46 protein-coding genes and 3 tRNA genes (1 of these 49 running past the window's edge) are annotated in these 57,671 nt (G+C 38.3%); 30 read left to right on the top strand and 19 right to left on the bottom strand.

The genetic code is table 11. The annotated features are described in order from the left end of the window. Positions 1-118: the beginning of a hypothetical protein gene (locus C8P65_RS08980; protein WP_107782508.1), read on the bottom strand. The gene continues 254 nt to the left of window position 1, outside the view; 118 of the gene's 372 nt are visible here — the first part of the coding sequence; it begins with the start codon at positions 116-118; its stop codon lies off the left edge, out of view. Positions 119-844: 726 nt separating this feature from the next. On the opposite strand from C8P65_RS08980, the gene surE reads away from it, so the two are divergent. The 3 genes from surE to C8P65_RS08965 are packed head-to-tail and all read left to right on the top strand — an operon-like array spanning position 845 to position 3,858. Next, complete coding sequence (gene surE, locus C8P65_RS08975; RefSeq protein WP_009389231.1) at positions 845-1,615, top strand: 5'/3'-nucleotidase SurE; 771 nt, start codon at positions 845-847, stop codon at positions 1,613-1,615. Continuing rightward, on the top strand, positions 1,603-1,905 hold the full coding sequence (locus C8P65_RS08970) for a hypothetical protein (RefSeq protein ID WP_009389232.1): 303 nt from the start codon (positions 1,603-1,605) through the stop codon (positions 1,903-1,905). Before surE ends, C8P65_RS08970 begins: the two co-directional genes overlap by 13 nt. Before the next feature lie 18 nt (positions 1,906-1,923). After that, positions 1,924-3,858 (top strand): LTA synthase family protein, encoded by a 1,935-nt coding sequence (locus C8P65_RS08965; RefSeq protein ID WP_107782507.1) that lies wholly within the window; start codon positions 1,924-1,926, stop codon positions 3,856-3,858. A gap of 80 nt (positions 3,859-3,938) precedes the next feature. On the opposite strand, the gene trxB is transcribed toward C8P65_RS08965, so the two are convergent. After that, entirely contained in the window at positions 3,939-4,880 is a 942-nt protein-coding gene (trxB, locus tag C8P65_RS08960) for a thioredoxin-disulfide reductase (protein ID WP_107782506.1), read from the bottom strand. Positions 4,881-5,173: 293 nt separating this feature from the next. On the opposite strand from trxB, the gene porG reads away from it, so the two are divergent. The 6 genes from porG to murI all read left to right on the top strand — a co-directional run bounded on the left by porG (position 5,174) and on the right by murI (position 11,621). Next, positions 5,174-5,869 carry a type IX secretion system protein PorG gene (gene porG, locus C8P65_RS08955; RefSeq protein ID WP_107782505.1) on the top strand — a complete coding sequence of 232 codons (696 nt, stop codon included), beginning with the start codon at positions 5,174-5,176 and terminating at the stop codon, positions 5,867-5,869. A 10-nt stretch (positions 5,870-5,879) separates the two neighbouring features. Further along, positions 5,880-6,602, top strand: a complete 723-nt coding sequence (locus tag C8P65_RS08950) for an undecaprenyl pyrophosphate synthase (RefSeq protein WP_095913068.1) — start codon at positions 5,880-5,882, stop codon at positions 6,600-6,602. Positions 6,603-6,606: 4 nt separating this feature from the next. After that, positions 6,607-9,141, top strand: coding sequence for a BamA/OMP85 family outer membrane protein (locus C8P65_RS08945; protein WP_107782504.1), 2,535 nt, complete (start codon positions 6,607-6,609; stop codon positions 9,139-9,141). A 20-nt stretch (positions 9,142-9,161) separates the two neighbouring features. Next, on the top strand, positions 9,162-10,145 hold the full coding sequence (locus C8P65_RS08940; RefSeq protein ID WP_107782503.1) for an OmpH family outer membrane protein: 984 nt from the start codon (positions 9,162-9,164) through the stop codon (positions 10,143-10,145). A 30-nt stretch (positions 10,146-10,175) separates the two neighbouring features. Further along, positions 10,176-10,709: an OmpH/Skp family outer membrane protein gene (locus C8P65_RS08935; RefSeq protein ID WP_009389240.1), complete on the top strand. Its 534-nt coding sequence runs from the start codon at positions 10,176-10,178 to the stop codon at positions 10,707-10,709. Positions 10,710-10,793: 84 nt separating this feature from the next. Next, on the top strand, positions 10,794-11,621 hold the full coding sequence (gene murI / locus C8P65_RS08930; RefSeq protein ID WP_107782502.1) for a glutamate racemase: 828 nt from the start codon (positions 10,794-10,796) through the stop codon (positions 11,619-11,621). Between the two features lie 21 nt (positions 11,622-11,642). Here the strand turns inward: murI and C8P65_RS08925 are convergent, their stop codons facing one another. Continuing rightward, a complete protein-coding gene (locus C8P65_RS08925) occupies positions 11,643-12,614 on the bottom strand; it encodes a lytic transglycosylase domain-containing protein (RefSeq protein ID WP_107782501.1) in 972 nt (323 codons plus the stop codon). A gap of 122 nt (positions 12,615-12,736) precedes the next feature. On the opposite strand from C8P65_RS08925, the gene C8P65_RS08920 reads away from it, so the two are divergent. Next, positions 12,737-15,208: a M1 family metallopeptidase gene (locus C8P65_RS08920; protein ID WP_107782500.1), complete on the top strand. Its 2,472-nt coding sequence runs from the start codon at positions 12,737-12,739 to the stop codon at positions 15,206-15,208. 9 nt (positions 15,209-15,217) lie between these two features. Further along, entirely contained in the window at positions 15,218-16,159 is a 942-nt protein-coding gene (locus C8P65_RS08915) for a DUF4300 family protein (protein WP_107782499.1), read from the top strand. An 18-nt stretch (positions 16,160-16,177) separates the two neighbouring features. On the opposite strand, the gene C8P65_RS08910 is transcribed toward C8P65_RS08915, so the two are convergent. Beyond that, positions 16,178-17,470: a TolC family protein gene (locus tag C8P65_RS08910; protein WP_107782498.1), complete on the bottom strand. Its 1,293-nt coding sequence runs from the start codon at positions 17,468-17,470 to the stop codon at positions 16,178-16,180. Beyond that, positions 17,467-17,904 carry a lipocalin-like domain-containing protein gene (locus tag C8P65_RS08905; RefSeq protein ID WP_107782497.1) on the bottom strand — a complete coding sequence of 146 codons (438 nt, stop codon included), beginning with the start codon at positions 17,902-17,904 and terminating at the stop codon, positions 17,467-17,469. Before C8P65_RS08905 ends, C8P65_RS08910 begins: the two co-directional genes overlap by 4 nt. A gap of 117 nt (positions 17,905-18,021) precedes the next feature. Here C8P65_RS08905 and prmA point away from each other — a divergent pair, with 117 nt between their 5' ends. From prmA to C8P65_RS08885, 4 genes are read left to right on the top strand one after another with little or no spacing between them, the layout of a single operon-like run. After that, the gene (gene prmA, locus C8P65_RS08900) at positions 18,022-18,858 is read left to right on the top strand and encodes a 50S ribosomal protein L11 methyltransferase (protein WP_107782496.1); all 837 of its coding nucleotides are present in this window, start codon (positions 18,022-18,024) and stop codon (positions 18,856-18,858) included. Next, positions 18,858-19,544, top strand: coding sequence for an SMUG2 DNA glycosylase family protein (locus C8P65_RS08895; protein ID WP_107782495.1), 687 nt, complete (start codon positions 18,858-18,860; stop codon positions 19,542-19,544). The genes prmA and C8P65_RS08895 overlap by 1 nt, the downstream gene beginning before the upstream one ends. A 17-nt stretch (positions 19,545-19,561) precedes the next feature. Further along, the gene (locus C8P65_RS08890) at positions 19,562-21,256 is read left to right on the top strand and encodes an alpha-1,3-galactosidase-related protein (protein WP_107782494.1); all 1,695 of its coding nucleotides are present in this window, start codon (positions 19,562-19,564) and stop codon (positions 21,254-21,256) included. Between the two features lie 3 nt (positions 21,257-21,259). Beyond that, positions 21,260-22,777 carry a phytoene desaturase family protein gene (locus C8P65_RS08885; RefSeq protein WP_107782493.1) on the top strand — a complete coding sequence of 506 codons (1,518 nt, stop codon included), beginning with the start codon at positions 21,260-21,262 and terminating at the stop codon, positions 22,775-22,777. Here the strand turns inward: C8P65_RS08885 and C8P65_RS08880 are convergent. The 5 genes from C8P65_RS08880 to asnA form a co-directional block, all read right to left on the bottom strand. After that, entirely contained in the window at positions 22,741-24,804 is a 2,064-nt protein-coding gene (locus C8P65_RS08880) for a M13 family metallopeptidase (protein ID WP_107782492.1), read from the bottom strand. The two genes, C8P65_RS08885 and C8P65_RS08880, sit on opposite strands and share 37 nt — an antisense overlap. Before the next feature lie 59 nt (positions 24,805-24,863). Further along, positions 24,864-27,602 carry a WD40/YVTN/BNR-like repeat-containing protein gene (locus C8P65_RS08875; protein ID WP_107782517.1) on the bottom strand — a complete coding sequence of 913 codons (2,739 nt, stop codon included), beginning with the start codon at positions 27,600-27,602 and terminating at the stop codon, positions 24,864-24,866. Between the two features lie 142 nt (positions 27,603-27,744). Further along, complete coding sequence (locus C8P65_RS08870; protein WP_107782491.1) at positions 27,745-28,167, bottom strand: putative toxin-antitoxin system toxin component, PIN family; 423 nt, start codon at positions 28,165-28,167, stop codon at positions 27,745-27,747. After that, on the bottom strand, positions 28,164-28,400 hold the full coding sequence (locus tag C8P65_RS08865) for a hypothetical protein (protein ID WP_107782490.1): 237 nt from the start codon (positions 28,398-28,400) through the stop codon (positions 28,164-28,166). Before C8P65_RS08865 ends, C8P65_RS08870 begins: the two co-directional genes overlap by 4 nt. A 40-nt stretch (positions 28,401-28,440) precedes the next feature. Then, a complete protein-coding gene (asnA, locus tag C8P65_RS08860) occupies positions 28,441-29,445 on the bottom strand; it encodes an aspartate--ammonia ligase (protein WP_107782489.1) in 1,005 nt (334 codons plus the stop codon). A 347-nt stretch (positions 29,446-29,792) separates the two neighbouring features. Here asnA and recG point away from each other — a divergent pair, with 347 nt between their 5' ends. The 12 genes from recG (at position 29,793) to C8P65_RS08800 (ending at position 43,137) form a co-directional block, all read left to right on the top strand. Continuing rightward, positions 29,793-31,910, top strand: a complete 2,118-nt coding sequence (gene recG, locus C8P65_RS08855; RefSeq protein ID WP_107782488.1) for an ATP-dependent DNA helicase RecG — start codon at positions 29,793-29,795, stop codon at positions 31,908-31,910. Between the two features lie 32 nt (positions 31,911-31,942). Further along, positions 31,943-33,088 carry a PDDEXK-like family protein gene (locus tag C8P65_RS08850; RefSeq protein ID WP_107782487.1) on the top strand — a complete coding sequence of 382 codons (1,146 nt, stop codon included), beginning with the start codon at positions 31,943-31,945 and terminating at the stop codon, positions 33,086-33,088. Positions 33,089-33,243: 155 nt separating this feature from the next. After that, positions 33,244-33,318, top strand: a tRNA-Val gene (locus C8P65_RS08845). A gap of 41 nt (positions 33,319-33,359) precedes the next feature. Next, positions 33,360-33,434: transfer RNA gene (locus C8P65_RS08840), tRNA-Val, on the top strand. 38 nt (positions 33,435-33,472) lie between these two features. Further along, positions 33,473-33,547, top strand: a tRNA-Val gene (locus C8P65_RS08835). 189 nt (positions 33,548-33,736) lie between these two features. Next, entirely contained in the window at positions 33,737-34,438 is a 702-nt protein-coding gene (locus tag C8P65_RS08830; protein ID WP_009391826.1) for a MotA/TolQ/ExbB proton channel family protein, read from the top strand. A gap of 30 nt (positions 34,439-34,468) precedes the next feature. Beyond that, entirely contained in the window at positions 34,469-34,855 is a 387-nt protein-coding gene (locus C8P65_RS08825) for an ExbD/TolR family protein (RefSeq protein ID WP_009391824.1), read from the top strand. A gap of 10 nt (positions 34,856-34,865) precedes the next feature. Further along, a complete protein-coding gene (locus C8P65_RS08820) occupies positions 34,866-35,681 on the top strand; it encodes an energy transducer TonB (protein ID WP_095913051.1) in 816 nt (271 codons plus the stop codon). A 2-nt stretch (positions 35,682-35,683) separates the two neighbouring features. Next, a complete protein-coding gene (locus C8P65_RS08815; protein ID WP_107782486.1) occupies positions 35,684-36,904 on the top strand; it encodes a bifunctional folylpolyglutamate synthase/dihydrofolate synthase in 1,221 nt (406 codons plus the stop codon). 43 nt (positions 36,905-36,947) lie between these two features. Next, positions 36,948-38,177 carry a sodium/glutamate symporter gene (gltS, locus tag C8P65_RS08810; protein WP_107782485.1) on the top strand — a complete coding sequence of 410 codons (1,230 nt, stop codon included), beginning with the start codon at positions 36,948-36,950 and terminating at the stop codon, positions 38,175-38,177. Positions 38,178-38,262: 85 nt separating this feature from the next. After that, entirely contained in the window at positions 38,263-41,025 is a 2,763-nt protein-coding gene (locus C8P65_RS08805) for a sodium-translocating pyrophosphatase (RefSeq protein WP_107782484.1), read from the top strand. Between the two features lie 69 nt (positions 41,026-41,094). Then, positions 41,095-43,137 carry a M3 family metallopeptidase gene (locus C8P65_RS08800; protein WP_107782483.1) on the top strand — a complete coding sequence of 681 codons (2,043 nt, stop codon included), beginning with the start codon at positions 41,095-41,097 and terminating at the stop codon, positions 43,135-43,137. Positions 43,138-43,206: 69 nt separating this feature from the next. Here the strand turns inward: C8P65_RS08800 and C8P65_RS08795 are convergent, their stop codons facing one another. From C8P65_RS08795 to htpG, 9 genes are all read right to left on the bottom strand, one after another. Next, positions 43,207-43,524 carry a DUF4298 domain-containing protein gene (locus C8P65_RS08795; protein WP_107782482.1) on the bottom strand — a complete coding sequence of 106 codons (318 nt, stop codon included), beginning with the start codon at positions 43,522-43,524 and terminating at the stop codon, positions 43,207-43,209. Between the two features lie 50 nt (positions 43,525-43,574). Then, on the bottom strand, positions 43,575-43,982 hold the full coding sequence (locus C8P65_RS08790) for a hypothetical protein (protein WP_107782481.1): 408 nt from the start codon (positions 43,980-43,982) through the stop codon (positions 43,575-43,577). Further along, positions 43,975-44,826, bottom strand: coding sequence for a riboflavin biosynthesis intermediates N-glycosidase (locus C8P65_RS08785; RefSeq protein WP_107782480.1), 852 nt, complete (start codon positions 44,824-44,826; stop codon positions 43,975-43,977). Before C8P65_RS08785 ends, C8P65_RS08790 begins: the two co-directional genes overlap by 8 nt. Before the next feature lie 11 nt (positions 44,827-44,837). Continuing rightward, entirely contained in the window at positions 44,838-45,605 is a 768-nt protein-coding gene (locus tag C8P65_RS08780; RefSeq protein WP_107782479.1) for a Mur ligase domain-containing protein, read from the bottom strand. Between the two features lie 15 nt (positions 45,606-45,620). Next, complete coding sequence (locus C8P65_RS08775; protein ID WP_107782478.1) at positions 45,621-47,342, bottom strand: alpha-amylase family protein; 1,722 nt, start codon at positions 47,340-47,342, stop codon at positions 45,621-45,623. Between the two features lie 150 nt (positions 47,343-47,492). After that, a complete protein-coding gene (locus C8P65_RS08770) occupies positions 47,493-51,263 on the bottom strand; it encodes a T9SS type B sorting domain-containing protein (protein ID WP_107782477.1) in 3,771 nt (1,256 codons plus the stop codon). A 361-nt stretch (positions 51,264-51,624) separates the two neighbouring features. Next, positions 51,625-53,178, bottom strand: coding sequence for a sialidase family protein (locus C8P65_RS08765; RefSeq protein WP_107782516.1), 1,554 nt, complete (start codon positions 53,176-53,178; stop codon positions 51,625-51,627). A gap of 56 nt (positions 53,179-53,234) precedes the next feature. Further along, complete coding sequence (locus C8P65_RS08760) at positions 53,235-53,810, bottom strand: PhnA domain-containing protein (RefSeq protein ID WP_107782476.1); 576 nt, start codon at positions 53,808-53,810, stop codon at positions 53,235-53,237. A gap of 133 nt (positions 53,811-53,943) precedes the next feature. Further along, positions 53,944-55,818 (bottom strand): molecular chaperone HtpG, encoded by a 1,875-nt coding sequence (htpG, locus tag C8P65_RS08755; RefSeq protein WP_107782515.1) that lies wholly within the window; start codon positions 55,816-55,818, stop codon positions 53,944-53,946. Between the two features lie 425 nt (positions 55,819-56,243). Between htpG and rhuM (C8P65_RS12440) the strand changes: the two genes are divergently transcribed. From rhuM (C8P65_RS12440) to C8P65_RS08745, 3 genes are read left to right on the top strand one after another with little or no spacing between them, the layout of a single operon-like run. Then, positions 56,244-56,594: a RhuM family protein gene (rhuM, locus tag C8P65_RS12440; RefSeq protein WP_245887376.1), complete on the top strand. Its 351-nt coding sequence runs from the start codon at positions 56,244-56,246 to the stop codon at positions 56,592-56,594. Further along, positions 56,591-56,989, top strand: a complete 399-nt coding sequence (rhuM, locus tag C8P65_RS12435) for a RhuM family protein (RefSeq protein WP_245887375.1) — start codon at positions 56,591-56,593, stop codon at positions 56,987-56,989. Before rhuM (C8P65_RS12440) ends, rhuM (C8P65_RS12435) begins: the two co-directional genes overlap by 4 nt. 42 nt (positions 56,990-57,031) lie before the next feature. Beyond that, positions 57,032-57,238 (top strand): hypothetical protein, encoded by a 207-nt coding sequence (locus C8P65_RS08745; protein WP_107782475.1) that lies wholly within the window; start codon positions 57,032-57,034, stop codon positions 57,236-57,238. Positions 57,239-57,671 lie beyond the last annotated feature (433 nt).

Raw genomic sequence — 57,671 nt, 5'->3', positions numbered from 1 at the left:
CCATATTGCTAATATTTCCCTCATATACTTTTAAACCTTGCACTACAGTTTGAGAGAAAACTGTTTTAGAGGAAGCTAATGCGATAGCTAAGAATACATACAATACTACTTTTTTCATTGTTCTAAAAAATTAAAAAATCATACCTACTCTGTTACAGGCTTTTCAGTTTCCGCCTTGTTGTTTATATAGGGACATAAAAAAACGCGGTGCATTCCTTTTTTACTTATTACAGAAGCCCGACCAAAGGCTGCACACCAAAGTAAAAAGGAATGCCCACGCTTATAACGTAGGCATTTCCACTTCACTTTCCCGGTGTTGAAAAATTGGTCGTATTTCTGTAATAGGAAAATGTAAAGCGAAACGCTAATATTTTTATGTCTTTATATCACTATATTAATTGCATTTAAATAGTGTTTAAATGTTCTTGGTTGCTTAATTTTGGTGCATAGTTACGATGAATATTTCTAATTGACAAATATTTTAACATTTATTTTTTTACAGGAGTGTGTAAGTTGTTTATTATCAGTGAGAAATAGATGGGAGGTTTGAGAGGGCTGGGAAGGCTGGGAGGTTTGAGACGAGTGGGAGTGCGAGCCGCACCGGCGATTGTGAGACAAGTGGGACAGGTGGAGGGCGAGCAGAAAGGGCGTTTGTAAGATGTTTATTTTTCGCTTATCCTTTGCTAATTTTTCGCTTATCCTTCGCTAATTGTTCGCTCATCCTTCGCTTAACGTTCGGTGAGAGGCTATGTGATCTGGAAGTATAAAATTTGGTATTTATCATTTGTTATTTATAATTATTTTGTACTTTTGTGCGCTGATACTTTTTTAAGTTTTTTTGAATATGCAAAAACCTTTGATTTTAGTAACTAATGATGACGGTATTACTGCTCCTGGTATCCGTTATTTGATAGAGATAATGAATGAATTAGGCGAGGTGGTGGTAGTGGCTCCTGACTCGCCCCAAAGTGGTAAAGGTCACGCGGTAACCTTAGATACGACTATGTATTGCGACCCAATGCCTTCTAAAAACGGTGCAACCCGTGAGTACGCTTGTAGCGGTACGCCTGCTGACTGCGTGAAGATTGCTAAACACGAGGTACTAAACGGACGTATGCCTGACCTCTGTGTGAGTGGTATCAATCACGGGAGTAACGCTTCTATAAATGTGATATATTCGGGTACAATGAGTGCTGCTATCGAAGCTGGAACTGAAGGAATACCCGCTATAGGCTTCTCGCTATTAGACCCAAGTTGGAATGCTGATTTTTCGCAAGCACGTAGCTATATAAAACATATTGCTGAGAAGGTGCTTGCTAATGGCTTGCCTAAGGGTACGGTACTGAATGTGAATATCCCTAATCTTCGCAAAGAAGAAATAAAAGGGGTGAAAATATGTCGTCAGGCACGTTCGAGATGGATTGAGAGCTTTGATAAGCGTGTAAATCCACAAGGAAGAGTATACTACTGGATGACTGGTACTTTTGTAAACCAAGATGAAGGTACTGATACTGACCAATGGGCTCTTGAAAATGGATATATATCGGTAGTGCCTGTGCAGTTTGACCTTACTGCTCATCAACATCTTCAAACACTACAGCAATGGGATTTATAAAAATAAATGAGGATAGGAGAGACCTTATCATTGGTTTTTTAGCAGGATTATTGGCTAATGCGTTGGCTATTTTGGCTTATGTGCTTATTTTTTCGAAGTTCAGCGTTCGCATTACTTTGTTAGATGCTTATTATAAAGGTTATCTGGGGAAACTTATAGCCTTAGGAGGTGCCTTAGACCTTTTGGTGTTTTTCATTTTCTTGAATAGAAATAAGAATGAGAGCGCACGAGGGGTACTTATAGCTTCAACTGTATTGGCATTTGTTATATTATTATTACAATTTACTTAAAAATCAACTATAAATATTATGAGGGTTAGAGAATATTTAGTATTTCTGTATCGTATTTTCTTGGTATATTTCTTTTATGCTATAGCACGTGGCTTGTTTATCTATTTTAATCACGATGTGATGGGTGATTATAGCGCTATTGACCTTTTCTACTATGGTCTGGCGTTTGATAACTGTGCTATAATGTATATCAATTTACTGTTTATACTGCTTAGTTTGTTGCCTTTGTGGGTAAATACGCATCCGAAATTTCAGAAAGTGGTCTTTTGGGCGTATTTTATTCCTAATACGATAGCTTACACCACTAATTTTATCGATATGGTGTATTATCCATTCAGTAAATCGCGTCTTACTTCGGCTTCTTTTGCGGTTATTGAGCACGAACAGAACAAAGCGACCTTATTTTTTACTTTCTTGGTAGATTATTGGTATATGTTTGTCGGTTTTATTTTGCTTATTGCTTTATGGGTATTTCTGTATAAGTTAGTGAAAATAAAGCCTGTGAAGGTTGAGAGAAAAGTACCTTACTATGTGTGGTCTGCGGTTTGCTTTTTAGGATTGGGTACACTGATAATGATGGCAATTCGCGGAGGTGGTTTTACTTCGGATACACGTCCTATTAATATGTTGGACGCGAGTAGGCACGTGAATATTACGGCACAGGCAGATGCGATACTCAACACGCCTTTCTGCCTTATACGTAGTATGGGAAAGAATAAAGGTTTTAAAGAATATCATTTGGTAGATGAGGCGTATATAGAAGGAAATATTAAGCCTATTAAGCAGTATAGCCGTGAGGTGGTACAGAAACCTAATGTGGTGTTGTTTATTTTAGAGAGCTTTGGTAAGGAGTATTGGGGCTGTATGAATACTAAGACGCATATTCCTAATTTTGAGAGTTATACTCCTTTCTTAGATTCGCTTGCACAACATTCATTTGTGCTTGATAATGCTTACTGTACAGGGCGGCAATCTATACACGGAATCTCGTCTATGTTGGCAGGTATTCCTTCGTTTCAGGTAGCTTATACTTCTTCGCCCTATGTGAAACAGCCTACTCAATCATTAGTTTCAATAGCTAAAGAGATGGGGTATGACACTTCATTTTTCCACTCGGCTCCTAATGGTTCAATGGGATTTTTAGGTTTTTCTAACATCTTAGGTTTTGACCATTATTACGGTAAAACAGAATATAATAACGACGCTGATGATGATGGACATTGGGGGATATGGGACGAGCCTTTCTTTCAGTATATGTGTAGGACTTATTCTGAGAAAAAGCAGCCTTTCTTTGGTACTATTTTCACGCTTTCGTCACATCATCCTTTTCAGATTCCGAAGAAATATGAAGGAAAATTTCCTGTGGGGCATTTGGAAATTCATAAATGTATAGGTTATACGGATTACGCATTGAAACAGTTTTTTGAATGTGCTAAGAAACAACCTTGGTTTGAGAATACGATTTTTGCTTTCGTAAATGACCACCCTAACCAGATATATTACGATTTGTATAAAGAACCGATTACGGGTATGGGGGCTGCTATAATGTTCTACAGTGCTAATCCTAACTTGGTGCCTACTAAAGTATCTTCGGAAATAGCCCAACAGATAGATATTTACCCCTCATTAGTAGATTTGATGGGTTATCATAAGCCTTTCCGTTCGTGGGGGCGGAGTCTTTTTAGTAATGTAGCAGATGAAACACCACGTGCTTTTATCTCGAATGCGGTGATGTACCAAATGATGCAGGGTAATTATATCTATATTATAGATGAAAATGCTAAAGTTAATGGTATTTATAAGAAAGAAGATGGGGCTTTGAAGGATAATCTACTGGGTAAGGTAGATAATGCTGAAATTCAGAAAGGCATTAAAGACCTTAAGGCTTTTATGCAGGATTATATGGATAGAATTATTAATCATAAATTAGGTGCCAGCGGCACAAGCAAATAAATTAGCAAATGAAAAAGCGCGATGTTTTAAATGATAAACATCGCGCTTTTTATAGTGAATTGCCTTTTGCCCTTATGAGGTTATTCGAGGGTCATTAGGTATTTTTCGGCATCGAGGGCAGCCATACAGCCTGAACCTGCTGCTGTAATAGCTTGGCGGTAACGGGTATCGGCAGCATCGCCCGCTACGAATATGCCCGCTACATTGGTAAGAGAAGTGCCTGGTACATTTTTGATATAACCTACTTCATCAGTGTCAATATAAGGTTTAAATACCTCGGTATTAGGTTTGTGACCTATAGCTACAAAGAAGCCTGTAATAGGGATTTCATTTGTTTCATTAGTTTTATTATTGCGCACCTTAATAGCAGTAACTACTTGTCCGTCACCGATAATTTCTTCTGTTTCGGTATTGAAGAGTACATTTATTTTTTTGTTTTTCAATACGCGCTCTTTCATAATTTGAGAGGCACGGAACTCATCGCGGCGTACGAGCATCGTAACTTTGGCACAGATATTGGCTAAATATAGTGCTTCTTCGCAAGCAGAATCGCCTGCTCCTACGATAGCTACCTCTTGATTGCGGTGGAAAAAGCCATCGCATACGGCACAAGCTGACACACCTCCTCCTATTTGTAGATAGTGTTGCTCAGAAGGTAATCCTAAATATTTAGCAGAAGCCCCTGTAGCAATGATTACTGCATCGGCGTGGAGTTCTTTGTCGTCTACCCATACTTTGTGTGGGCGAGCCGAAAAATCTACCTTAGTCACCAAGCCGTTGCGAATATCAGCCCCAAAGCGTTTAGCCTGTTGCTCTAACTGCATCATCATTTCGCTACCCATTACTCCCTCAGGATAGCCAGGGAAGTTTTCTACTTCGAAAGTAGTAGTAAGTTGTCCGCCAGGTTGTTCGCCTTGGTAAAGCACAGGGTTAAGATTGGCGCGAGAGGCATAAATAGCGGCTGTATAGCCAGCAGGGCCTGATCCTATGATGAGGCATTTTATTTTTTCAATGTTTGCCATATTAGTTTATCTTTTTTTAATTAATGGCGCAAAGATAGTGTATAATTAGCAAATTAACAAATTAGAAGATTTGCAAATTAGAAAATAGGTAAATTTGGCATAATCATTGCTTATGAAAGAGTATGATTAGGAGTAGGGCGATAGAGGTAAAAAGTGCTTTTTGTATACTATTGAAAATCAGTGTTATATGGTTTTGATGATGAAAAAAATGAGTTTTTAGGGTTAAAAAAAAGCTAAAAATGAATGTTATTTCATTTAAAACTCCTATATTTGCGCCTTGCATAGAATAGCGTATGTATAGAATATTATATATCACCGGAATACTATTGATGGTGCAATTGGCATCAGCACAGCGGTATGAAGTAGGGGTATTTTTAGGCGGAAGTAACCCTATATCAGATGTTGGGAGTACTTATTATGTGTATCCTAACCAAGTAGCCTTTGGCGGTCTTTTTAAATGGAATTTTCACCAGAGGATGGCTCTGAGGGTGCAGGTTAATAAATCATCATTGAAAGGTGATGATGCACAGTCGGATATACCAGGTAAGATTAACCGTCAGTTCTCGTTTAAGAGCGACTTGACTGAACTTTCTGTAGGAGCGGAGTTTAATTTCTTCCGTTTTAGAATCAAAAACTTGTTAGATAAGCCAATGGCCCCCTATCTCTACATAGGAGCGGCTGCTTTTTGGCACGACGATTTGTATTTTGAGAAGGCTGTTACTCCGCCAGTAGAGGCTACTGATACTACTAAGTGCACGCTCAGTTATACTTTCCCTGTGATTTTTGGGGTAAAGAAAAAGATAACCATGCGACTTATTTTAGCAGGTGAAGTAGGTTTTAGATACACACTTACTAACAATTTAGATGGTAGCTTACCGAAAGAACGACCTTTTTCATTTGGTAATAAAGCTAGCAATGATTGGTATACATTTACAGGTTTAACTCTTACTTATACGTTTGGAGAAGAGCCTTGCTATTGTAGAAAATAGAGTTTAATATATGGAAATAACAAAATACCCTGAACATTTAGCCATTATAATGGATGGCAATGGACGTTGGGCTAAGAAACAAGGGTTGCTCAGAGCATTAGGACACGAAAAAGGGGCGCAAAGTGTGCGCCAAGTGTTGGAATATTGTGTAGAGCACCACATTCCTTATTTGACACTCTATGCTTTTTCAACAGAAAATTGGAATAGACCCGCATTGGAAGTGAAGGCTCTTATGGAACTATTAGTAAAATTCTTGAGAAAAGAAGCTGATGAGTTAGATAAGAACAATGTGCGGCTGAATATGATAGGTAACTTAGAAAGGTTTCCTGAGAAAGTAAAGAATACACTTGTAGGAGTGATAGACCGTCTGAAGCACAACACGGGTACTACTCTAACCTTGGCTTTGAGTTATGGAGCGCGTGAGGAGTTGCTGACAACAATAAAACGCATAGCTCAGCAAGTGGAGCAACAACAGCTAAAAGTTGATGCTATAAACGAAGATATTATACAACAACATCTATATACGTATGATTTGCCTAATGTAGACTTACTTATCCGCACCAGCGGAGAGTATAGAATTAGCAACTTTCTACTGTGGCAGATAGCATATGCTGAACTTTATTTTACTGATGTACTATGGCCTGATTTTACCAAAAAACATTTGGAAGAAGCCCTCATTAGTTATCAAAATAGAGAGAGACGATTTGGAAAAATTAGCGAACAACTTAAGTAAAACTATGCTGAAAAAGATTTTATTACTAGCATTCATAGCTGTTTGTAGTTTGGTGAATGCTCAAGAGGAAGAAAGAATATCATTAGGACAAGGAAGAAAATATACTATTGGAGGCATTGAAGTAACGGGTGCCAAACGTTATAATGAGCAAACTATTCTTACCACATCAGGATTGAGAGTGGGCGATGAGATAGAGATACCAAGTGAAAAGTTCAGTGCTATCATTCACAAATTGTGGAGCTATAAGTTGTTTAGCGATATTAATATTTACATACAACGAGTAGAGGGGAATAAGGTATTTTTAGAGTTGGCTATCAAAGAGACTCCTTCGCTTATAGATGTGAAAGTGTCGGGGGTTAATCAGAAAAAAGCTGAGACATTGCTTAAAGATGCTGATCTAAAAAAAGGAGTGAAGGTAAATGAGAGTCTTATAGCTAATACTAAGAACTATATTACAAATAAGTATAAAAAAGATGGCTACTTCAACACTAAAGTAACTATTGATACAAAAATAGATACTACTGATGCCAATGGGGTAGATATGCTTATACACATAGATAAAGGTAGTAAGATAAAGATAGATCGTATTACTTTTGAGGGGAATAAAGAATTTGATGCGGCTAAACTACACAAAAAGCTTAAAAAAACTAAGCAAATACGCTTTGGACGTTTTTGGAAACGCTCAAAATATGTGAAGAAAGATTACGATGAGGACTTAGTAGGACTTATTGATTTTTACAAAGAGAAAGGATATAGAGATGCGCGTATAGTGAGTGATACGCTTATCAGAAATAAAAACGGAAATATTGACTTGAAGATAGCGTTAGAGGAGGGAAAACGTTACTATTTTGGAGATATACGCTTCTTAGGTAACTCAGTATATAACGACCGAGTACTCAATCAAGTATTAGGAATAAAGAAAGGAGATGTCTATAATGGTGTATTGTTAAAGAAACGTATACAAGATTCTACTAATCCAGATTCTGAAGATATTTCTAACTTATATCAGAACAGTGGTTATCTTTTTTCGCAAGTGCATCCTGTAGAAACGTCAGTGGTGAATGATACGATTAATTTTGAAGTGCGTATACAAGAAGGTAAACCAGCTTACTTCAATAAGATTTCGGTAGTAGGAAATGAGAAGACTAATGACTATGTGATATATAGAGAGCTTCGTACACGCCCTGGATACCTATATAGTAGAGAGTCGATAATACGTACACTGCGTGAGTTAGGACAAATGCAACTGTTTGATGCACAGAATATGAATCCTGAGTTGAAGAATGCAGACCCTAATGCAGGTACCGTAGATGTAGAGTACAAATTGACAGAGACAGGTTCAAGTCAAGTGCAATTACAGGGAGGTTATGGAGGAGGTTCATTTATTGGAACAGTAGCACTCTCTTTCAATAACTTTTCGATAAAAAATCTTTTCAATCCTAAGGCATATACTCCGGTGCCTATGGGTGATGGACAAGCTCTATCACTTAGTGTGCAAGTAAGTAGATACTACCGCACTTATGGGTTTTCATTCTCTGAGCCTTGGATGGGAGGAGAACGCCCTGTACAGTTTTCGGTATCGTTTAGTAGAACAGAGCAGTTTGGCTATAATTACCGTAGCTATGATGTAGATAAGAGTAAACGTGTATATATAACAGGTGTGAGTGTAGGTTTAGCGAAACGCTTACGTGTACCTGATGATTATTTTCAAATTGCACATAACCTAAGTTATCAGCATTACGACTTACAAGATTACAGCAACTTTGGTGTGTTTACATTTAAAGATGGTCGTTCTAACTCATTTGCTTACACGATTTCTCTATCAAGAAATTCGAGTGGTCCTAACCCCATTTATCCGATGTCGGGTAGTAGCTTCACTATTAGTGCTAAGTTGACACCTCCTTATTCTCTCTTTAATGGAGTAGATTATGGAAAATTATTAGAAGAACGCGCAGAAGCAATAGCAGATAACGATTCGGATAAACTGTCATTAGTAGATCAGAAGCGATTCCGCTGGTTAGAATTTTATAAACTGAAGTTTTCATCAGCTTGGTATACCAATTTATATAGTAAATTTGTATTAAAATTTGGGGCAGACTTTGGTTACTTAGGAGCTTATAACAGCAAACGTGGAGTAGTACCTTTTGAACGATTCTTTATGGGCGGTGATGGATTAGGCTACTACAATATGGATAGCCGTGAGAATATACAAATGCGAGGTTATGAAAACTACGCTCTTTCGTCAGATGACGGAGAGACAGTATACAACAAATACTCTTTAGAGTTGCGTTATCCTATTACTCTTAAGCCTATGGCATCAATTTACGGTTTGCTATTTGCTGAAGGAGGTAATGTATACAATGGCTTAGGCAACTTTAATCCTTTCCAGATAAAACGTTCAGCAGGTTTAGGACTTAGACTCTTTATGCCACAGTTTGGTATGTTGGGTATTGATTTTGGTTATGGTTTTGACAATCCAGCAAATGCTAATACACGCAGCGGTTGGCAAACACACTTTATTTTTGGTCAGCAATTCTAATTTTTGGCACGATATTTTCTATGAAAAAGTTACGAACACTAATTTTGCTACTACTTGCAACAGGGAGTTTAGCATATTCGCAAAAGCCTTCACGAATAGGCTATGTGGATATGGATTACATACTTTCGCACTTAGAAGATTACAAAGTAGCGAGTGAGCAATTTGCGCTTCAGGTAGCACAGTGGGAGGCAGAAATAGAAAAACGTCAGGCCAAAATAGACGCAGAAGAAAAGCAATTGGAAGCTGAGCGAGCACTGCTGACGCCTGAACTTATTAAAGATAAGGAAGAAGAGATAGCCTTGCTAAAGCATAACCTAAACGCTTATAAAGAACAAAAGTTTAATGCTGAAAAAGGTGAATACATATCGCAGAAGTTTATGCTGGCAAAGCCTATACAAGACCAAGTTTTTAACATAGTGCAAGAGATAGGCAAGATGCGCAAATATGACTTTATATTTGAGAAAACTGATGCTACAATGCTTTTTTCGAACGAGCAGCATAACTTGAGCAAGGTAGTACTACGTGCTCTGAAGAAAAAAGATAATGCAGATGATCGGAATAAGGATATGGCAGAACTGCTAAAAGAAAGTTATGATTTTGAGTTCGTAGAAGAACGAGTGAAAAAACGTAAGGAAGCAGAGAAAGCCCGTGAGGAACGCCGTGTGCAGTATGAACAAGAGCGCCTCCGCAAGACAGAAGAGATGAAACAGCAGCGTGAGAACCTAAAAGCGCAGCGTGAAAAAGAGCAAGCAGAGCGCCAACAAAAATTGCAACAAGAGCGTGAAGCACAGAAAGCGCAACGCGAAAAGGAATTGGCAGAACGCCAACAAAAGTTACAACAAGAACGCGAAGCTCTGAAAGCACAACGTGAAAAGGAATTAGCAGAGCGCCAACAAAAATTGCAACAAGAGCGTGAAGCACAGAAAGCACAACGCGAAAAGGAACAAGCTGAAAGAGTGAAAAAACAAATGGAGGCAAAGACACAAACGCCTACAACAAAGTAGTAAAAACTTAATAACTAATATATTAAAACGATGATGAGAAACATTAGAACACTGATGGTAGCAATAGCCTTATTTTTTGGGGCTACAACTATGCTAACTGCCCAAGTAAAAATAGCTCATATTGATGTGCAAAAACTCTTGGAAGAAATGCCTGAAAGAAAATCAATAGAAGCTCAATTGAAGAAATTAGAGCAAGGCTATACAGCCGATATTCAGGCAGCTATAAAAGAACTACAGGCTAGAGCTGATAAATATCAGAAAGAAGCAGCAGCACTTACAGAGGCACAATTGAAAGCACGTGAGACAGAATTTCTAAAAAAATCAGAAGAAATTCAGACAATGGAAAACAACATTCGTCAGTCTCAGCAAACAGCAGCCCAAAACTTGCAAAAGAAGCAACAAGAGTTAGTAGAGCCTTTGCTTAAAAAAGTAAAAAGCTCTATTGAAAAAGTGGCTAAAGCAAAAGGAGTACAATATGTGTTAGACTCAAGTGCAGGTTCAAGTGTGATAGTAGCTTCAGGAGAAGACCTATACAGTAGTGTAAAGAAAGATTTAGGATTTTAAGAATAGGAATAAATTTTTTAGAAAAAGTGTTCATTCTTTGAACACTTTTTTTTATTTTTGCAGTTCCAAAAATACTTTTCAACAATGAAAAATGCTGAGCTTTTGACGGCACCTATAGGTTTATTTGATTCGGGTGTAGGTGGTACTACTATCTGGAAAGAAATTAATGCTTTGATGCCTAATGAAAATACACTTTTTTTGGCAGATAATAAAAATGCTCCTTATGGAGAGAAAACTAAAGAGGAAATAATAGCTCTATGTGATGCTAATACTCAATTTTTGCTCAATCATAACGCAAAAATAATAGTAGTAGCTTGTAATACGGGTACTACTAATGCGATAGCTTATCTTAGAGATAAATATAAACAGGTACCTTTTATCGGTATCGAACCAGCTATTAAGCCTGCAGGGTTGCAGAGTATTACTAAAAAAATAGGAGTATTGGCTACTCGCCGTACCCTCACAAGTGACCTTTTTGCTAAAACAAGTGAGCACTTAAAACAAGAAGAGAAAATAGAAATTATAGAACAGGTAGGAGAGGGATTAGTAGACCTTATAGAAGCAGGACAGATGGAAAGTGCTGAAATGACAGCACTGCTACAAAAATACTTACAACCAATGGTAGCAGAAGACATAGACTACCTTGTGTTAGGATGTACGCACTACCCTTATCTGCTGCCTCAGATACAACGATTTATTCCTGCTTCTATCAAAGTGATTGACTCAGGTTATGCTGTAGCACGGCAGACACGCAATATACTTGCTCAATATCACTTGCTAAATGAAAAGCAGGATTATGTAGGGACTCATAAGTGGGTAACCAATGGTAATCTGGAGATATTGAAACAGTTTGCAGCATATAAAGACGAAAAAAAACACTCTATCGAAGTTTTAAAATTTGATAGAGTGTAAGATAAAAAAAGATTATTTGCTTTATTTTTTAAGGATTTTGATGTAATAAGTTTTACCTTCTTTGTTGTCAAGCTTTCTGTCGCGTAACCAAGGGTTATATATCTTCAAATCCTTGTAAGTAATATTATATGTTTTTGCAAAATCAGTTAGATTTTCAATAGTAGAGTCTACCATAACATTGTAAGTAGGTAATTCATTGTATAGGTGCTTCTTCTCAAAGATAAAACCATACTTTTTAGGGTGTTTCATAATTTCTTTTACTGCTAAAATACGAAATACATAGCGAGAAGTTTCAGTATTTAGCCATAAGTCATAGTAATTATTAGTCTGCTGAAAAGAGGTTTGTTTGTTCATACCAGCTATGCCAGCGTTATAAGCTGCAGCTGCCATCGTCCAACTTCCAGTGCTACGTTTTGCTTTTTTGAAATAGTCGCAAGCAGCTTGGGTTGCTTTTTCTATATGGTAACGTTCATCTACTTGGTCAGTTACTTCTAAACCGTACTCTTGAGCGGCTGCTTTCATAAACTGCCAAAAGCCACTAGCTCCAGAGGGTGAAACAGCATTGGTTAGTCCACTCTCAATAATAGCTAAATACTTAAAATCATCGGGAATATTATTGCGTTTGAGGATAGGTTCGATAATAGGAAAATACTTATTAGCTCGCTTTAGAAGTAGCAATCCATTAGACTGCCAATAAGTATTGACGAGGAACTCTCTATCTAATCGTTCGTAAACATCGGGGTCTTCAATGGGAACTCTTTCACCAGCAAAATCTAAATTCTCGGGTAAATCAATGGCATAGACTTTGTAACTGCTAAATGTCTCTTCACTCATAGGAGACACTTCACTATCGGGGGAAGTAGTAGCTACCTCGGCTTCTACTTGTTCGTAAATGTTGCGTTCTTCTTTTTTTACAGACATAGCATTGACAAGAAAGCCAGAAGTAAGTATAACTCCACCGCCTATTAATAGATGTTGTATTGAAGGTTTCATTTTTATTATTGTTTATTGCTGCAAAGATAATAAAAAAAATTGAGTAGCAAATTTTCTTTTTTTATTCTTACTTTTTTACTACTTTTGCACTCTCAAAATTTATATTTTTTTAACTCTTACTTATGAAAAGAATTATTTTATCTATTATCGCCTTTTTACTTGTGGGCTATGCATTTTCGCAAACAGATACTTCGGGCAGAACCCTTTATCGCGCTACTGCTGAAAAGAAAACAGCATTGAAGCATACTAAACTAAAGGTGAGTTTTAATTTTGACAATCAGACACTTAATGGGGAAGAATGGCTGACTGCCGCTCCTTATTTTTATCCGACAGATAGTTTGATTCTCAATGCTAAATCGATGTTGATACACACTGTAGCGATAGATAATAAAGGCAAGCAGCAGCCTCTTACTTATCAATATAAAGAAGATTTGCTGAAAATAAAATTAGATAAAACTTATCAGAAAGATGAGGATTATACTATCTACATTAAATATACAGCACAGCCTGAAAAAGTACTTGATAAGGGCTCTCTTGCAATAACAGATACTAAAGGATTGTATTTTATTAATCCAAAAGGAGAAGCTGATAAGCCAATGCGTCAGATATGGACACAAGGAGAGAGTGAAGCTTCTTCTTGTTGGTTTCCTACTATAGACCGTCCTAACCAGAAGACTACACAAGAAATAGAGATGATAGTGCCAGACAGCTTTGTGACCCTTTCTAATGGAGTACTTAAAAATTCAGTAAAGAACAATGGTATGCGTACAGATCATTGGGTGATGGACAAACCACACGCACCTTATCTATTCTTTATGGGAGCAGGAGAATTTGCAGTAGTGAAAGATACGCCTTGGCGCGGAAATATACCCATAGAGTATTATGTAGAAAAACCATATGAATCAGTAGCTAAGAAAATATTTGGTAACACTTCAGAGATGATAACCTTTTTCTCAGAGCGATTTGGATATGATTTCCCCTGGCAGAAGTATGCACAAATGGTGGTACGTGAATTTGTAAGTGGAGCAATGGAAAACACAACAGCCGTAAGCCATGCAGAGACAGCTTATCAGACAGCAGAAGATTTAGAAGACCAAAATCATTGGGAGCCTATTATAGCACACGAGTTGGCGCATCATTGGTTTGGAGACTTGGTGACTACAGAAAGTTGGGCAAACCTTACAGTGAATGAGTCATTTGCTAACTATTCAGAATATCTTTGGCTTGATTATAAATATGGAAGAGATGTAGCAGATGAACATTTATTGAATAATATGCGTCAATATCAGCATCGTCCTACTGATTTTAGCAAAGATTTAGTACGATTTGGATATGATCGCCAAGATGATATGTTTGATTTGGTATCTTATAATAAAGGAGGAGCTATCCTTAATATGCTGCGTGATTATTTAGGAGATGAGGCGTTTTTTGCAGGAGTTGCAGATTATTTGAAAACTAATGCTTATGGTACTGGAGAAGCTCACCAATTGCGACTTTCATTAGAAAAAATAAGTGGGAAAGACTTAAACTGGTTCTTTAATCAGTGGTATTTTGGCAGTGGAAATCCTGTGATAGATGTAGTAAAGAAATACAATGCTGCAACTAAGAAGTTGACAGTGAAAATAGTACAAACACAAGATGAAAAAATACTATTTCAGTTCCCATTAGAGATAGATGTTTATGAAAATGGTAAGCGAGTGCGTCATAAAGTGTGGGTAGATGCCCGCAAAGAGAATAGTTTTACTTTTCCGGTAGCTAATACTCCAGAATTAGTGGATATAAATCCACGAGGAGTGATAATTGCAACTGAGAACAATAATAAATCATGGAAAGAATATTTATATCAATTGCAACACGCTACTGATTATAAGAGTAGAATAGAGGCGGTAGAAGCTACTACTGCTACAGAAGGGAAAGAAATTCTATTAATAGCGCTGAAAGACCCTTTCTTCAAAGTAAGAGAAAAAGCTTTGCAGAAGCTCATTAACTATAAACTTACTCCTAAAGAATTGCAAATAGTAGAGAAAGTAGCAGAAACAGATAGTGCCAATCTTGTGAAAGCAGCTGCTATATGGGTATTAGCAGCAACCAAGGATAAGAAGTATTCTGCTATATTTGAGAAAGCCTTGTCTATACCTTCGGGGGCTATAAAAAATGCAGCACTTAATGGGATAGCACGTACAGAACCAGCAAGAGCAAAGAACTTTTTAGAGCAAGCTAAACCTGAAGATTATACTGTAGACGAGTTAGCGGGCTTAGCAAGTGTAATAATTGATAACAAAATGGAGAAGTATCTGCCTACTATGCTGCCTTATTTCGTCTATTATCCATTTTTAGAAAGAGATACTCCAGAGACTTCAGCTAACTTTAAAAAAGGCTATCAGTGGGCAATGAGTTTAGACAATACTCAATTGGTAGAAAGCATTTATAATCCGTTGAAAGATATAGCTAAGGAAATGGAAAATCCTGTAGGGAAGAAAATGCTTTTAAGTGTTTTAGATGAAGGGATTGCTATTAAGAAAGGGCTTACGCAAACAGAATCTTTAAAGAAACAGATAAAACTATTAGAAGAAATAAAAACACTATTTAAATAATAATCTATAATGAATAAAATAATTCTTACGGCTATAGTTTGTGGACTTCTGTTTGCTTGTCAGCAGCCAACAAATAAAAAAGTAACAGAAAAAGTTGTAGAAACAGAAGAAAAGCACAAACTACAGTTAGTATATAGCAATTTGGTGGATACAGAATCTCAACAGGAGGTACAACAAGCTCTTGCTGCAGCAGGAGTGTCTACTAAAAATATAGGAGATTTTTTGGAGAGTGTAGCTTTATTCAATAATACAGTTGGGGCAAAAGTAGGTTTAGTACCGCAAGGTTATGCTACTATCGACTCTTTATTACCACAGTATGATGAAGCTGCAATTCAGAGCCAATGGACGCGTAAATATCCTATTTTTCAGGGCTATAACTGTAGGATAACTTCGTTTACTCTATTACGTGATTTTGTAGCAGTAGCAACTCCTACGACAAGTGTATCTACTGATGATGAAATACTTTTTATAGACAAAGAAGTATTGCGTACGATGCCTAAAAAATATTTTACAACAGAGGATGAAGCCCGTTTTTGGGCTTTATTTTCCTCTATGCCTACAAAAAATACTAAAGAAGTAGCTTCTCATTTAGCCACAGTACAACGCTCTTGGAAAGAAAGAGGTATTAGTTTTCCTAAAAAAGATGACCCTATGAAAGCCTCATTTATTTCAGTCCTTTTTCATTCACAACTCAGTGCAGATGAGAACACCCTTTTTGTGGGACATGTAGGCGTATTAGTGCCTCTTAAGCAAGGAGGAATATTATTTGTAGAAAAGCTTGCTTTTCAAGAACCTTATCAAGTTATAAAGTTCCAGAACCGAACAGAATTAAGCGATTATCTGATGAATAGGTATGATGTAGAATGGGATCAGCCTACTGCTATTCCCTTTATAATGGAAAACGATGCTTTATTAGAAGGATATCGTGCCAATCCGTATAAAAAGAAGTGAGAAATCACTTCTTTTTTATTACCTAAAGTAGTACTCTAATACTTTTAGCTTTAATATATACTGATACTTCGCTTTTACTGATTCATTTTGAGCATTTTCATACTGGTATTTTGCCTGATTAAAGTCAAAAGTATTCATCAAGCCTACATCGTGACGTTCTTTTGCATAGTTAAAAGATTGTTTTTTTGCTAAAACAGTCTTTTCAGTAGCTTCATATAGCTTTTTAGCATTAGTAGCATTGGTATGCGCCTGATAACTGTTTTTTTCTAAAGTAAGTTCTGCCTGTTCTTTTGCATATTTAGCCTTTAACAAGTTTAGTTTCTGACGTTTTATATTTGTTAAGGTAGAAAATCCATTAAAAATAGGCACTGATAACGAAAACCCAGCATACATCCCCTTATTTAGGTCTATTTGATCCCAGAAGTTTAAATATTTATTCTTTGTCCATCGCGAGCTGTATCCCCATTGTGCTGAAAGTCGTGGAGAGTAAGCAGCTTCTGCGCTTTGTAGTGCATTTTTAGCCAATAAAATATTACTATCAGCTATTTTTACATCACTCATTACTTCTTTAGCATGCAGATAGATTTCTTGAGGGGTTTTTACAAGTATTTCTTCTGAAGGATGTTCAAAAGTAGGGTCTGCAATATCAAAATCTTGATAGTTTTTCAATAAAAGTAACTGAGCTAATCCCATTTTAGCGATAAAAAGAGCATTTTCAGTAGCAATAATCTGCTGTTCTTGGGTTAGCAATTGTGCTTCAGCTTCATAAATATCGCCTTTGGGTAGAGAACCGGCTTCTATTAGATTTTTGGTGCGCTCTACGCTTTCTTCCGATACCTCACGTTGTGCTTTTAAGTTTTTTATTTGTTCTTTATAGCTCAATACTTCGGCATAAGCATTAATAATCATCAGTACAATATCTTCTTTTACTTTCTCAAGCTGATATTCCGACGCCATTTGGTTTAGGGTAGCACGTTGTAGTTTACGCCAGTTTTGTAGGCCTGCAAAAAGTGTCATCTCAGCCCCAATACCTCCTGAAGCTGATTGAAAAACCGTATTTTCGTACTGGTTTGTCACAGGGTTGATATTCTTCCCACTGTTGAAATTGTAAGACAAATTACCGTTTATTGAGGGCAAAAAAGCCCCTTTAGCCTGCAAACGGTCTATGTCTGTAGATTTCAAATCGATTTCAGATTGTTTAATAGAAAGGTTGTGCTCTTTGGCATAACTGATACAGTCGTCTAATGTCCAGAGAGTTTGCGAGTAGCCCATAAAGGGCAAGCATAAGGCGAAAAATAGTGTTCTCATTATTTTATGTATTCTATGGGTTTGGTTTTCTTTAAGATAATCACAGCTATATGCTCAGTGCCATCTTCATCTTTTCCGGTAAAAGTAAGCGTAAGAAGGTCATTTTCTATAGCAAAAGTATTGTTTAAGTCGCTTTCTTCTTTTCGTATGATATGATTTTCCTTTATTGTATACATATCTTTGTTAGAATTGAGTATTACGCACCTACCATCGTATATTTTATAGTAATTTTCAATAATTTCGTTAGCAGTAAAAATGAAATTACTCTGTTTCTCACAATCAGTTAGAGTAATTTCCAAATTATCCAATCGTTGTGATATAATTGTCCACGTACCAATAAGTTCTTCAGCACGAGAGTGTGGGTATAATTCCTTTTCTTGCGAAAAAGAATATAAAGTGCTAAAAATGAGTAATATAAATAGGAGTAGGTATTTCATAAATTCTGATGCTTCTATGAATTGTGATTACAAAGGTACAAAATAATTGTCAATTAACAATGAACAATAGATATTTTTTTGTAATTTTGCCTTTAGCTGAAAATAATTGCTAAGAAAATGAATTATATAGAATACAATTTTACAATAACCCCAATGGGGATAGCTTCAGAAATTTTAGTAGCAGAGCTGGCTGAAGTAGGTTTTGAGAGTTTTGTAGATACTGATAACGGACTGTTAGCATATATACAAGAACCTCTTTGGCATACAGCTATTCTCAACGATATACAGATACTACAGAGTGATGAATTTCAAATTACTTACACTTTTAAGACTATTGAACAGGTCAATTGGAATGAAGAGTGGGAAAAGCATTTTGAGCCTATTACCATAGAGGGGCTTTGCACGGTTAGGGCTACTTTTCATCCAGCAGCCTCTACTCCTTATGAGATAGTAATTGATCCTAAGATGAGCTTCGGCACAGGACATCACGAAACTACCTATATGATGCTACAATTCCTACTAAATGAAGAACTTACCAATAAAAAAGTACTCGATATGGGTTGTGGTACTAGTGTGTTAGCTATTATGGCAGCTAAGCGAGGCGCTACCGATATTACTGCAATAGACGTAGATGAGTGGTGTGTAGAAAATTCAATAGAAAACGTTCAACGCAATGGTTGTGAGTATATACAAGTACAACTTGGTGATGCTTCTTCGTTGGCTAATAAAAAGGATTTTGATTTGATTATAGCCAATATCAACCGAAATATTCTTCTTGCCGATATTCCTCAGTACGCTCAATCGCTCAAAGCGGGCGGAACACTTTTGCTTAGTGGTTTTTATGAAGAAGATATACCTCTTATTCGTGAAAAAGCCGAAGCGCACAGTCTGCAATACGTAGAGAATTTAGAGCGCAATAAATGGGTAGCTGTAAAATTCAAAAAACAAGCCTAATGAATACTTTTGCTGAAAGAGTTATTAATTTCAACACGCATTTAGTGTATGAGCAATCGCTGCCCAATGGTTTTGCAGTGCTCAATCCTTATGTTGATAATCCTGAAACAATGCAGGTGATGCGTGCTTTTTATGAGAAGTTTTATAAAGATAATCAACAGCGAAAGTTTATCATAGGTATCAATCCTAGTAGAAATGGAGCTGGGGTTACAGGGGTACCTTTCACTGATACTAAGCGCTTAGAGAGTGAGTGCGGCATACCGATGCACTCGGCTCATACCCACGAGGTATCCTCTGTTTTTGTGTATGATATGATTAAGCAGTACGGTGGGGTAGAACGTTTTTATAAGCAGTTTTATATTAATTCTCCCTTCCCTTTAGCTATTGTACAAAAAGCCAAAGATGGCAAATGGCTCAATGCCAATTATTATGATGATACAGCTCTTTTTTTAGAAGTAAAAGATTATATGATTGAAACGCTCAAAAAGCATATAGCTATGGGGGTAGATACTCAAAAAGTATTTGTTTTAGGCAAGAAAAATGCTACTTTCCTCCATAAACTCAATAAAGAAGCCTCTTTGTTTGGCAAAATGGTAGTTTTAGAGCATCCTCGCTATATAGAGCAGTACAAATCAAAAGAAAAACAACTGTATATTGATAAGTTTATAACCGAATTTTCAGAATAATAAAATAAAAAACCAATATGAAACCACATTATGCAATACTTATGATTTTGAGCAGCTTCATAGCTTGCAAAACATCAACATCTGTTAGTAGCCCTACCGAAGTAGAGGTTCGAAGTAACCATCAATATGCCTTCCCTAAGGATACGTATCACTTTCATCTGTCACAAACTTCAGAGAAGGTGCTATATATCTCTAATCACGACCAAACTAACCCTAAAAAGGTCGCTTTGTACTTAGAAAATCTAAAAGATGTAGTGATTGACGGCAATAATAGCGATTTTATCTTTCACGGCACTATACTCCCCATAGTACTCAAGAATTGTACTAATGTCACGCTCAAGAATTTTTCTATTGATTTTGCTATTCCTCATTTTCGACAACTGCATATTACTGAGGTAGATAAGGCGCATAATACGGTTGTAGGCAAGCTTTATCCTGAGGGTAATTACAAAGTAGAAGCTGGTAAGCTCCTATTTTGTGGTGAGGATTACGAAGAGCAGCCTATGGGCGGTATGCTTTTTACTCCGGATAAGCGACTTACTTACCAGCGGGCAGATGTGTCTTTCAATCCTACTAAAGTTACAGAATTGTCTCCTAATGTGTTTAAAATAGAGGGAATGGGGGCAGAGCCTCGCATAGAGAAAGACGAACGTTTTGCACTGCGCAATTATGGGCGACCTACGCCAGCTATTTTTATTACTGAGAGTAAAAATATAAAGTTAGAGAATGTTACAGTACATAATGCCTATGGAATGGGGCTTTTAGCACAACTTACTGAAAATATTACTCTCAAAGGCTTCAAGGTAGCTATAAAAGAAGGTTCAGAGCGTTTTTATACTACCCAAGCTGATGCTACCCACTTTTCAAGCTGTAGTGGTGTCATTCGTTCTGAAGGGGGACTTTATGAGGGAATGGCAGACGATGCTATCAATGTCCACGGTACATACCTCAAAGTCATAGCTCGTCCCTCTCGTAATACTATCACAGCCAAGTATATGCATCCTCAATCGTGGGGTTTTACTTGGGGAAGAACGGGAGATGAAGTACAGTTTGTTGCTGCCAAAACGATGGAAACTATAGGTCATAAGAGGTATCGTATTCAGTCTATTAAACCTGTTGATAGCCCTACAGATGAAGGAGCTAAGGTGTTTGAGATAAGTTTTAATGAGCCTCTTCCCGATGAAGTGTCAGCTGAGCGCGCTTGTGGGGTAGAAAACCTTACTCTTACCCCTCAAGTTATATTTACGCATAATGTAGTGCGCAACAATAGGGCACGAGGAGCACTCTTTAGCACTCCTAAAAAGGTAGTATGTGCGCATAATGTATTCGACCACACACATGGGGCTGCTATTTTGCTTTGTGGCGACTGTAATGGTTGGTACGAAACGGGGGCTTGCCGCGATGTAACTATCAAACACAACCGCTTTATCAATGCGCTTACGGCAAATTATCAATTTACCAATGCTATTATCTCTATTTATCCTGAAATACCTAACTTGTCAGATCAAAAAAAATACTTTCATTCTAATATCCGTATTGAAAATAACGTATTTGAAACTTTTGATGAACCTATATTATACGCTAAATCAGTAGAAAATCTTATTTATAGAAATAATACAGTAATTAAGAACAAAGATTTTAAACCTTTCCACTGGAATAAAGAACGTTTTAAGCTCGAAAGAACTAAAAAAGTAGAAATAATCGAAAGATAATATATGGCAGAAGAGAATAAAGATGAAGCTTATGATGTAATAGTAATAGGTAGTGGTCTTTCGGGACTTTTCTCTGCTTTACTATTAGCAAGGGCAGGGAAAAAGGTTTGTATATTAGAGAAAAACCAACAATACGGAGGCAATTTGCAGACCTTTAAGCGCAATCATATTCTCTTCGATACAGGTGTGCATTACGTAGGGAGTCTATCTGAAGGGCAGGTACTCTATGAGTATTTTAAAGAAGTAGGGATAATGCAAGACCTTTCATTAGAGCGTCTTGATTTAAATGGCTACGACCGAATTTGCTTTGGTGATACTCCTGATGTAATGTACCCTCACGCCCAAGGGTATAAAAACTTCGTAAAGCAGTTGCTTGCTTATTTTCCCGATGAACAAAAGGCTTTAGAGCAATATATCTATACAATACGTACTATTTGCGATAAATTTCCACTTTACCGTTATAATGCGACAGAAGTACATTATGATGTTTCTACCCTTTCTATAAAACTCTCTGATTTTTTAGATAATCTTACTACTAACGAACGCCTTAAAGCAGTCCTTTTGGGGGCAAGTTTCCTTTATGCAGGAGTAACACCTCAAACACCTCTCTATGTACACGCACTTTCAGTTAATTCATATATACAGAGTGCTTACCGACTTACCAAAGGAGGTAGCCAGATAACCGACTTGCTTATTAGAGAGTTACAGCGCTATGGGGCGCATCTTTATTGTCAAACTGAAGTTGTCGCATTTAGCTATGGCAGTGAGCAACAGATTACAGCGGTGCATACTAAGCAAGGGCAGACTTTCAGGGCTACTCATATAATCTCAGCTATTGATGTAAAGCAGTTACTACAAATAGCTGGCAAGCAAGCGTTTAAACCTTCTTTCTACAAGCGCGTACAAGCGCTGCAACCTACAGCTTCGGCTTTTTCATTGCACTTAGTGCTTAAGCCTAATATTTTCCCCTATTTGCCTTATAATATCTACTGGTTTAAAGATAATGATAGTGTGTATAACACAGCACAATATGCCACTAATGATTTTCCACTATCATATATGCTCTCTATGAATCCACCAAAGAATGGGGGAGCTTATACCGATAATATCACTCTTCTTACTTATATGGCACCCGATGAGTTACATCGTTGGTACGAGAGTTTTAGCACTTGTACTCAAGGAGAGGGCAGGGGAGAGCAATACGAACTTTTCAAACGCCAACGTGCTTTAGATTTATTAGATGTTGTAGCTCAAAAGTTCCCTACTATCAAGCAATCTATCGCTTATTATTATACGTCTACCCCTCTTACTTACCGCGACTATATAGGCAGTGCTATGGGGGCTATTTACGGCTACAAAAAAAACGCTGACCATATAATGGAAAGCGTTTTTATGCCACAAACTCACATTAAGAATTTATATCTCGTAGGGCAAAGTGTTGCAATGCACGGATTGGTAGGGGTTACCATTAGTGCGGTGCTAACTTACCAAATCTTAATGCGGTCTTCAGGTTTTTTATAGAGTTTATCTCCTTCTTTTACATCAAAGGCTTTATACCAAGCATCAACATTCACAAGAGGACCAAATGAACGGAAGTAACCAGGGCTATGAGGGTCTGTCTTCACTTGATTGGTGAGGTATTGTTCTTTAGAGAGCGTACGCCATACAGTACCCCAAGAGATAAAGAAACGTTGTTCTTGTGTGAAGTTGCTTATTTTACCTACTTGTCCTTTGTCTTTCAAATACATTTGTAGGGCATCAAAAGCGATGTTCACCCCACCAAGGTCAGCTATGTTTTCGCCACTGGTGAAAGTACCATTTACAAATACGCCTTTCACAGGTTCATACTTGTCAAATTGTGCCGCAAGAGCTTTGGTAGCATCTTCAAAGTTCTTTTTATCTTCAGGTGTCCACCAGTTTTGTAGGTTGCCATCGCCGTCAAACTCAGCACCACTATCATCAAAACCGTGGGTCATTTCGTGTCCTATTACAGCTCCTATACCTCCAAAGTTCACTGCTGGGTCAGCTTCAAAGTTAAAGAAAGGTGGTTGTAAGATAGCAGCAGGGAATACGATTTCGTTATATAGCGGGTTGTAATACGCATTTACGGTTTGTGGCGACATACCCCATTTAGTTTTATCAACAGGTTTGCCTACTTTCTCCAAACTCTTTTGGTAAGCCCATTCACTCACGCGTTGCAAGTTAGCAAAATAAACAGTCTTAGCAGCAGGTTCAATGGTTAGTTTAGAGTAGTCTTCCCATTTGTCAGGATATCCCACTTTTACGGTGAATTTATTTAGTTTTGCCAATGCTTTTTCTTTTGTAGCATCAGACATCCAAGTCACTTCTTTGATGTGTTGAGCAAAACTCTTTTTCAGGTAGTCTACTAAAGTTACCATCTCTTCTTTAGCTTTAGCAGGGAAGTACTTTTCTACATACAGCTTACCAAAGGCTTCTCCCAAAATATTGTTGATAACGCTTAAAGCGCGTTTGTTCATTGGGCGTTGCTCTTGTTGTCCTTGCAATTCTTTATTGTAGAAGTTAAAAGAAAGTTCATCAAGTTCTTTAGTAAGGTTGCTTGCGTTATCAGCTACCAATTGGTATTTTAGGTAATCTTTTAGCAGAGGTAAGTTCTTTTCGTTGATAAACTTGTCATATTGTTTGTACAAACGAATTTCAGAAACCACCACCTTATCAATATTTACACCTACATTTTTGAGGTACTGAGGTAAATTGAGGTTTTTAACCAATTTGCTAAGCTCCTCCATAGTTTGGGGGTTATAGCTGAGGTTAGGGTTGCGGTCTTCCTCATTGGTTAGCATTAGTTTAGCTACAGAGCGTTCAAAATCTACTATTTTTTTAGCTTTTTCCGCAGCTTTGTCATCTTTCAGTACTTTGAAGATAGCAGCTACATAATCTTGGTATTTTTGTAGTGCTTCAGTATTCTCTTTATTATCCTTTTGGTAATAATCGCGTCCCATACCGATGCTAAAGTTACCCAGATAAACGGTATTGGTGTTAGAATCCTTCATATCGGCATACACGCCCCAAGCACAGATAGGGTTTTCACCTTCTTTAGTAGCCTCTTCTAAGTACTTCTGAAGGTCAGCAAGCGTTTTGATAGCATCAATTTTATTTAGATAGCCTTCTATAGGTTTAAGCCCCTCAGCATCGCGTTTGTTCCAGTCTATGAAAGACTCATATAGGTCTTTTATTTTCTGTCCTTCAGTGCCTTGTTCAAAGTTTTCTTTTAGCAAATTGTCTAAAATAAGCAGACAGTTCTCGTCGGTTTTCTCACGTAGAATATGAAAAGAACCCCACGTAGGTTTGTCAGCGGGTATTTGGGCAGTTTTAGCCCAAGTACCGTTTACATAATTGTAGAAATCATCTTGCGGACGTATGGTAGTGTCCATTTCAGCAAGGACAATTCCCTTGTCTACATTTGTGTTTTCACTCATTGTGTTTTCTGTTTTTTTGTTATTTCCGCAGGCTATCATTAGCCCCATTGATGAAAGTAACAGTACGGTTTTAGTTGTTTTTCTCATCATAATATTAGGTTTTTTGAATTGATACCACAAAGGTAATAATAAATTCTTAATTAGCAAGTTTACTTAACCTCTAACGTTCTTTCTTCTTCAAAATCGTTGGGCAGCGTGAATACAAGGGTATAACGCCCTTTGGGCAGATATACATTGCCGTCAGTTGCAGTGGGCAGGAATATCTTCTGTACACTTTTTTCGTAGGCTACTTTGCCTTCTGCCGAAATAGTAAGGTCGTAAGGTATGTAGTTAAACCCTTTGTTGGTTTTATAAGTAAACTCATTGAGGGTAATTTTACCTTTCATTACTTTTACGTTTATTGATAATCCTTCTTCTGAAGCAAAAGCATAGCTGTATACAGTAGGTTTTAGAGGCTCTTCCCATTCATTAGCAGCATTACCCCATTTAGTCGAATAGTTTATGCTGATAGGGGCTTCAAAGGGGTAAAATTCTTGCGAAGTAATAGCTACCCGCAGTTCTTGCATCATCTTTATAGAAGTGCGATAAAGCCCACGCCCTAGGGTAGCTACCGTCATTTCACCGGTATTTTCGTCTATCATAAGGTCGGCGATACCTGTCTCAGGTAGCCCTTTGCTAAAAGGTTGCCAACTCTCTCCTAAGTTAAACGAAATGTACAAACCGTTGTCCGTTCCAGCATAGAGTATTTGTTCGTTTATAGGGTCTTCTTTTAGTACATTTACCCTGCTGTCAGGCAGGTCTGAACGAATGTCTGTCCAGCTTTTTCCATTGTCATTACTGATGAAAATAAAAGGGTCAGTAGCCGTTTCATCAGTGCTTATAAGGGTGGTGAGTACGCGGTTGCGCTGATGTTTTGAGGCAATAAGGTTATTCACGCGTAGCGCACGAGGGAAAGCGTTGTATATCTGCTTCCACGATACACCTCCGTTGTCAGAAGTGTATATCATACCATCATCACTACCAGTGTATAGCAAACCAAACATAAAAGGCGATTCTGCTATTGCCGAGATAGTGCCATATGCCTTGTTACCTTGTTTGTTGCCGTTGGTTACATCGTCAGAGATGGTGCGCCAATTACGCCCTTTGTCTAAAGAGATATGCAATTTATTGCTTCCTATATAAATGATGTCTTTATTTTGAGGTGAAACCAATAGAGGGGCATACTTACCAAAGCGCAAAGGAGCTTTACTTTCGCCGTAATACATAGTGCCCAAGGGTGTTTGTTGGTCTTTATTAGGATAAAAAGTAAAGAGACGACCGTAAGAGGCAGCTGCATAGCTCTCATTTCCAAAGGTTAAACGGTTAATAGGCAGCTTAAATACATTCCATTGTGCGTTATTTTTGGCTAGTACGCCTTGTTTGCTAATAAAGTAAGGTATTTTATTAGTGTTGTCGTATGCCAATTGCTCAAAACTCATTGCTTGAGGCACGTTTTTAGTCGCAAAAGTACGTCCACTGTCATAAGAAAGCATTAGCCCATACGGAGTAGTGCAGAAGAGGGTGCCTTGCTGCTGATACAATTGCTCATAACCACTTCCAAGATTTACAGGCTGTTTGCTGCGCCACGTTTTTCCACCATCAACCGATTCCAATAAAGGGTAACCACCGATAAGTACGTGCTCTTTGTCGGCAGGGTCAGCACTGATAGAGGCAAAGCGTTCACCATTTTGGTAATACACGTCATTTAGGGGTTGAGTATTTGTTTTTTGCCACGAAGTACCCCCATCAGTAGTGAGGTATACTTCAGCCCCTATCGCTTCTTTTTCGCTGATGCCTAAGAAGTTGAGTAACTTGCTGGGCGAGGTTACTTCAGCGCTGATAATATCTTTTAGGTGTTGTGCGGTGTACCTTTTGTTTTCGCCTATGTTGTATAAGAAGCGATTTAACCGACTGTTGTCTAAGGCGAGAAAATCGCTTTTGCTCATACCATCAAAATCTTGAGCGGTAAGCTGTAAGTGAGTCTGCTTTTGTAGGCTGTTATTGTTCTCTTTTTTCTTATAGTTGCGGTTGTCTACTACAGCGTAATAGGTTTGTGCATCTACGCAGCTAATTCCAATTTTGCCTATAGCATTACCTTTTAGAAAACCGTTGTTAGACGTTATTTTCGTCCAAGTGTTGCCCTTGTCAGTACTTTTATAGATGGCACTATTACTGCCGTAAGGCACACTATTCCACGGACTGTCATTTATTTCCCAAGCGGTAGCCAGTAGAGTGCTACCATCAGGGGTAGCTACTATGTCGCTGATACCCGTGCGAGTACCTACAAATAGCTTTTGCTGCCACGTTTTGCCTCCATCACTACTTTTGAAGATACCGCGCTTTTCATCTGTTTTATACTTATTGCCTAATACGCCTACAACTATCTCTTGAGGATTAGAAGGCGATAGATAAATGGCTGTAATGTGTTTAGTTCCTGCAAGTCCTTTGAAATCAACAGTTTTGCCATTGTCAGTAGAAACGAATAATCCATAGGGAGTAGCCACTGCCAACATTCCTGACTGCCAATTCATTGCCAGAGCTGTAATCGTTTGCGAGGGTAGGGTAGTACATAATTCGCGGTAAGTCTCCCCACCATTTTGGGTAAGCCATACCCCCCCTTGATGAGGAGCCACTACGAAATGGCTAGCATTAGCAGGGTTTATTGCCAAAGCGCTGATACGGTTTCCCATATCTTTTACTTTCACGGGTTCAAAAGGAGTTTCGCGTACCCACGATTGTTTTTTTAGTTCTTCTTTTTGGCGCAAAGAGAGAGGAAGTAACTCCTGTCCCATAAGGCTTGTGGTAGCAATTGAGAATAAAAGTACAAAAATATATGTCTTATTTTTCATTGGGTTTGTTATTTTAAAAACTAAAATTTTAGCAAAATAATCTTTCATTTCTTGTGGTAGAAAAAATCCTAAATTCATAGCTAAAAACTCATTTGTTCATTCATTGCATTAACTTTGAGTATGATTTAGAATTACAGAAAAATTACTTCTCATAATTAATTGAAAGTAATGGAAGTATGTTTTTAAAATCAGTTAATGAAATAGTATAAACAAAATCAGTTTTAAAGTTTAATAAGATTTTATCTCCTGTAATAAGAAAGACACTTCCCGTTTGTTTTGCTAATGCAAATAAATAATCATCATTAACATCAGGACACCCTAAAAAACAGGTCTGTAAATCTACAGTTTCAGTTAGATTATCAAAAAGAATTAGAGCATTGTCGATATCTTCTTTCGAAAAAAACTTCTCAAACTTTTTACGACTCATAACTTCTTTTATTTCATTACGCAATTCCTTACAAGCAAATACTTTTAGGTTATTGTTCGTAATCAAATTAAATATATCATAAGGTGTCTTTAAAAAGGCAGAGATCCAGATGTTAGTGTCTATAATTATCTTTTTCATTTTTGTAGTTCAGCACGTACTTTTCTACACTCATCTACTATATCCTGTTCAGAAAAATTATGAGTTTTTCTTGTTTGGGTAAGAGCAACGAGAGCTTGCGATACAGATTCCATTCTTGTTTTGTCAGAAAAAAAAGGAGACTGTAACTCTAAATCAAGTCCTAATTTCTTAGAAATATCTAATAGTAATTGAACATCTTGATTATTTCCATTTCTTAAAATAAATGTTTGCATAATATTTATTTTTTTGCAAATGTACAACATTTTATTTAAATTACAGCAACTGAATGCCGTTTTCTTCACAAAGCCGTAGCATATCATCTGTCCATATAGAGGCCTGTACTTCCCCTATATGTGCTTTCTGCATAAGCAACATACAGATACGCGACTGACCAATACCGCCACCAATAGTCAGAGGGAGTTCTCCTCTTAAGAGCATTTGGTGGTAGTCTAAGCTTTTGCGGTGTTCAGCATTAGCCACTTTCAATTGGTGCGCTAATGATTTTTCATCTACACGTATTCCCATAGATGATAACTCTAAGGCACTGTCCAATACCGGATTCCATAAAATAAGGTCACCGTTCAGTTCCCAGTCGTCATAGTCAGGGGCGCGGTTATCGTGTTTTTTACCTGAGCGTAGTGTTTTGCCTATTTGGGTGATGAAAATAGCTCCCTTCTCTTTAGCAAATACCTCTTCGCGTTTTTGAGGTGATAGAGTAGGGTAGCGGTCTTCAAGTTCTTGCGAACTGATGAAAGTCACCTCTTTGGGTAGGAAAGCCCTGCATTTAGGGTAATGAGCTACAAGAGTAGCTTCAGTTTCCAAAAAGGCGTTATAAAGCTGATTTACTGTCTGTTGCAAGTATGCCAAAGTGCGGTCTGTAGGGGCGATAACCTTTTCCCAGTCCCATTGGTCTACGTATATAGAATGAGTGTTGTCTAAAGTTTCATCGCGGCGGATAGCGTTCATATCGGTATAAATACCCTCGTGTAGGTTGATACCATAACGCTTTAGTGCCAAACGTTTCCATTTAGCCAGCGAGTGAATAATTTCAATAGTCTGTCCTTCAGCGTCTTTCATTTCAAAACTCACAGGGCGTTCCACACCGTTGAGGTCGTCATTAAGTCCGGTAGCGCGTTTTACAAATAACGGAGCAGAGATACGAGTGAGGTGAAGCACACGAGCCAAAGTAGTTTCAAAAGTATCTTTAATAAGTTTGATAGCGCGTTCGGTATCCATAATGCCATAAGGCGATACATAGTTTTTAGGGATGATAATCATAATGAGTCAATTTGCTAATTTGCCAATGAAAAAAGAATGCAAATTTTGTACCATATTTATTTGTCTTATTTGCTAATTTGATAGAAAAATCTACTATATTATCTTCCCTTTACTTTAGATATAGGAAGGATACAGGATCACCGAAGGATGAGCGAAAGATGAGCGAAATCCAAACGTCTAATTATTGCCTAAAAACCAGAAAAATATGCTACCTCCAGCCCTCTCAGCCTTCTGAGCCCTCCCACTAACCCAATAATTTCGTTTGTTTTACCTAATTTGTCAAATCGACAAATTGTCAAATTGACAAATTATCACTATCTTTGCACCAAAAACATTCATTTCTTTAAATGACACAAGTGCCAAACCTTTTACATACTTCTGTAGAATACCTGCGTGGGGTAGGCAAACAGCGGGCAGAGCTGCTCAAATCCGAATTGGGTATAGAACAGTACCAAGACTTGCTCAACCTATTTCCTAATCGGTATATAGACCGTACTAAGTTTTACAAAATCAATGAGTTACAAAATAATAATGCTGAAGTACAGCTTATTGGTAAGATTGTAAACTTGCGTACGGTAGCCTCAGCACAGCAGAAACAAGCGCGTTTAGTAGCTACTTTTGTAGATGAAACGGGGCAAATGGAGTTGGTATGGTTCAAAGGACACAAGTGGATAAGCGATAGCCTAAAGCTAAACGAATCTTATGTCATATTTGGCAAAGTCAATCACTTCGGAGGTGTTTTCTCTATGCCCCACCCTGAAATGGACTTGCTTGTCGATTTCAACAAGGCAGGGCATAGCAGCATACAGCCCGTCTACCCCTCTACTGAGAAGCTAACTAAGCGCGGAGTCAGCAACCGTGTGATGCGGCAACTTATACATACGGTGTTCGAAGAGGTCGGTTATCAATTTATGGAGAACCTACCTGCTTCAATACGCAAGACACTAAACCTAATTAGCAAGCAGGAGGCAATGCGCAATATTCACTTTCCTGCTGACCAATCAATGCTTACCAAAGCCACCGTGCGCCTGAAGTTTGAAGAGCTTTTTTACATACAGCTACAGTTAGTACGCAAAAATCTACTGCAAAAGCAGAAGTTTCAAGGAATGCCTTTCACAAAGGTAGGCGATGCGTTTATGAACTTCTATAACCACCATTTACCCTTTCCTCTGACGAACGCTCAGAAACGAGTGCTCAAAGAAATACGTGCCGATTTAGGCTCAAATGCCCAAATGAACAGACTCTTGCAAGGTGATGTAGGCTCTGGCAAGACTATAGTAGCCCTAATGACGATGCTATTAGCGGTAGATAACGGTTTTCAAGCCTGCTTAATGGCTCCTACCGAAATTCTCGCTACCCAGCACTACCAGAGTATTAGTGCTCTATTACAAAATACAGGCATAAGTGTAGCTTTATTAACAGGCTCTTCTAAAACCAAAGAGCGCCGTATTTTAGATGAGCAGTTGCAAGAGGGGAGTCTTTCTATACTCATTGGCACTCACGCCTTGTTAGAAGATAAAGTGCAGTTTGCTAACTTAGGGTTAGCGATTATCGATGAACAGCACCGCTTTGGGGTAGAACAGCGTGCTAAGCTGTGGCATAAAAATGCCTTACCGCCTCATATATTAGTGATGACTGCCACTCCAATACCGCGCACTTTAGCAATGAGTGTATACGGCGACTTAGATGTGTCGGTAATAGATGAGTTACCCCCTGGTAGAAAGCCTATCAAAACCATACATCATTTTGAAAATCGACGTGCGGAAACGTATGAGTTTGTTAAAAAAGAAATAGACAAAGGGCGGCAAGCGTATGTAGTATATCCGCTGATAGAAGAGTCAGAAGCCTTAGATTTCAAAAATTTAACCGAAGGTTACGAGTATATCAGAGCCTCTTTTCCGCTGCCTAAATACAAAGTCTCGATAGTGCATGGCAAGCTCAAGCCTGCGGAGAAAGATGCCGAGATGGAGCGTTTTGTGCGAAACGAAACCCAGATAATGGTGGCGACAACAGTCATAGAGGTAGGGGTGAATGTGCCTAATGCCTCAGTGATGGTCATAGAGAGTGCCGAGCGCTTTGGTTTATCGCAATTGCATCAGCTACGCGGACGTGTAGGGCGTGGTAGCGAGCAGAGCTATTGTATACTGCTGACAGGCAACAAGATGAGTAATGATACCCGTACGCGTATGGAGACAATGGTGCGCACTAATGATGGTTTTGAGATAGCGGAAGTAGACCTCAAACTGCGCGGGCCTGGCGACCTAATGGGCACTCAACAGAGCGGGGTACTTGCCCTAAAAATAGCTGATATTGTAAAAGACCAAGAGATACTAAAAGCGGCTCGTGCCTACGCTATCGACCTCCTCAAAGCTGACCCCGATTTAGTCCAGCCAGAGCATCAATGCGTAGCCTACACCCTCGACCAACTCCAACGTCACAAAAACCTTTGGAAATACATTAGCTAATCAACTATTTTTACAATTGAATTGTTTAAAAGATGAAAGAACTGCAAAATTTATTACGACAAGTAGCTACGATTACTCAAAAAAATAGCGAGATATTAAACGCTACAGGAGGACGTTTTAATATGTTTCGCATTTGCGGGGTCAATCATTATGAAAATACCCATTCTGCTATTATAGCTGAACTGCTGAATCCTAAAGGTACTCACTCTTTAAAATCAGAGTTGCTTAAAGCTTTTTTGAGCTTAATTGATAAAGATTTTGTGCCAACTGACTTTAATCCATCTGACGCAACTGTTTATACTGAATATACTACTGATAAGGGACGTATAGATATTCTTATAAAAGATACTAATAAAAATGCTCTTATTATAGAAAATAAAATTTACGCAGCTGACCAATATGAACAACTGAAGAGATATGAGCAATTTGCTAAAAAAGAATTTGAAGTATATCAAATCTACTATCTTACTCTTTGGGGAAACGAAGCCACTCCACAAAGTGGTGAGGGGGTGAATTACTTAACTATTTCGTATGCTGATACGATTATAAGATGGTTAGATAAATGTATTGCTTTAGCAGCTCGTCTGCCACTTGTTCGTGAGACTCTTATTCAATATAGTAATCATTTAAAAATACTAACAAATCAAGATATGAATACCAAAAACCAAGAGGAGATAGTAAAAACTTTAGCTGATTTTGGTAATTTAGAGGCTGTACAAAATGTTTTTCTAAATTATCCTAAAGTATTTGATTATTTAGCCAAACAATATTTTAACCCTAAAATGGAGGAGTTTGCTCATCAAAAGGGATTGGTATACCATTACGAAAGAACTAATAAGAATTACGATTCTTACATAAGATTCTATCTTACCAAAGAGCAATGGAAGGAGAACATAGAGATTAGTTTTGACTTTGAAGAAGGGAGTTATTATTATGGGGTATGTAATAATCCTAAAAACTATCAACTTTCACAAGAAAACAAAGCTCTTTTACATCAACGATTAAGAGAAAAAGGAATTCCTGTGAGCGAAACAGAATGGTATCCTTTTTATGAGGATATAGAAAATCTAACTATAGCGTCTTGGGAAAGTGATATTATAGAAAGTGATGCTTTTTTTGAAAGTTGTAAGCTAAAGATAGAAACTTTATTAGAAGCCTTAGAAAAACTAGTTTTGTAATTTGTTTTTTAAATTTAGCCTGCTTATAAAGGATGTTATTGTATTGATAATCAGTTAGTAATGTAATAATTACAATCCTTTTATCAAAAAAGTTTGCAAAATATTTGGAGGTTATAAAAAAAGGTTGTACTTTTGCACCCGATTTAAAAACGTAAGGGTTCTTAGCTCAGCTGGTTCAGAGCATCTGCCTTACAAGCAGAGGGTCACTGGTTCGAATCCAGTAGGACCCACTTAGGTTTAAGATTTAAAATTTTTATCATTGTTATTTTTGGGGTTCTTAGCTCAGCTGGTTCAGAGCATCTGCCTTACAAGCAGAGGGTCACTGGTTCGAATCCAGTAGGACCCACAAAATTTCGGATTTTATTGTTGTTTTCATAATTTAACGGATTCTTAGCTCAGCTGGTTCAGAGCATCTGCCTTACAAGCAGAGGGTCACTGGTTCGAATCCAGTAGAGTCCACAAAACAAAAAAAGGCTACTCATTTTTTGAGAGCCTTTTTTTGTGTTTAATAAGTAACAATTAACCTCTGAAAATCAAATACTTCTATAAAAAACAGCTTCTTTTTTCAATTGTTTTTTTATTTATTAATTGCTATTTGATAATTATTTACTACTTTTGCGAGATTTTAAAAGCTAAAAACAAGAAGTTATGTTAGGATTACAAACGGCTATGGGGATAGCTACACAAACTAATAATGCTGCCCCTGAAGTACAAGAAAAAACACTTTCTATAATGGATATGATTATAGATGGTGGCACGGGTAATATTATCATTATCGGGGTTCTCTTCCTGATGTTGGGGGTGGCACTCTACATCTATTTCGAACGCACATTTGCTATCAAAGCAGCTTCGCAAGTAGATAAAACTTTTATGTACAAAATACGCGATTGTATAGCAGCAGGTCGATTAGATGCTGCTAAAATGCTATGTGTGCAATCAAACACACCTGTAGCACGCCTTATAGAAAAAGGAGTATCACGCATCGGGAAACCGCTTGAAGATATCAACAAAGCCATCGAAAATGCAGGTACTTTAGAGGTGTATAAGTTAGAGAAAAATACAGCTATCTTGGCTACTATCGCAGGAGCAGGGCCTATGATAGGCTTCTTGGGTACGGTAGTAGGTATGATTATGTCATTTCACGAAATGGCTACCGCTGGTGGGCAAGCTGAGATGGGCGCTTTAGCAGGAGGTATTTATACAGCTATGGCCACTACAGTAGCGGGACTTATAGTAGGTATCATAGCCTATGTGGGGTACAACCACTTAGTGGTAAAAACCGATAAAATAGTTCACCAAATGGAAGCTAATGCAGTAGAATTCTTAGATTTGCTCAACGAACCTCTTTAGTCTGCCAGTTGCTTAATTAAAGAAAAAGTTATGAAATTAAAAGGTAGAAATAAAATCAGCCCAGAGTTCAGTATGTCGTCTATGACCGATATAGTGTTCTTGCTTTTGGTGTTTTTTATGATTACAGCTAATAGCCCTAATGCATTAGACTTATTATTACCAAAAGCAAAGGGTAAATCAACTAATACACAGAATGTTTCGGTAAGTATTGATAAAAATTTGAATTATTTTATTGATAAAAGACCTATTTCTGTTACTAATTTAGATAGCGAACTTAGGTCGGCTCTAAATGGGGTAGAAAACCCTACTATTATCTTACGAGTAGAGGAAAGTGTGCCAATAGAAAATGCCGTAAATGTAATGGATATAGCCAACCAAAATCAGTATAAAGTAATTTTGGCAGTACGCCCAAAATAGATGAAAAATTATGAGTTTATTAGATACCACACATAAGCGCAAGTCGCTGGCACTCACTACCGCTGTGATGAGCATAGTGGTGCTATTGCTCTTCTTTGCGGGAATGACTTATTTAGACCCTCCGCCAGAGAGTGGAGTAGAGGTGATATATGGGGTAGATGTTACGGGTATGGGGGAACGTACAACGCCTCCTAGTGCTGCCCAACAAGTAGAGACCCAAACGCCTCCTGAATCGGTGCCAGAAGAAACAACTTCTACAGAGGTGAAAGAGAATCTTTTAGCCCAAGATAATGACGAAACAGTAGCAATAGCCGAAGCACCTAAAAAACAAGAAAAAAAGAAAGAAACTCCTAAAACAGAAACTCCTAAGCCTGACCCTAAACCTTCGCGTGAAACCTCTGAAGCACTTTCAAGTATATTGGGGGCTGCCAATGCAGGGGGTAGTGGTACTGCAGGACAAGGTGACGGACAGCGACCTGGTTACCAAGGACAAATAGATGGTAGTCAGTATGCCGACTCCTACTATGGTGCAGGAGGTGGTGGCTCCTCTGGCAAAGGTTGGGGACTGAAAGGGCGCAGTATTGCTACCCAAGGGAAGGTTGTACAAGATTGCAATGAGGAAGGACGTGTAGTAGTACAGATAGAAGTAGATCGTAGTGGTAAAGTAGTAAAAGCTACAGCTGGGGTAAAAGGTACCACTAACTCAGCTCAGTGTCTGTTAGATGCTGCTCGAAAGACGGCCTATAAACACAGCTGGAATCCTGATGACAATGCTCCTGCTCGTCAAGTAGGCTTCATAGTGATCAACTTCAAATTAGGAGAGTAATAATGAACTATCAAGAAACATTATCGTGGATGTTCAATCAGTTACCAATGTTTCAAACACAAGGAAAAACTGCTCTGAACAATAAATTAGACAGAACAATTGCTTTTGCCTCAGTATTAGGAAATCCCGAAAAGAAATTCAAAACCTTACATATAGCTGGTACTAATGGCAAAGGGTCATCGAGTAGTATGCTCGCTTCTATATTGCAAGAGGCTGGTTATAAAGTAGGGCTTTACACTTCTCCTCATCTAAAAGATTTCAGAGAGCGTATCAAAATAAATGGTGTAGAAATTCCAGAGGAACGTGTAGTGAGTTTTATTGCTGCCCATAAAGATTTCTTAGCCACTCATCACCTCTCTTTCTTTGAGATGACAGTAGGTTTGGCTTTTGATTATTTTGCTGAAGAAAAAGTTGATATAGGGGTAATAGAAGTGGGCTTAGGAGGGCGTTTTGATTCTACTAATATCATCACTCCGGAAGTGTCGCTTATCACCAATATTTCTAAAGATCATACCGATATATTAGGTAATACCCTACCTGAAATCGCTTTTGAAAAGGCAGGTATTATCAAGAAAAATACCCCTGTAGTGATTAGTGAATATCAAGAAGAAACAGCTCCTGTATTTATTAAGCGAGCAAAAGAAGAGAAGGCTCCTATAGTTTTCGCTAATGAACTGACCACTAACCTCACTACCGATTTGCAAGGTATTTATCAAGAGAAAAATATCAAAGGTGTAATAGCTGTAATTGATTTTTTAAAACATCAGGGTTGGGATATCAGCGATGAAAACCTCAAAAACGGCTTGCTAAATGTAGTGAAGAATACCCATCTTAAAGGGCGTTGGCAAACTCTTAGCACCCACCCAACTGTTGTATGCGACACAGGGCATAATATCGGCGGACTCACTTATGTAATGGAGCAGCTGAAAAAGCAAACTTATACACAGCTACATATAGTAATAGGTTTTGTAAAAGAAAAAGATGTAAAGGGTGTTTTAGAACTTTTTCCTAAAGAAGCACATTATTACTTCTGTAGCCCGAATATCAAACGTGGATTGGCTGTAGATACATTGAAAGAAATTGCCACTGCTAAAGGATTGAAAGGGGAGGCTTACTCTTCAGTGCAAGAAGCAGTATCTGCAGCTAAAGCAAAGGCACAGCCTACTGATTTTATTTTTATAGGCGGGAGTACCTTTGTAGTTAGTGAATTAGCTGATTTGTAAATTTGCTAATTCTTTTTTATTAAATTGCTAATTTTTAAAACCAATGAATACAATTATTATTGATCCTTATTACACCCTTATTATTGCTACTCTTGTGCTATTGGTAGGACGCTTATTGGTGGGGAAAATAAAGATACTTCAAAACTTCAATATTCCTGAGCCAGTGGCTGGCGGACTATTAGCTGCTGTTATTATCTTTTTGCTGTATCTTAAATATGAAATTTCATTAGAGTTTAGCACTAATTTGCAAGAGGCCTTTATGTTGTTTTTCTTTTCATCAATAGGGCTCAGTGCTGATTTTTCTCGATTAAAAGCAGGAGGTAAAGGGCTGATTTTCTTTCTGGGGGTAGTAGCTCTTTTTATAGTAGTACAAAACTCAGTAGGAGTAGGATTGGCAAGTGCATTGGGGCAAAATCCTATTATGGGTTTGATAACAGGTTCTATCACCCTGACCGGAGGACATGGTACAGCAGGTGCGTGGGGTAAGATATTAGAGACAGACTATGGTATTAAAGGGGCAACCAGTCTCGGTATGGCTTCAGCTACCTTTGGCTTGGTACTCGGTGGACTTATAGGAGGTCCTGTCGCACGAAAATTAGTCAATAATATGGGGAGAAAACCTATAACTGATAAAACTACTGATAATGTAGTAGATACTGTAGTTGAAGTGTTTGAAAATGCAGGTAAGCAGCGTCTTATCACTTCAAAATCAGCTATAGAAACAATGGCTCTTTTTGCAGCTTGTCTATCGTTTTCAGCTATAATGGTTTCTCCTACTGTTACAGCTTACTTGCCCGAAAAATTTACTATTCCACAGTTTGTATGGGCTTTATTCTTCGGGGTACTTCTGCGCAATGTACTTACTAATGCTTTCAAAGTAAATATGTTTGACCGTGCTATAGATGTATTTGGCAATGCTTCACTAAGTCTGTTTTTAGGGATTGCTCTTTTAAATTTAAAACTTTGGACGTTGTTAGATATAGCTGTGCCGATGCTTATCATCTTAGCAGTACAAACTTTTGTAATGTGTACTTATGCTTATTTTGTAACTTTCCGCTTAATGGGGGCTGATTATGATGCAGCAGTACTCAGTGCGGGACATTGTGGTTTCGGCTTAGGGGCTACCCCTACGGCAGTGGCTAATATGCAGTCGGTTACTGAGCGCTTTGGCCCTTCCCATAAAGCCTTTCTAATCGTACCGATGGTAGGGGCTTTCTTTATAGACTTTATCAATGCCTTTATCTTGACTACTTTTATAGGTTTCTTAGGATAGAAAACAAAAAAAATCATATTTTATTTTCTTATTAATATAATCTTTTGTACTTTTACCGCCTGAATAATTAATTACTAATATTTGTATGGATAAAATGATGTTATATCTACCGTTAGCCCTTGCTATTCTGGGGCTTATCTTTATGATTACAAAGGCTTTGTGGGTAAACAAGCAAACCACAGGCAACGAGCGAATGCAAAGCATCTCTAAAAGTATCAAAGAAGGTGCAATGGCGTTTCTTAATGCTGAATACCGTATTTTAGGTATTTTTGTGGTAATAGCCGCTATAGCCTTATTTATTGTTTCGCGTATGGTCGAGACCTCTCACTGGCTTATCGTAGTAGCTTTTGTGTGTGGAGCATTTTTCTCTGCCTTAGCAGGAAACATAGGTATGCGTATTGCTACCAATTCTAATGTGCGTACTACTGAAGCTGCACGCACTAGTTTGCCAAAAGCTTTAAAAGTGTCATTTGGAGGTGGTACTGTAATGGGATTAGGAGTAGCAGGTTTAGCTGTATTAGGTTTGAGCTTGTTCTTCATCCTCTTTGTAAACACCTTCATAGAAGGGGGTAAACCTTTTTATGATGAAATGACTCTTGTTCTTGAAGCTTTGGCTGGTTTCTCATTAGGAGCTGAGTCTATTGCCCTTTTTGCTCGTGTGGGAGGTGGTATCTATACCAAAGCTGCTGACGTTGGAGCTGACCTTGTAGGAAAAGTAGAAGCAGGTATCCCAGAAGATGACCCTCGTAACCCTGCCACTATCGCTGATAACGTAGGTGATAACGTAGGTGACGTAGCTGGTATGGGGGCTGACCTATTTGGTTCATATGTGGCTACAGTACTTGCCTCAATGGTATTGGGTAACTACGTAATCAAAGATATGGCGATGAGCAGTGGAGGAGCTTTTACAGACAATTTTGGCAATATGGGGCCTATACTTTTACCTTTGGTAATCGCAGGGGTAGGTATTGTAGCTTCTATCATAGGTACTTTCTTTGTAGGTATCAAAAATAATGAAGCTAAAGAAAAACAAGTACAAAGTTCGCTAAACACTGGTAACTATGTAGCTTTAGGGCTTACTTTGGTAGCTTGTTTCTTCCTAATCAAATATATGCTTCCTGAAACTATTCAGATGAGTTTCTTTGGAGAAGGTGTAAAGAGTATTCCAAGTATTAATGTATTCTATGCTACTATTGTAGGTTTAGCCGTAGGATTACTTATCTCTACTATTACTGAATACTTTACTGCTTTGGGTAAAAAACCAGTGTTGAACATTGTGCGCAACTCTTCTACTGGAGCAGCTACTAACATTATAGCAGGTTTAGCTACCGGTATGAAATCTACCTTTGGTTCTGTATTGCTTTTTGCAGTAGCTATCTGGGGGTCTTATGCCTTAGCAGGTTTCTACGGGGTTGCGATTGCAGCTTCAGCAATGATGGCTACTACTGCTATGCAATTAGCTATTGATGCTTTCGGACCTATTGCTGATAATGCAGGAGGGGTAGCTGAAATGAGTGAACTGCCAAAAGAAGTACGCCAACGTACTGATATTTTAGACTCAGTAGGTAATACTACTGCTGCTGTAGGTAAAGGCTTTGCAATTGCTTCTGCAGCTCTTACTGCCTTAGCATTGTTTGCAGCTTATGTTACCTTTACAGGTATTGATGGTATTAACATCTTCAAAGCTGATGTATTAGCAGCCTTGTTTATTGGAGGTATGATTCCAGTAATTTTCTCAGCTTTAGCTATGCAATCAGTAGGAAAAGCGGCTATGGATATGGTGAACGAAGTGCGCCGTCAGTTCCGCGAAATTCCTGGCATTATGGAAGGAAAAGGTACCCCAGAGTACGGTAGATGCGTGGATATTTCTACTAAAGCTGCTTTGCGAGAAATGATGTTGCCTGGTGCAATTACTATTATTACCCCTATCATTATCGGTTTTGTAATGGGAGCTGAAGCTTTAGGAGCTTATATGGCTGGTGTAGCTGTATCAGGTGTAGTATGGGCAATCTTCCAAAATAACGCTGGTGGTGCTTGGGATAACGCTAAGAAATCATTTGAAGCAGGGGTAGAAATCAACGGACAAATGACTTACAAAGGTTCTGACGCTCATAAAGCAGCTGTAACTGGTGATACTGTAGGTGACCCATTCAAAGATACTTCAGGACCTTCAATGAATATTCTTATCAAACTTACTTGCTTAGTAGGCTTGGTTATCGCTCCTATCTTGGGCGGACATACCGCTGATGCTAACGGAATGCCTGTAGAAGCTCAAATACGTGAAGGAGAGGCTGAAACCGATATGATACCATTAGAACCTGCTATAGAAGTAGTAGAGGGAGTATTAAACGCTGATGGTAACTTTGAATACAATGTAGGTAATTTATTTCAATTGAATCTTCTTGACAATACAATGTTAGAAGTAGGTGAAAATTCATCTGAGGCTCACCTTGTAAAATTGTTAGAAGATAAAAACCTTACTACTCCAGAACAATTCAAAGATAACTGGATTACTTTGGATAGAACTTACTTCAAAACAGGTAGTGATGAACTTACTGAAGGTTCAGAACAACAATTAAAAAATATTGTAGCTATATTAAAAGCTTATCCTAAGGCTGCTATCCGTTTAGGGGGGTATACTGATAATACAGGTAGTGCCGAAGGTAACTTAAAACTTTCTGAAAGACGTGCTAATTCTGTACTAAACAAATTAGTAGCATTGGGTGCTAACAAATCACAGTTGAGTGCTCAAGGTTATGGAGCAGAGCATCCAATATGTCCTGCTAACGATACCGATGAATGCAAAGCTAAAAACAGACGTATAGATGTGCGTTTAACAGCTAAATAATAATATTTTAGTTAAATATATAAGGGGCGGATTGGTAAAATTCGCCCCTCTTTTTAAAACCAACAGACTATGAAAAAACAACTTTTTTCAGTGCTACTATTCACTGCTTTAGTAGGCTGTAACTCTTCTGAAAACCAAAAGAAAATGACAGAGAATATAGATAATAATCCACTACTTGTAGAAAGCACCTTACCATATGGAGCTCCAGACTTCTCAAAGATAAAAGACGAGCATTATCGTCCTGCTCTTCTTAAAGGGATGGCTTTGCAAAATGAACGTATAGCGGCTATCATAAGTAATAATGAAGCCCCTACTTTTGAAAATACTATTGTTGCTTTAGAAAAAAGTGGAGTGGAATTAGAACGTGCTTCAGCTGTATTCAACGCTCTAACAGAAGCACATACTAACGACACACTGAAAGTATTGCAAAAAGAGCTCTCTCCTAAGTTTGCTGAACACGCAGATGGCATTCACTTAAACGAAAAGCTTTTTGCACGTATTAAAGCCTTATATGATAAACGTGAGAGCTTGCAATTAGATGCTGAATCACTTAAATTGTTAGAAAATTACTATGAAGATTTTGTAGTAGCAGGTGCTAACCTATCCACTACTGATAAAGAAACCCTTAAAAAGTACAACAGCGAGTTGGCTTCTTTAGAAACTGATTTTAACCAAACGCTTTTAGAAGGTTCATTAGCAGCAGCACAAACTATCAATGGTCAGAAAGTAGCTATCGTAAATACTACTCAGCAACCGCTCCTTAGCGAATTAGCAGACCGCAATCAGCGCAAACAACTATTTGAAGCAGCTTGGAATCGCACCGATGGAGGTGCTCATAATACTAATGATATTTTAAAACGCATTGCCTTACTTCGTGCTAAAAAAGCAGAACTTTTAGGATTTAAAAACTATGCAGAATGGAGTTTGCTACGTACTATGGCTAAAACACCTGCTGCTATTGCCCAGTTTTTTAAAGATTTAGTGCCTGCTTCAGTAGGTAAAGCTAAAGTTGAAGCTAAAGAGATACAAGCACAAATTGCTAAGACAGGAGGCAATTTCAGCTTAGAACCTTATGATTGGAACTTCTATGCTGAGCAAGTACGCAAGGCTAAATATGATCTTGATGAGAACGAAATAAAACCATACTTCGAGTTGAAGAATGCTCTTGAGAATGGAGTGTTTTATGCGGCTACTAAGCTTTATGGTATTACCTTTAAAGAACGCAAAGATATACCCGTATATCACCCTGATGTATTAGTATATGAACTTTTTGAAGAAGATGGCACTCCATTAGGGCTTTTCTATGGTGATTTCTTTGCTCGCGAAAGCAAACGCGGTGGGGCTTGGATGAGCAACTTTGTAAACCAATCGAAGTTATTGGGTACTAAACCAGTTATTTACAATGTATGTAACTATGTGAAGCCTACTGATGGCAAACCTGCTTTGCTTACTTATGATGAGCTTACTACTCTTTTCCATGAATTCGGACATGCCTTGCATGGTTTCTTTGCTAATCAACAGTATGCAAGTCTATCAGGGACAGCAGTAGCACGCGATTTTGTAGAATTTCCTTCACAATTCAATGAACATTGGGCTTTATATCCTGATATTCTTAAGAATTATGCGGTACATTATCAAACTAAACAACCTATTCCGCAAGCCCTTATTGATAAAATAAAGAAAGCGAGTACTTTCAATGAAGGGTATGCTTTTACTGAAGTATTAGCAGCTGCTAATTTAGACTTACAATGGCATACTATTCCTGCAGATACTATTATTAATAATGTAAATGATTTTGAGAAGTCAGCTCTTGAGAAGACTGGTTTATGGGTAAAAGAAGTACCTCCAAGATACCGCTCATCTTATTTTGCTCATATCTTTGGAGGAGGTTATGGTGCAGGCTATTACTCTTACCAATGGACAGAGATGCTCTGCCACGATGCCTACCAATGGTTTGAAGAAAACGGAGGACTTACTCGTGCTAATGGGCAACGCTTCAGAGAGTTAATTCTATCTAAAGGCAATACAATGGATTATGAAAAAATGTATCTCAATTTCAGAGGAAAAGCCCCTGCTATTGAGCCCTTACTCAAAGCACGTGGACTAAAGTAATTCTTATATCAAAAAAAGACTGTCCTAAGAAGATTTTGCTTAGACTTCTTAGGACAGTCTTTTTTATGTTTATTCTTGCCACTTCCTCGCATTGATGCGGTCTAATAGTGGTTGAAAACTATCAGCGAGGTCAAACTGAGTACCTATAGCATCAAAAATAGCATCTTGAGTGAGTACCCATTGCGGTACCTCATCTGGTATTTCGCCGTCATTACTGTCAAAATAATCTTCTCGCCATTGTGGACTGTCATAATATGCCTCTAAAGCCTCATATTCAGGCTGTATAGCGTTCCACTCTTCTAAAAGAGCTTCAGCATTAGTAAGAATACCTTCTAATCGCAAGAGGATATCATTCATTTTACTGATATTTTCGTATCGTTTATTCATTTTTTTGCTTTTTGGTTATATATCACTTCTAACTTATTCTTTCTTAAAAATTAAATTTCAGGAAAAATAATCTCTTTAGGAATGAAAGTATAGTCTTCTTTATTGATAACTTGAACTTCTTTTAAGTAATTTTCTTTAGAGAACTTAAAACAATAAGGTTTGTCTCTCAAAAAATCCCATTGAACAATAGCTTCTGAATGTGTTACCTTAATTGTTGCCCATCCTCCATCGTCTGCAACACCACAAGCACAAGTAAACAATAGATATTCACCACTTTGTAAGTTACTTTTGTATAATTCACTGGGGACTATCAGCATATCTTCAAAATCAGGATAAGTAGCTATATCCTCATCATCAATGAAAAGCTGTAGATAACTACAATTTTCAAAACGAATACTATCGCGAATGAGGTATTCATCTTCTTTTAGTGTAACTACATTGATTTTGAGTCTATTCATTTCTATTTTTCAGTAAATGTACATTCTGATATACCTTTCTTATCTCGTCTCTTACTTCCATTAGCGCAAAGCCCAACAAATTCTTGCCACGCCATGAGGCGATGTTATGTGCTTTCTCGTTGTCTTTCCCCAAGCCTATCCCCCAAATGGTATCCATCGGACTCGCTTCTACCAGTATTTTATCGCCTGTAGAAAGCAAAAAATCCATCATTTCCTTATTCTGAGTGAATTTGTAATAATTCCCATTGAGCACAGTACTATATTTGGCTTTATCCCACACCTCATCGTTAAAATTTTGCACTTTCCTACCCAAGGTCCTCATCAGTTTAGGGTCGGACGTGTTCATTATTTCCTCCCTCACTTGTTCATCGTCAAACAAACGCGCTTTTTCAGCCATCATATACTGCTCAGCACAGTAATACTCATCACCATCTACAGAAAAAGGTGAGGGTTGCCATTGTGAAAAACAAGATTCATCAACTACCTCTGCATTGGGCTTCCAAAAGAAAGCGAACTTGAGCTTCTTTGCCGAATGGATAAAGGTTGCTATAGAGTACTTATAAGCGCCTTTAGGTTGCCAAACTGGAATTCCTTCGTAGTAATAATCCTCTTCGTCATCTATATCTTGGTCATCTTCTTCCCATCTGTTGTAATGCCAAAAACAAGGATACGGAAAAAGTGCTTGGTACTCTTTTTGTTGTGCAGGAGTAAGGGTCTCATACCAGTCCCAAAACTTGCATTTATAATCTTCACCAGCGCCCATACGCCAGCCTATCGTAAATTCAGTATAAGCAGGGAACGCAATCCACTGCGGTGCCATAGGTGTAAAAGAAAGTTTCCCCATAAATGATTTTTTTATAAATGATAATCTGCCATTGCTTCATAAAAATCAGCTTCATCAATAGCCATATTTTGGCATACCCACTTAGCAGCTTCTATATTGCTTACAGATGTAGCACTAAGTTCTCCTAAAGGAAGCTCTCCTTCTGAGGTAATCAGATAAGTCTCACCGTTGTGCGTCTCAAAAGCAGGGGTACGGTACTCCATCTTCCTAATAGGGTTTTCATTAGCTTCTACTATATTGCTCAGGGCACTATCTTCTTCGTTGTAAATCAATATTCCCCCCTTAGTAATAGCACTGATAAAAGCATCATACGCAGCAGGATTGTCGGTAGGAGCTATGTCGGTAATAAGAGCTACAATAGGGCGCAAGGCAGCACTTTGGGCATCGGCTTCTATAAGCACAAACTCTGTATCTGCCAAATGCACTTGTCGTCCTGCTATAGGTTGTTGCAAATAGTAGCTTAAAGGTTTATTGTAGAAAGCCATAGTATGTAGCACACGCGCTAATACCTCTTGCCTACCTTGTCCGCCTGCTATCACTACACGAGTTTTATCTTTGAAATATTCATACAAAAATTCAGTAGGTGATAGAAGTCTCAGCCCTAACTGTTGTGCTTGTAGTAGGTCTGGGTGATGCTCTGAAAGATGTGGGTCTACCACTACACAATCAGTATTGCCTGACATTTCTTCAGGAAGGATACTGATATGATGCTCGTTGCTGAGCTCTTTCATCAGTGGACGCAAATGTGTACTAGGAGCTACTATAAAATGTATATTCATAATTTGCTAATTTGTCTATGAGTTAATTTTAAATATTAAGGATTCTAAAGGGGCTATGTCTACACGCATATGCCCTTTGCCGTTTTCAATATATAGGATAGTTTTTTTTTCACCGTATAGTGCCTCAGTTAGAGGGTATTTGCCATCATTCAAAAACCAACTACCTAACAGATAAGTAGGCAACTGCAAATCGAAACCATAACTTTCGTGCTCATTAAAATTGGTTACTATTATCCATTGTTCGTCCTCATTACCTCTTGCAAAGCTATATACCTTATCATTGTAATAGATAGTATTTTGGCGATTATATTGGTGCAAATCGATATAAGAACCTGTAACTTTTAAGGTGAGTAAGCGTTGATAGAAATCGCGCAAAGCTCGCTCGGTATCCGAAAGCTGACCGCCATCAAAACGCTTGTTATTTACCCAACGTTGGTGAGCTGGTACCCCTATATAATCAAAGATAGAGGTACGCGACGGACTGCCAAAGCCTGCCCATTCAGCAGCTTTTTCTCCTACTTCTTGACCAAAATATAGCATCACTGGCGACTCGCTGATAAGAGTTGAAACTGTCATCGCAGGTTTGGCTTTTTCAGCATAGCCAGCAAATTCAGGAGAAGCAATGCGTTGCTCATCGTGATTCTCTAAGAAGTGCAACATACGGTCTGAAATGTCAGCAAGCTCACGCTGTATAGGGGCAATAGCATCGGTGGTATGCTCATAGCTGATGATAGCCCGCAGTGTATCGTATAGTTGTACTTTGTCGTATAGATAATCCATTTTGCCCAAATACAAGTAAGGGCGGTATTCATTAGGGTTGTACACCTCAGCCAACAGGAAAGCCTCTGGATTCTGATGTTTAATAGTTGAATTGAGGTAACTCCAAAACTCTACAGGTACCATTTCAGCCATATCATAGCGGAATCCATCTACCCCTTTAGCAAGCCAATACAAAGCTATATCTTTAAACTTTTGCCAAGTATTAGGCACTATTTGGTCTTGCCAAAAGCGGTAATGCACCTCAGTATCTTCATTCTCAAAACCAATAGGTAGCGTGGCAAAATCCTTAGTACCATCAGGGCGTACCCCATAGTTGAGTTTTACAGTTTCGTACCAATCGTTGCGGTCTGGTTTAGAAGCCCGCGCTCCATTGCCAGTCCATTTAGCAGGGAACTCGTGATACTCGCCATAAATACCTTCAGGTAATTGAAAAGCCTCATTGGGGTTATAGTAAAAATTGTTGTTTACAGCATATTGTACACTTGTGTCATCATCTTCACCAAAACCGCGTATTCCTTTAGGCTTAGCAATGCTTTCATAGCGCCGTGCTACGTGGTTAGGCACTATATCCATTATTACTTTTAGTCCGCATTGGTGAGTACGTGCTATAAGAGCTTCCCATTCCTCTAAGCGGTATGTAGGGTCATCAGCAAGGTCAGGATTTACCGAGTAATAATCCTTTATAGCGTAAGGTGAACCAGCACGTCCTTTTACCACTGCGGGAAAATCGTTGCTGATGCCATAAGCTGTATAGTCAGTAGTAAGGGCGTGGTGCAATACTCCTGTAAACCAGATATGTGTTGCTCCTAACTTTTTTATCTCCAATAGGGCTTTTTCAGTAAAGTCCGAGAATTTTCCCACACCATTTTCTTCCTTAGTGCCCCACGGTTTATTGGTAGTGTTAGTATTGCCAAAGAGCCTTGTAAGCACCTGATAAACTACTATTTTGTTGTTCATTTTTGTTTCTTTTCTAAGACCTTGCAAAGGTATGAAACAATTGCTAATTAACAAAAAAACTTTGCCAAAGGTATAGCAAAATTAACCTTTGGCAAAGTAAATATCCAATTTAACTAAAAGTATTATTCGTCAATCTGTAGTATAACTACTCTAACGATAAAGAGAGAAATGCCCATATATTCTTCGTCCGTCGCGCAACTCATCGTTTAGGTCTATAGTATACCAATAGTCTCCCGAAGGCATTGGTTTACCAGCATAGATACCGTCCCACGATTCTCCAGGTTTCAAGGTAGCCATACGTCTGCCATTGCGGTCGAATACGTGAACGAAAGCGTTAGGAAAATCTTCCATTTTTTTAGGGCGCCAACGGTCATTATCTCCATCTCCATTAGGGGTGAAATAGTTAGGTATATCTATATCGATATAAGGTACTTCTACTACTAAAGTGCGTATACAGTCTTTAGCATCTTTAGCTTTCACTTCTATGGTTTTGATGCGTACCCCTCCAGCTTCTATACGTTCAGGGTCAGTGTTTTTGATAGTGTATACGGGGTTATTACCCTGATTTTCACCGTTGAAGTAGTAAGTGTAGCCTGATAAAGGGTCAGTTACACCGCCTTTAGCAATAACTTCTATTACATTCAAATCGTCATTAGGTACGCGCTCTAAAGTGAATTGAGGGAAGCGTGTAAGACTAAAATTCACTATTGAAGCAGGACATATAGGGCGACCAACTCCCATAGGCTTATAGTTAACTGTAAGCGTTTGGGTAAGTGTTTCAGCATCAAAGTCATCAATAAAGGCGATATTGCCAGCTGTACGGGTAAATAAACGTTCTGTTCCGTTGTTTAGATTATAGCTTATCTTATCATAATCCACTACATTGTTGTTAAACTTAACCACTAAGGTATGTACATATCCTTTGTTTGAGGTAGGGTCACAGTTAATTTCGTTCTCTACTGATTGTACAGCTACATCAGGTTCTTCATCAATAGTGAAAGGAGCTAAATGAGCTAACATACAGCCCTTAGTATCCTGTATAGCGATTTCGTAATGAATATTATAAGAGGAAGCTAAATTGCCAAAAGTAACGGTTTCTCCTGCCTTTACACCTATTTTTCTATCTACCACTGTCTTTTTCTCGTGGTTGATGAGATAAATACGATAAAATCCAGAGCCCCCTGCTATATTCGATAAGGTTACACTACCATTTTGGCTATCATCACAGGCTTGAGACTGCGATTTATTTACCTTAATATCTACAGAAATAGGTTTAGGTGCTATAATAGTGGTTTCTGTTATGGTAGTGATACAGTTTTTACTGTCTTCTACTAACAATTGGTAACTACCACTACTAAGGTTTTCGACAGATCCTTTACCATTAGTAACAGTTATGAGAGTATATTCAGGAGTTTTTTCCGTCTTTTTCTCTAATTTGTATTTATACGGAGGTACGCCTCCACTTACTTGTACTTCAAATATAAGTTTGCCATTATTAACATCTCCACAAGAGGGTGCTATGATTTCAGCATTGAGTTTGCTAAGAACGATGGGAGTGTATTCTTCAATAGTAACTGATCCCATAGCCTCACAGCCCGCAGCATCTTGTACGTGTGCATAGTAATAACCTGATTTTAGGTCAGAAAAGTTGAGAGTGATAGCATTCGCTCCTACACCTACATTTGTTTCACTGTATACAGTTCCTGTGCGTTTGTGGGTGAGGGTGATAGTATAAGGAGAGACACCTCCACTCACTTGTACGATAGCAGCTCCTTTAGCATCCTCACAATTGGCTGAGGCTTGTACTGTAGTAGCAAGTTTGAGAGCAGCAGGCGGTTCTGGCATTATTACTTTTCCATAGAGCTTACAGCCTGTCTCTGCTACAGTTACTTCTATTTGGTAAGAACCTGCTGAAAGGCGAATCATAGCGCTACCATTAGTTGAAGTACCTGTTACTACTGAGTTAGCGGTTATGCGATAATCAAAAGCACTCACTTTAGTAGCAGAAGCCTGTTTATTCTGTATGCTGAGGGTAAGCAATCCTTTGCCAGACGAACAAGTGGCTTTTACAGGAGTTCCTACCACTAACCTATAGTCTTCTGCCACTGACTTCACTTCATAATCTTCACCTATACTACATTTGGTTTGTTCATTCAATACCTCTATATGATACTTACCAACCCCTAAAGCTTCAGTTCCATTAAGCTGCAAAGTAGTATCATCAAGGTGTATCTCTCTTCTGTAATTTTTATCTTCACTTGTGATGATATATTTTAGCCATGTTCCTTTTACGTATTTAGGAGTTACAGCTACCTTTACAAGTACCTCTTCTTTGCGCTCACAAGTAGCTTTTTTTAGAGTCTCAAAGCTAATGTTTTTAAGTACAAAAGAAGGTTGTACTGTTACAGAAGTAGTCCCCTCATAACGACTACAGCCGGCAGCATCTTGAACTTCTATGGTATAATTACCAGCAGTTACACCTGTAAAGGTATAAACAGAAGAATTAAGCGTTTGTGAAAGTTCACTCTTAGTGGTTTGATGTACTAATCGCACTTTATAAGGAGCTTGTCCTCCTGATATGTGCAAAGCTATCTCACCATTCTCTTGTGTACAATCCTTGCTGTATAGTGGGGTAGCGCTTACTTGTATAGTAGCAGGAGGCTCAGGCATTAGTACTTTATCATAGAGCTTACAGCCAGTTTCAGCTACAGTTACTTCTATCTGATAAGCACCTGCTGGTAGCGGAAGGGTGATACTATCATTAGCAGTAGTGCCTGTTACTACAGTGTTGCCGGTAATATGATAACTAAATCCTCTTTTAGTAGCTGTAGCCTCTTTTGATACTATGCTGAGGGTAAGCTGTCCTTTTTCTGTAGCACAAGTAGCTTTTGCGGCTCTAACATTTAGCTGCATAGGGGTAGGGGCTTTCACCTCAAAACCTCCATAGGCATAGCAACCTCTTTCATCGTGTATAGTTATTTTGTAGCTGTTAGGCAATACATTTAGTACAAAAGTGTTGCCTTCAGTAAACTGTATAGGTTGCTCGGCTTGTCCATTAAGTTGATAATAATGCTTACCCTGTCCTCGTTGTGCAAGGGTGATATGCACAGGTATTGTACCATCAGTTTGCACTTGGCAGAGTTGTGCTACAATAGAGGTTATAGAGAGGATAGGGTAGCGGCGAATGGTAACAGTGTCCGACACTACACATCCTCTAACAGGATCCATAGCGTAAATACGCCATATGCCCTCATCTAAACTGATAAAAGTATTGCCATTTGTGGTTCCTTTTTGCCAGCAAGGTACTCCGTCATAAGTAGGAGCCCCATTTATATTGTCATCTGCATAATCAGGCTTGCGAATATCAAAAGACTCACCACAAGGTTTGTGTCCCTCTTCTATCTTTTCGTAACTATAGATATAGCTATCTTTTTCGCCTCCTGATACACGCAAGAGCACGCTGCCCTTATCACTACTCTTATTATTGCAGCCTATGTCTTGTTTTTCTAAAAGACTCATCTGCAAAAGAGCTTGTAGCTGCAAAGAGTATTCTTTGGGCGATTTAGGGCAAGAAGTACTTGTAGCCACAAAGGTATAATTGCCTGACGGCAAGTTAGGCAGCTCAATACGCCGATTTACATTGCGTGTTTGGGTTGCCGTAAATGTACCACTGGCTCTTTCTATTTTCTTATTATCTAATAAACGCCAGTTAATAGGTTCATTTTCTTTTACGCCCCAAGCGTATACATTCAAAATTTGTGCAGAACAATTTCCTTTATCTGGGAATACTTCCATCATAAATTCCCGACAAGGATTTTTACTATCAACAGCAATGTTGAAAGAATTGGTTTGATTTGCATTTTCTTGAGAGTAAACACTTACTCCTGCTGTTAGTAGCAACATTGTAATTAATTTTTTCATAAAATATTAACTTTTCTAATGTTAAATAAAAATTAAAATTATATTGTCTTTTAACAAATGAAAAATTGGATGTTTTTTATTTTTTTACTTAACCTTTCACTATTCGAGGGCGAAGTTACTGATATTTTTTAAATATGCAAATATATTATGAAATAAAATTGTTAAAATTTTAAGGTTTATGTATAAGGGAAGACTTAACTACTTGATTTTCAATTTTAAGATATTATTAACAAATATAGCTTTAAAATGTTAATTATGAAACGTTCTATTAATCATTTGTTAATTTAATTGTTTTCTTAGACAAAAAAGCACTGCTTCGGCTGTTTAAGCCGAAGCAGTGCTTTTTATAAGAATTATAAAACTATTTTAAAAACTCTTTTATAGCAACTTTTTGGAAATATAAATCACCATCTCCTTCGTAAAGAATACCAAGAGTCTTATTGTCTATTACCGTTAGGCAAGAATACCCCATATTATCTTTCTCATATAGCAATATTTGTGGGTGTTTATCCCAAGTATTACCCTCATCATCACTCACTTTCACGGTTAGGTTAATACGCTTTTTAGCATCAGCCGGATTAGAGAAGAATAAGTATTGCTTACCTTTCTTATTTTTATATGATATGATACTTGCCATACAGTTAGGCTCTACCAAAGCAGTACGCGAAGTAGAGTGTTCTACCCAAGTTTTCCCCATATCAGTAGTAACAGCTACTGATCTACCATTATAAGCATCAGAAAGTTCGTAGTTAGAACGGTTGCGGTCATCACGCATATTCAGCATTAGTGAGCCATCGCTTAGCTGTACTACTTGCGCTTCTGTAGTATGCGATTTTGCTCCTGTGCCTACCTGCCAAGTAGCACCGTGGTCTTTGCTGTAGATAATAGTAGAGTGTGGCACTTGGTCTTTGTCTTTAAATTGCCCCGCAAATACTAAGGTGCCGTCTGCCATACTGATACCTCTACCAGGCCCTTCAAAGAATAGATGCCACTCTGGGTTTTTCATTTGTGCAGTTACATTTAGAGGCTGACTCCACGTCTTGCCATCGTCATTACTTTTTACCACTACTATTTGTCCTGTTTCATCAGGAGTCAATCCGGGTTTAGAGCCCCACCAAGTCATCACTTTAGGGTCTAATCCGTGTTGCCATAAGCCCATTACCCAAATAGTATTGGTCTGCTCATCTACTAATACAGCTGCATCACCTACCCCATTTAAGCGGTTAGGCTTTCCACCCCATTCCCCCATATCGATTACTTCTTTCATTGGCTCCCAAGTCTGTCCGCCATCAGTACTTCTGCTCATTCCTACGTTGATGTCTTCTTGCAGGTCTTTGCAGTTGTTATAACGATTGTCGTAGATAGCAATCAGTGTTCCTTTATTTGTAGTAGCGAGTCCTGGTATGCGGTAGCACGCAATACCGTCTTGCTGGCGATGGCGTAGGGTGATAGCAAAGCGTTGTCCTTCTTTGCTTTTATTGCGTAGTACGTATTTCTTATCAGAGGTTTTTACCTTTACACCTGCAAGCAAAAGTTTGTTTAGCAAGTCTGGTGAAGCCGTAGTGCGAGCAGTCACCCAAAAGTATACGGTGTCTTTTGCTGCTTTGTAGTTGCCTGAAAGCTTAACTTTTTTGCGCAATTTAGTAGTTTGAGCAAATAGGGTAGCCGCTTCGCGTTTGTTTCGTGTACTCGCATAAACTGATAGATTAGCAAGATCTACCATTCGGTGTTTAGTTTTGAAGGCAAGTACTACATCTTCTACCTGCACACCCTTCTCAATAGGAAGAGCAAAAGAGGTAAGAGTGTTTTCTTTCTCAGTAACAAGCGGCATATGTGGTTGTGCAAAAGGAAGTGTTTTCTGCGCAAAGCCCATACTCATACACAGCAAAGCTGCCATTGTAAATAATCGTTTCATATATAAATTCATTTGTTAATATTTATCTTATCAATTGGCTAAATGGTAATTTACTATTAGCTCATTCGCTTCACATATTGCGTAAGGATTACTATTTGTTGTCCTTCTACTTTACCCTCTATATATTCGGCGTTTTCAGGGTCAAGAGCGATTTTGCGCACAACGGTACCTTGCTTAGCAGTCATACTTGTGCCTTTTACTTTTAGGTCTTTGATGAGTACTACGTTGTCGCCATTGCTTAATACAGCCCCATTGCTATCTTTGTGTATTACCTTTTCGCTTTCGTCAAGGTGGTCATCAGAGTCTTTTGCAAAAGCGAGCTCCTCATCGTCTAAATACATCATATTCAGTAGGTCGAGCGACCAGCCTTCACCCTTTAAGCGGTTTAGTAGTCGCCACGCCATTACCTTTACGGGGCGGTGTTCGCTCCACATACTATCGTTTAGGCAACGCCAGTGATTGCTATCCATAGTGCTTGGTTCTTCTATTTGGCTTAGGCAGGTATCGCATACCAGCAGGCTATTGTCTGTGCTTTCGTTTCTAGCAGGAGGTACGGTGTATACGCCTAAGTTTTCAGTAGCTCCACAGAGCTCACAACAGTTGCCACTACGGGCTTTTAAGATTTCTATCATTTCAAATCGTCGATTTTGTAATTAATTCGGGTGTGCAAATATACACTATTTCCCTAAACTACACAAAAAAACTTTGTCAAAGCCTTAAAACTCTGACAAAGTTTATATTATAGCTAATCGCCAAATTGTCAAATTAGCAAATTTCCCAGTTTCTCTTTACAAACTCTGATAGTTCTTTACCTTTTAAGAGTCCTTGTGAGAGGCGTGCCAAATCAAAGGCTTGCTTAATGAGTTTTTCTTTAGCAGCTTCATCAGCAGCAAGTATGGCATCGGCTAACGGAGCGTTGGCGTTCACCACCACGTGGTACATCTCTGGGAAAGCTCCAAACATACCGCCACCACCAGTAGCGCTCATCTCTTTCATACGGCGCATAAACTCTGGCTGATTGATAACAAACGGTGTGTCATCACTGTCTAAATCTTCTATTTGCACCATATATCCTTCTTTAGGAAGTACTTTTTCAATGTCTGTTTTTAGCGTGTTTTTCTCCTCTTCGCTGTGTTTAGCAAGTATAGGCTCGTCTTTTTGTATTAGTTTAGAGAGCGGAGCGGCATCTACGCGTGCAAAGGTTAGTTTTTCGTTCTTTTCTTCTAACTTCTGAATAAGATGCGATACTATCGGACTGTCTAATAGCACTACTTGGTAACCTTTAGCTTTTGCTTCTTCTATAGCGGTGTATTGTTGCTCTTTGTTTTGAGCGTATAGCACTACTAATGTATCATTTTTGTCAGTTTGATTTGCTTTGATAGCTTCTTTTAGCTCGCTAAGCGTGTAGTATTGTCCTTCAGTAGTCGGATAAAGTACGAAATCATTAGCTTTCTCATAGAATTTCTCATCGGTAAGCATACCATATTCTAATACAATCTTGATGTCATTCCACTTGTTTTGGAAGTCCTCTCTATTGTTGGTAAAGAGCGATTTAAGCTTATCGGCTACCTTACGAGTAATGTATGACGAAATTTTCTTTACATTACCGTCAGCTTGTAGATAAGAACGCGATACGTTTAGCGGAATATCAGGCGAGTCAATCACCCCTTTAAGCATAGTGAGGAACTCTGGTACAATACCCTCTACATTATCCGTTACAAATACCTGATTTTGGTATAGCTGTATGCGGTCTTTCTGCAATTGCATATCGTTAGACAGCTTAGGGAAGTATAGTATACCCGTTAGGTGGAACGGATAATCTACATTTAGATGTATGTGGAATAGCGGTTCTTCAAACTGGGTAGGGTATAATTCGTGATAGAATTGCTTGTAATCCTCATCGCTGAGGTCTGCGGGCTGTTTTGTCCACGCAGGGGTAGGGTTGTTGATGATGTTATCTTCAGTGCGATATTCTGTTTTATAGTCCTCAGGAGCGTTTTCTGGGCGGGGTAGGGGTACTTGTTTAGTGCCGAACTTAATAGGTATAGGCATAAACTTGTTGTATTTGCGCAATAGTTGTTCTATGCGATACTCTTCTAAAAACTCAAGCGATTCATCGTTAAGGTGCAGTATAATCTCCGTACCGCGTTCACTGCGTAGGTCTGTTTCCTCTAAGCTAAACTCCGGACTGCCATCGCATACCCAGCGTACAGCAGGGGCATCGGTGTATGATTTAGTGATGATTTCCACCTCATTAGCTACCATAAAAGCCGAATAGAAACCGAGCCCAAAATGACCTATCACGCCGCTGTCTTTAGCGGTGTCTTTATATTTAGCCAAGAACTCTTCAGCTCCCGAAAAAGCTATCTGGTTGATATATTTCTCTACCTCTTCAGCCGTCATACCGATACCTTGGTCGCTGATGTGTAGGGTTTTATTATCTTTATCAACTTTTACTTCTATGATAGGGTTGCCGTATTCAACCTTAGCCTCACCTATGCTGGTGAGGTGTTTTAGTTTAAGGGTAGCATCGGTAGCGTTAGAGATGAGCTCTCGCAAAAAGATTTCGTGGTCGCTATACAAGAATTTCTTGATAAGCGGAAAAATGTTTTCTACAGAAACGTTAATATTTCCTTTCATATATTCAATCAATTTTAGTTTTTTGGATATTTCTATAGCTAAAAGAGTACCAAACTAAAAACAACTGACAAAATGGCAGTTTTTCTCTTATGCTCAACTTTCCACAATAACCTATATCTCTCCCATTTTTTCTAGCCCTTCCAATCCTCCCAAACCTCTCAGGAAAAATTTCTTTTATCTTTTTCCTTTAGGTTAGATATACCTACCCTTTAGGAAGAGCGAAGGAAAGTCGGCGAGCTGGCGCAGCCGAGTATGTGACGAACAATCATCGAAGTATAACCGTCTAATTATTATCTCAAAACCAGAAAAATATACTACTTCAGGCTGATTTTCCCTTCCTTCGGGAAAAAGTGCAAATGCTGTGAATAATTTTTGCTTATTTCTGTATAAATCACTAACTTTGCGACTCCTGATTATAGTAATCGATGAACAGAAAAAAAACAACTAAAGATATAGTGCGGGCTTCAGTGGCAGAGTATCTTACTTTTGTGACAGCTACAGGTGAGAGCAATATACAAAGTCTCTATGCCGATGAAAACGTATGGCTTTCTCAGAAAATGATGGGATTGCTTTATGATGTAGATGTAAGAACGATTAATTATCATTTACAAAAAATATTCTCTGACAATGAGTTAGATGAAAAATTAGTTATCCAAGATTTTCGGATAACTGCCTATGATGGTAAGACGTACAATACTAAACACTATAACCTATCGGCAATTATAGCGGTAGGGTACAAGGTAAATTCAGAAAGAGCGGTACAATTTCAGAGGTGATTTATGAGCGTGCTGATGCTGATAAAACTAATATGGGGCTTAACACTTGGAAAGACGCGCCTAAGGGCAAGATATATCCTTTTGATGTAGTAGTGGCTAAAAACTACCTGACCGAAGATGAAATGGCGCAGCTACAGCGTTTGGTATCGGCTTATTTGGATATGGCAGAAGATATGGCACTACGGCATATACCGATGACGATGAGCGATTGGGAGCAACGTTTGAATCGCTTTTTAGCATTTGCTGACCGCCAAGTATTGCAAGACGCAGGCAAAATAACCGCAGAAATAGCTCGCGCACACGCACTTAGCGAGTTTGAGAAGTATCGCATTGTGCAGGATAGGCTTTTTGAATCAGATTTTGATAAATTTATAGAGAATAGTCTACTAAGTTAAAAAATAGTTGTATATTTGTCGCAAATTTTAGAAGTTATTATTATGGAAACACTTACTATTAAACCACCTAAAGGAGTTAGCCTAAGTGATGCAAAAATAGCTCTCGAACGACTTAATTTTGAAATAATAGATGATCAGGAGTACACCATTTCTGATACTTATAGAAAAGAGTTGCACAATCGCTTAAGAGAATGGGAATTATCTCCAGAAACAGGAATATCTTTAGACGATGCTAGAAAATTAGCATAGAGTTATAGAAAATAAATACAAAATTAAAAAACCATTTAAACTCTATTTAAGAGAAACAAAAAGACAATAACATAAAGACATAAATTAGCGTTTCGCTTTACGATTTTCCTTTCTATAGAAAACGACCAAATTTTTCAAGTAACAGAGGAAAAGTAAAAGTCGAAATGCCTGCGTTGTAAGCGTGGGCATTCCTTTTGATTTAGTTACAGCCTTTGGTCGGGCTTCTATAGAAAGTAATAAGGAATGTTTCCACGCTTTTTTATACTCTTATGTGAAAGACAAAGGCGGTATCTGAAAAGCCTGTAATAGAGTAGGAATAATAATTTAATTGAGATGTTAAAATAATTTCATATATTTGCACTCTGAAAATTAATGTATTATGGAATTATTTAAGGGACAAAGCCTCTTAGAGTTTACTGAACGCTTTAAAACA

The sequence above is a fragment of the Capnocytophaga leadbetteri genome, assembly GCF_003054025.1.
Lineage (GTDB): Bacteria > Bacteroidota > Bacteroidia > Flavobacteriales > Flavobacteriaceae > Capnocytophaga > Capnocytophaga leadbetteri.
The sequence above is the reverse complement of the archived record's forward strand: the minus strand, read 5'-3'. Positions and strand labels throughout refer to the sequence as shown.

What these genes read in the sequence shown, in the direction of transcription:
- htpG (WP_107782515.1), bottom strand. Translation starts at nt 55,818, where the DNA reads ATGAAAGGAAATATTAACGTTTCTGTAGAAAACATTTTTCCGCTTATC.
- recG (WP_107782488.1), top strand. Translation starts at nt 29,793, where the DNA reads ATGACACAAGTGCCAAACCTTTTACATACTTCTGTAGAATACCTGCGT.
- C8P65_RS08785 (WP_107782480.1), bottom strand. Translation starts at nt 44,826, where the DNA reads ATGGGGAAACTTTCTTTTACACCTATGGCACCGCAGTGGATTGCGTTC.
- C8P65_RS08970 (WP_009389232.1), top strand. Translation starts at nt 1,603, where the DNA reads ATGGGATTTATAAAAATAAATGAGGATAGGAGAGACCTTATCATTGGT.
- C8P65_RS08820 (WP_095913051.1), top strand. Translation starts at nt 34,866, where the DNA reads ATGAGTTTATTAGATACCACACATAAGCGCAAGTCGCTGGCACTCACT.
- murI (WP_107782502.1), top strand. Translation starts at nt 10,794, where the DNA reads ATGAAAAATGCTGAGCTTTTGACGGCACCTATAGGTTTATTTGATTCG.
- C8P65_RS08745 (WP_107782475.1), top strand. Translation starts at nt 57,032, where the DNA reads ATGGAAACACTTACTATTAAACCACCTAAAGGAGTTAGCCTAAGTGAT.
- porG (WP_107782505.1), top strand. Translation starts at nt 5,174, where the DNA reads ATGTATAGAATATTATATATCACCGGAATACTATTGATGGTGCAATTG.
- prmA (WP_107782496.1), top strand. Translation starts at nt 18,022, where the DNA reads ATGAATTATATAGAATACAATTTTACAATAACCCCAATGGGGATAGCT.
- surE (WP_009389231.1), top strand. Translation starts at nt 845, where the DNA reads ATGCAAAAACCTTTGATTTTAGTAACTAATGATGACGGTATTACTGCT.
- C8P65_RS08775 (WP_107782478.1), bottom strand. Translation starts at nt 47,342, where the DNA reads ATGAACAACAAAATAGTAGTTTATCAGGTGCTTACAAGGCTCTTTGGC.
- C8P65_RS08965 (WP_107782507.1), top strand. Translation starts at nt 1,924, where the DNA reads ATGAGGGTTAGAGAATATTTAGTATTTCTGTATCGTATTTTCTTGGTA.
- C8P65_RS08940 (WP_107782503.1), top strand. Translation starts at nt 9,162, where the DNA reads ATGAAAAAGTTACGAACACTAATTTTGCTACTACTTGCAACAGGGAGT.
- C8P65_RS08915 (WP_107782499.1), top strand. Translation starts at nt 15,218, where the DNA reads ATGAATAAAATAATTCTTACGGCTATAGTTTGTGGACTTCTGTTTGCT.
- C8P65_RS08795 (WP_107782482.1), bottom strand. Translation starts at nt 43,524, where the DNA reads ATGAATAAACGATACGAAAATATCAGTAAAATGAATGATATCCTCTTG.
- C8P65_RS08895 (WP_107782495.1), top strand. Translation starts at nt 18,858, where the DNA reads ATGAATACTTTTGCTGAAAGAGTTATTAATTTCAACACGCATTTAGTG.
- C8P65_RS08805 (WP_107782484.1), top strand. Translation starts at nt 38,263, where the DNA reads ATGGATAAAATGATGTTATATCTACCGTTAGCCCTTGCTATTCTGGGG.
- C8P65_RS08920 (WP_107782500.1), top strand. Translation starts at nt 12,737, where the DNA reads ATGAAAAGAATTATTTTATCTATTATCGCCTTTTTACTTGTGGGCTAT.
- C8P65_RS08825 (WP_009391824.1), top strand. Translation starts at nt 34,469, where the DNA reads ATGAAATTAAAAGGTAGAAATAAAATCAGCCCAGAGTTCAGTATGTCG.
- C8P65_RS08870 (WP_107782491.1), bottom strand. Translation starts at nt 28,167, where the DNA reads ATGAAAAAGATAATTATAGACACTAACATCTGGATCTCTGCCTTTTTA.
- C8P65_RS08945 (WP_107782504.1), top strand. Translation starts at nt 6,607, where the DNA reads ATGCTGAAAAAGATTTTATTACTAGCATTCATAGCTGTTTGTAGTTTG.
- C8P65_RS08950 (WP_095913068.1), top strand. Translation starts at nt 5,880, where the DNA reads ATGGAAATAACAAAATACCCTGAACATTTAGCCATTATAATGGATGGC.
- C8P65_RS08880 (WP_107782492.1), bottom strand. Translation starts at nt 24,804, where the DNA reads ATGATGAGAAAAACAACTAAAACCGTACTGTTACTTTCATCAATGGGG.
- rhuM (WP_245887376.1), top strand. Translation starts at nt 56,244, where the DNA reads ATGAACAGAAAAAAAACAACTAAAGATATAGTGCGGGCTTCAGTGGCA.
- C8P65_RS08935 (WP_009389240.1), top strand. Translation starts at nt 10,176, where the DNA reads ATGATGAGAAACATTAGAACACTGATGGTAGCAATAGCCTTATTTTTT.
- C8P65_RS08800 (WP_107782483.1), top strand. Translation starts at nt 41,095, where the DNA reads ATGAAAAAACAACTTTTTTCAGTGCTACTATTCACTGCTTTAGTAGGC.
- C8P65_RS08770 (WP_107782477.1), bottom strand. Translation starts at nt 51,263, where the DNA reads ATGAAAAAATTAATTACAATGTTGCTACTAACAGCAGGAGTAAGTGTT.
- C8P65_RS08780 (WP_107782479.1), bottom strand. Translation starts at nt 45,605, where the DNA reads ATGAATATACATTTTATAGTAGCTCCTAGTACACATTTGCGTCCACTG.
- asnA (WP_107782489.1), bottom strand. Translation starts at nt 29,445, where the DNA reads ATGATTATCATCCCTAAAAACTATGTATCGCCTTATGGCATTATGGAT.
- trxB (WP_107782506.1), bottom strand. Translation starts at nt 4,880, where the DNA reads ATGGCAAACATTGAAAAAATAAAATGCCTCATCATAGGATCAGGCCCT.
- C8P65_RS08790 (WP_107782481.1), bottom strand. Translation starts at nt 43,982, where the DNA reads ATGAATAGACTCAAAATCAATGTAGTTACACTAAAAGAAGATGAATAC.
- C8P65_RS08890 (WP_107782494.1), top strand. Translation starts at nt 19,562, where the DNA reads ATGAAACCACATTATGCAATACTTATGATTTTGAGCAGCTTCATAGCT.
- C8P65_RS08885 (WP_107782493.1), top strand. Translation starts at nt 21,260, where the DNA reads ATGGCAGAAGAGAATAAAGATGAAGCTTATGATGTAATAGTAATAGGT.
- C8P65_RS08815 (WP_107782486.1), top strand. Translation starts at nt 35,684, where the DNA reads ATGAACTATCAAGAAACATTATCGTGGATGTTCAATCAGTTACCAATG.
- C8P65_RS08830 (WP_009391826.1), top strand. Translation starts at nt 33,737, where the DNA reads ATGTTAGGATTACAAACGGCTATGGGGATAGCTACACAAACTAATAAT.
- C8P65_RS08765 (WP_107782516.1), bottom strand. Translation starts at nt 53,178, where the DNA reads ATGAAACGATTATTTACAATGGCAGCTTTGCTGTGTATGAGTATGGGC.
- C8P65_RS08875 (WP_107782517.1), bottom strand. Translation starts at nt 27,602, where the DNA reads ATGAAAAATAAGACATATATTTTTGTACTTTTATTCTCAATTGCTACC.
- C8P65_RS08905 (WP_107782497.1), bottom strand. Translation starts at nt 17,904, where the DNA reads ATGAAATACCTACTCCTATTTATATTACTCATTTTTAGCACTTTATAT.
- C8P65_RS08925 (WP_107782501.1), bottom strand. Translation starts at nt 12,614, where the DNA reads ATGAAACCTTCAATACAACATCTATTAATAGGCGGTGGAGTTATACTT.
- gltS (WP_107782485.1), top strand. Translation starts at nt 36,948, where the DNA reads ATGAATACAATTATTATTGATCCTTATTACACCCTTATTATTGCTACT.
- C8P65_RS08865 (WP_107782490.1), bottom strand. Translation starts at nt 28,400, where the DNA reads ATGCAAACATTTATTTTAAGAAATGGAAATAATCAAGATGTTCAATTA.
- C8P65_RS08850 (WP_107782487.1), top strand. Translation starts at nt 31,943, where the DNA reads ATGAAAGAACTGCAAAATTTATTACGACAAGTAGCTACGATTACTCAA.
- C8P65_RS08760 (WP_107782476.1), bottom strand. Translation starts at nt 53,810, where the DNA reads ATGATAGAAATCTTAAAAGCCCGTAGTGGCAACTGTTGTGAGCTCTGT.